This is a genomic window from Bacillus sp. AR2-1, from assembly GCF_008368755.1.
Lineage (GTDB): Bacteria > Bacillota > Bacilli > Bacillales > Bacillaceae_G > Bacillus_A > Bacillus_A wiedmannii.
In genome coordinates, this window is sequence record NZ_QORY01000020.1 from 171,998 (window position 1) to 229,668 (window position 57,671).

Below are 57,671 nucleotides of genomic sequence, written 5' to 3' on the forward strand. Positions count from 1 at the left end.
ATAATGGTGATAAAAGTAAACCTGCTAATATAGTAACTTGCCAAGTTCCAGCAACGAGCCAAGCTGGAGAAAAGACAGCTGCGAAACTTAATAAAGAATAGAAACCAATACCAGCAACGGAACCCCATCCGATCCACGCTAATGGATGTTTCTTTAATTCTTCCCATAAACCCCTTAAGTTTTTGCGAAATAAAACGATAAGGAATAAAATAGGGAGAGCAAATAAAAAACGGAAGGAAGCTGTCCAGGCCCAGCTCGTTCCAGATACATTCATCGCTCGATTAATAATAAAGGTTGCGGAAAAAAAGGCTGATGATAAAAGGCCTAATAAAATTGCGCGCATGAAGTATAGCACTCCTTTCGGAATTTGATAATTATGTATAGTATAATATACTTAAAAATGATAAAAGTAAACTATTTTATACTTTAAGGTGGTTTTATAGATGAAAGAACATGAAGATATGCAAACGAAAGAAGTCATTCAGCAAGTAGGTCAGCTGTTAAGACAAATTCGAAATGAACAAAAATTAAGTTTAGAAGAATTAGCCCAAAAAACAGGGGTTAGTAAATTAACATTAGGAAAGATTGAAAGAGGCGAAACGAATCCGACGTTAGCTGTCATTTGGAAAATAACGAAAGGGTTATCGATTCCTTTATCGAGATTGATGGTTGTTGGAGAACCTGTAGCTGTGGCGCGCTGCGGAGAAGGATTTGCAGTAGATGTAGGACAAGCATGGCATTTAGAAACGATGTTCCGCTATACGAAAGAAACGGGGATGGAAATGCACCGTGCTTGTTTAAGATCGAATAGTATATATGAACCAGAAGCTCATCATGAAGGTGCTATTGAGCTTGTAACAGTAATGAAAGGGAAAGTATCGATTCAAGTAGAAAGCGATGTATACGAATTAAATGAGTTTGACTCTATTCAATTTGAAGCGAATAAAAAACATAGTTATAGAAATGAAGAAGATCAAGTAGCAGTATTACATTTAACGATGAAATATTCTTCATAAAAAAATCACCTATAGAATTCTATAGGTGATTTTTTATATTTCGATTAAGTATATGCAGGATGCCACTAGTACGAACGTGGCATAAGTAATAAACAAATAAAATAAACTAAAAACCCCGTCCCAAAACATAAAATAGCAATGACCCAAAGTATGCGAATGAGAGTAGAGCTAATATCAAAATATTCCCCTAAACCACCACATATACCAAATAGCATTTTATCAGTTTCGGATTTACATAACCTTTTTGACATCTTCCAATCCACTCCTTTTTATCCCGCTTTAACGGGTAGTAAGAACTCCACCTAAAAATTCAGCGAAAGCAAAGAAGTTAGGTGGGGATTAACTGCCTGTAAAAGCCCGATTGGTTTAACTAATGATCAGTGGGGGGATGAACAACCCCCCACTGATCAAAGTTTCACTTTATAGCAAGCTATATACTTCTATTCTATATGGAAATTTATGAGAAGACTATGCGGTTGTATTACATTTTTTTTTGGGAACAGTCGTATTAATTGTCTTAATTTTCAGTTGATATTAAAATTATAGTAAGAGGTAACTTTTAATAAAGGGTGGGGGAAATAGAGATGACAGTATATTGGCTGACTAATGTAATGCTTGAATCGGGGTATACATATGAAGAGGGGAGAATTTCCCAAACAGAAACAGAGTTATGTAGTTTACTCATTGAAGATGGACGAATTAAAAAAATGATAGCAGGGGCTGTTCAAGAGGAAGGAGTATTAATTCTTGATGCTAATCGTTTATTGATTTTGCCAGCTTTCGAAGAGATGCATATTCATATTGATAAGACATATTATAGTGGCCCTTGGAAAGCTTGTATGCCAGCAGAGAATATTTTTACGCGTTTTAATGAAGAAGAAAAAATTCTGCCGAAGCAATTAGCAACTGCTCAAGATAGGGCGGAAAATATGTTAGCGTTATTGCTTCGAAATGGTGCAACGAATATAAGAACGCATTGTAATGTTGATCCGATTATTGGACTTGGTAATTTGGAGGCGACGTTAGCGGCGTTGGAAACATATAAAAATCAGGTTTCTGGTAGAATTGTTGCTTTTCCGCAACATGGATTATTGCGCAGTAATTCTGTACAACTTGTGAAAGATGCGATGCGTATGGGTGCGCATCTAGTCGGTGGAGTGGATCCAGCTACAGTGGATAATGATATTGAAAAATCATTACATACCATTATGGATATCGCAGTAGAATTTAATGCGGATGTTGATATTCATCTGCATGATGCGAATAATCTTGGGACGTTTACGATGAAGCGATTGGCAAGTTTAACAGAAGAAGCGGGATGGCAAGGTCGCGTAACAATTAGTCATGCACTTGGACTTGGTGGTGTTACGGATAAAGAAGTTGAAGAAGTGGCGGAAAGACTAGCTGCTTTAAATATTGATATTACTTCAACGGTGCCAATTGGGAAACAAGTAATCCCAATTCCGTTATTAGATAAAAAAGGTGTGAAAGTTTCATTAGGAAATGATAGTATTACTGATCATTGGTCACCGTTTGGCACAGGTGATATGCTGCAAAAGGCAAATCGATTAGCGGAACGTTTTGGGTGGAGTGACGAAAGGTCTTTAGGAAAAGCCCTTCACTTTATTACGGGAGGAAAAGAAACGTTAAACAATGAAGGGAAGCGAGCATGGCCGAATGTAGGAGATGAAGCGAGTTTTGTTTTGACGAATGCAACATGTACTGCTGAAGCGGTAGCGCGTCAAACAGAGAAACGTTTAGTCGTGCATAAAGGGAATATTGTTGTTGGAAGTTTAAATGAGGTGGAATTAAATAATCTTGTGTAAAAGAATCGTGTAAATGTTTTGAGGAGGGTTCTAATTGTGAGTGTAGAACCCTTCTTTGTTATGCTTGCAATATATTTCTTATAGGGAAGCTAGAAAGGATGAAAAATTTGGACAATCAACATAACCAAAATCATATTATGGGAACTTTGCAATGGTTTATATTTTTATTAGCGAATTCAATCGCACTACCAATTGTCGTTGGCGGATTATTTCATCTTACAACGGAAGAAATATTTTATTTAATGCAGCGTACGTTTTTGGTAGTTGGTATATCTTCTTTTTTACAAGGGTGGCTTGGACATAGACTACCAATTGCGGATGGACCAGCTGGATCGTGGGTTGGAGTATTTACCGTACTTGCTTATGCAACGGCCGGGCAAGATCAATTACATAGTACGTTGCAAATTTTAGAATTAGGAATGATAATTTCCGGTGTTATTTTAATAGGATTAGGAGTCACTGGTTTTATCGGACGTATTTTATTTTTATTCACGCCGCTTGTGACAGGGACGTTTTTACTTTTACTATGTTTACAATTAAGCGGTGTATTTCTAAAAGGAATGCTAGGAATTACTGCTACTGTTTCTCAAATCGATGGATTTACAGCGATAATTGCGTTTAGCATATTTCTTTTCGTTATTATACTATCTAACTTCGGAAAAGGTTTTGTCAAAAGTTATGCTTTTTTAATAGGATTAATTAGTGGGTGGATTCTTTTTCTCATTGCAGGAAAAATGACGATTCCATCTCAAGTAACTCATTTTGTGCAACTTCCACATGTATTTGCTTGGGGACTTCCAAAGTGGAATACAGGTATGGCTGTATCCAGTTTCGTTATGGTATGTATTTTAGTTTCAAATACAGTGGCAGCTATTATAGCAATTAATCAAGCTACCATTCAAAAGGGGACTATTGAACAAAAACAGTTGAAGGGTGGTACGTGGGTTGGAGGGATTTCGCATATCATTTCTTCTGTATTTTCAACTGTAGGTGTCGTGCCGTTACCAGCAACGGCAGGATTTATACGTTTAACGAAACAAAAATATATACGATCGTTCTTACTAGCATGTTTGTTACTAGTCGTAATGTCGTTGTTTCCAAATATTATTCGTTACTTAGCATCGTTACCACCCGCTGTCGCATCTGCGGTTTTAATGGCTTCGTTCGTACAGTTAATTGGAATTGGGTTTCATAATATAAAACAAGTGCCAATGAGCGAAAGGAATGTAACGGTTTTAGGAGTTTCTGTATTATTTGGAAGCGGTGTTATGTTTTTACCGTCTGGAGCACTCCAATCACTGCCGTCTGTTATGCAATATATATTCGGAAATGGTTTGTTCGTAGGTACAGTTGTCAGCATATTACTAGAACAAATATGGCGTAATGAAAAGTGAGTGGATACAAAGAGTGTCTGCACTGTATAAAAGTCTAAAATAACATGTGAAATAAAGCCTATTTTCATTCACCACCCGCACATTTCGTTCATACAATATCTTGACTAAATAAACACCCAACTTACACATACACGGCTCTGGCTTAAGCAAGGAGGTTTATACCAGTTGAAGGAAAAAGCGTATCAATCTAAACCGTTACTCACAAAGAGAGAGAGAGAAGTATTTGAATTACTGGTTCAAGATAAAACAACGAAGGAAATTGCAGGTGAACTTTTTATCAGTGAAAAAACAGTACGCAACCACATCTCAAACGCAATGCAAAAGCTAGGAGTTAAAGGACGTTCACAAGCAGTTGTTGAGCTTCTTCGCATGGGAGAGCTCGAACTATAAAAAGAAAGCCGACTTTTATATGAAGAGTCGGCTATTTTTCTGTTTATATTTTGAACTTAAAAAGGTATTTCAGACTTTGAGAAGGAAGATATGTTTAAGAAAGAAACGTTAAAAATAACTACTTTAGAACATGATGAGGCATTCAGGGTAGGTATCTTTGTCATTTACAAATAAGAAGGTGCAAATATGAAGTTGTATTTTAAGGATATGGAGATAGGTGAAATTAAAGATGTTTTTGGAGACATGCCATGGATGTATGGAACAATTCGTCTATATGAAAATAGTAAACCGTTCCAAAAATATTTTCGTGAGATGGTAGACGAAGATAGTGGATTTGATTTTGAAAGCATAGATCCTGAATTTTTATATGAAGGAAATTGGTCTGTTTTTGATGAGGATAATCAGCGGTATTTAGGGATTGATATACCTGCTATTCATATGGAGGATAACACGATTGCGTGGCGTTGGAGATAAAAGTTATAAGGTTGTGAAAAGCTTCGTACGAAAGAATTCAAACGATAACAACAAGTTGACTTTTATACAAAAGGTCAGCTTGTTGTTATCGTTTTTTCCGCTTGCTATATGAATGATAAGAACATTCCATACATAAATAGGTAGTAAGGAGGGGGATATGTTGAAAAGGATATTGTTAGTTTCAACAAGCGCTCATGATATGAATGGACACCCGACTGGTTTGTGGTTGGAAGAGCTCGCAGCTCCTTATAATGTATTTAAAAAAGCTAAGTTCGATGTTGATATTGTGTCGATAAAGGGCGGTAAAGTACCTATTGATAGAGTGTCTATTCCGAACGGGATACCTCGTGAATTTAAGTATGTCACTTCTTTATTGCAAAATACGAAGCCGATCTCAAATGTTCATTTTTCGGATTATGATGCGGTTTTATTTGGTGGTGGGCACGGGGCAATTGTAGATTTTCCAGGTAATCCATATGTTGCAAATTTGATTGAGAATATGTACAACAATAACCGGATTGTAGCGGCTGTTTGTCACGGAGTAAGTTCTTTAGTCGGTGTGAAAAATAAAGATGGCTCGTTTTTGTTGCCGGTAAGCGTATAACAGGTTATACAAACGATGAGGAAAAAGCTGTGCATTTAGAAAAGCGAGTGCCGTTTTTATTAGAAAGTAAATTGAAAGAAGAAGGAGCTTTGTTTTATGTTGCTCCAAATTTCACACCGCATGTAGTAGTAGATGGGCGTTTAATTACAGGGCAAAACCCGCAGTCTAGTATGGAAATAGGGAAAGCTATAAGAAGAGCTGTAAATAAATTATAGAAAAGGTGCTCGCTACTCATAAAGGTAGCGGGCATTTTTTCAGTAGTGTAAATGAAAAAGATTTAAACTAAAAAGATGTATTGAGTATAGTGACTTCATTTATAATTAATCGTGAATTTGCTATACTATTTTGTATGGACAAAAGGGGAGGCTCTTTTAATGAGAAAAGTTGCGTGTGCAAATACTTATATTAATAAAATAAAGCCCGTTATTAGAAAAACGAGTTTTAGTCAATTGAAAATAGATGAAATTGCGAAATATATGGATATTAGTAAAGCTACTTTATATAAACGTTTTTCTTCAAAAGATGAGATTATTGAAGCTGTGGTAGAAGATTTTATGAATTACCTTCTTGAGGGAGATGCGGATAATCAAGATGAAAGTATGTCTTTTGCAGAACGTTTCCAAAAGACGTTTATCCACTCTTTAAAATGTGTGACATATATTTCTGATGTCTTTTTACAAGATTTGAAAGAGGCATATCCGCACTTATTTGATCAGTTAGTTGCTGCACAACAAAATCGTAATCAAAATTTGCAAATGTTTTTTGAAGCTGGTATGGAACAAGGCTACTTTAATAAAATGAACGCACAATTATTTATGGTGCAAGATGATGTGATGTTAAGACGTATTATAAATCATTCTTTTTGTATTCAGTACGATATTACGTTAAAGAAAGCGATACTTGATTTTTATCAATTGAAGAAGTATCAACTTTTTAAACCAGAGTATATAGATGCAATTGATGATTCGGAAATTGAAAAAGAAGTTATTGCTATTTTGCAAATGATTTCGTAAAAAAGCAGGTTTTCCTATAGTAATGGAAAACCTGCTTTTTTATTACCTGTTATTTGTTTACGTGTTGTAATACTAATTCAGCTACTGGACCACCTGAAGCTGGGTTTTGACCAGTGATAACACGATTATCTTCTATAGCATAAGCTTCCCAAGGTTGCGCAGCTTTTTTGTAAAGTCCTCCATTTTTAATGAGTTCATCTTCTGTTAAAAATGGAACAAATTGATCTAATTCAGCTAGTTTTTCTTCTTCGTTTGAAAAACCTGTTACTTTTTTACCACTAATTAAACGTTCCCCATTACTTAATGTGATATGAAATAAACCAGCAGCTCCGTGACAAACAGAGGAAACGATTCCGCCATTTTCATAAATGTTGCGGCTAATCATTTGAAGTTCTTTATTTTCTGGGAAGTCCCAAATCACACCGTGACCGCCTGCGTAATAAATGACGGCGTAGTCTTCTGGGTTCACTTCACTCGGTTTCATTGTAGAACCGAGACGATTCATAAATTCTTTCTTTTGATACCATTCCCAATCGACGCTCTCTGCCATTGCTAAACTATGCGGATCAATTGGTGTATAACCGCCTTGTGGGCTGACATAATCTACTTCGTAACCAGCTTCTTCTACTTTTTTAACGAAATGGACAGCTTCACCAAGCCAAAGCCCAGTAGCTCTATTTAAATTTGGATATTTTTCTACGCTCGTTAATACGACTAACATTTTTTTCTTCATCATAATCCCCCTATAATGTTTCTTCTATATAAAAGCTCTTTATTTACTTAATTTTATTAAGTTAGAAATTGCAAACTTGAATAACCACGTCAGTCCTCCTTATATCGGATTCGAAATTAGTGTATAACAATTTTTGAACAAAGTAAACTAAAAACACTAATTTAGTTTACTTTGTATATTTTTCGTTGACAAACTGTAATGCTGAAACTATGATAGTTCCATGAATATCGAACAACGTACATGTTTCGTTTCGAATTCAGTTTGTCGCGCGATAAATTTATACATTTGATGAAGTTGTTTAGTGTTGAGAGAAGCGCTAAACAACTTTATTTTCATTTGCAGCTACTACAATCAGGAGAGGTGTTACACATGGGGAAAGATATAAGTAACCATTCAAAATGGTTTGTTTTCACATTATGTTTTATCGTTTTATTAGGACCGATGAATGCGGTTTTATTTAATGTAGCGTTAGAAGATATTGCTAATGATTTATCCATTAGCCAATCGAAAGTAAGCTGGGTTGTAGTAGGTTATTCCTTGGTTGTCGGTATTGGTTCGATGATCTATGGGAAGCTGGCTGATCGTTACAGTGTAAAAAAACTATTAATTATTTCAATCATCATATTTGTAGCGGGTTCTATTATTGGATTTATGAATCAATCTTATACGATTACCATTCTTGCAAGATTAGTGCAGGCGAGTGGAGGAGCGGCGTTTATTGCGCTTAGTATGATTGCAGTGGCAAAATTAGTTGTTCCTGATAAGAAGCCTGATGCATTAGCGATGATCAGTTCTTCTATTGCATTAGCAATAGGTATTGGTCCTTTAGTTGGCGGGGCTATTACAAATACATTGGGTTGGCCATATTTATTTTTATTTATGGTTATTTCAGTAGTTGGGATTTTCTTACTTATAAAATTTATGCCAGAAGAAGCACAGCATACGGATGAAGCGTTTCATTTTGATTACATTGGAGCGGTGTTATTATTTGCGTTCATTACGACTGTTTTATTAGGTGTAAATATTAATAGTTGGCTATTTGTGTTATCGGTAGTTTTCTTATTTTTATTCACGGTTCGTATGAAGAACGCGGAGCATCCATTTATTGATATTGAGTTGTTTGCAAATAAACCATTTCTTCGTTTAATAGCGGTCGGATTTATAATGAATGTGGCGTTATGTGCTAGTTTATTATTATTACCATTGCTGTTAGGAAGAGAGCACGGATTGTCTCCATTCGTTATCGGAATTGCATTGTTTATTGCATCACTCTTTGGTATTGTATCTAGTTTTATTACTGGAAAAATTGTCCCTTCCTTTGGAAATGTGAATATGATTTATGTAGCGTCTGTCATTATGATCGTTGGCTTTTTAATTTTAGGGTTTATTCCGAATGGGAACATAGTCGTTATTGTAGTGGCGATTATTTTAACATTTATGAGTTATTCAGCTATTCAAGTATCATTAAACACATTTATACCGAAAACATTACATCCAACTAAAGTTGGAGTCGGTCTTGGTTTATATAATTTAATTAACTTTTTCGGTATGGCATTTGGACCAGCTGTAGCGAGCAAAATTATGGAATCTACAAATAGTTATCGTTTGAATTTTATTTTAATTGTCATTTTAATTTCTTCTCATTTCTTCTTATTAATAGGAATGTCTTCTTTCCAAAAAAAGATGGAGCAATAAATACGCGCTTTATATAGAAGAAACCGACTTTCATATAGAAGGTCGGTTATTTTTCTGTCTTGCAAATTATGAAAAAAAGGAGCAAAATAAAAAAGTCCTAGTCTATACAGGTACAAATGAAAATTTTCATACAGAAGCAGTTTAAGTTAGCGAACTTAAAGTGTGTAAAATATAATGATAAAATAAGATGATGAATGAGAAAACGGGTGATGAAGTTGAATAGAGCAATCGGTGTTATCGATTCAGGAGTTGGCGGTTTAACAGTAGCGAAGGAATTAATTCGTCAGTTGCCGAAAGAGCGTATTATATATTTAGGGGATACGGCACGTTGCCCTTATGGTCCACGTTCTCGAGAAGAAGTGCGTCAATTTACGTGGGAAATGACGGAGCATTTACTAGATTTAAATATCAAAATGTTAGTTATTGCGTGTAATACAGCAACCGCGGTTGTATTAGAAGAGATGCAGAAACAATTACCAATTCCAGTGGTAGGAGTTATTCACCCAGGATCACGTACAGCTTTAAAAGTGACAAACACGTATCATGTTGGGATTATTGGAACGATTGGAACGGTGAAAAGTGGTGCATACGAAGAAGCGCTAAAGTCTATTAATAACCGTGTTATGGTAGAAAGTTTAGCGTGTCCGCCTTTCGTTGAGCTTGTAGAGAGTGGGAATTTTGAAAGTGAAATGGCGTATGAAGTTGTACGAGAAACGTTGCAACCGCTGAAAAATACTGATATTGATACACTTATTTTAGGTTGTACACATTATCCAATTTTAGGTCCTGTTATTAAAAAAGTAATGGGGGATAAAGTACAACTCATTAGTTCAGGTGATGAAACAGCGCGCGAAGTAAGTACAATTTTATACCATAGTAAAATGTTGAATGAGGGAGAGGAACAAAGTGATCATCTCTTCTTAACGACAGGAAAAATAGGCCTATTTAAAGAAATTGCATCAAAATGGTTCGGTCAACCGATTGAAAATGTGAAACATATTCATTTAGAAAAAGAATAATAGTAGAATCCATATAAGTGAGCTCCTGAGAAATCAGGAGTTTTTTTGTTTATAGGAAGCACAGCTTGTTCTAAAAAGTGAAACAGCTCGTATACATAATAGTACAAACTTAGATTTTAGGGGGGAATGGCATGCCTAAATCCACTTTTAAATGGGTTGTTGGTGCTACTGTGAGCGCTGTTTTACTAACAGGGTGTGGCTTTATAAATCAGGAGAAAGCAACGGAACAAATTGATCCGCCAAAACAAGTTACGTATACAGAGGGTGGAAAGAAAGAAGTAGCTAAGAAAGATAAGCAAGGACAAACGGTGAATAGAGAACTATACCTTGTTGATAAAAATGGCTATGTTGTACCGCAAACGTTAGCTATACCTACTCCGAAAGCGAATGAGGTCATTCAGCAAACGTTAGAGTACCTTGTGAAAGATGGACCGGTAACGAATTTATTACCGAATGGGTTCCGTGCAGTCATTCCAGCGAATACATCGATGACACTAGATTTGAAAAAAGATGGGACGGCAGTCATTGATTTCTCTAAAGAAATGAAAAACTATGCAAAAGAGGAAGAGCGTCAGATGGTTGAGTCAATAGCCTGGACGTTGACGCAATTTAAAGAAATAAAACAAGTGCAGTTCCAAATAAATGGTGAGAAATTGGCAAAGATGCCTGTTGGTGGTACACCGATTGGTGAAGGGGTGAGCCGTGCTAATGGTATCAACTTCGATGATGAACAAGTAGCGGATGTAACAAATACAAAACCGGTTACACTTTATTTTATGGCACAAAATAATAATAAGCAGCAATACTACGTACCAGTAACACGCCGCGTTGTAGAAGGAAAAGAAAATGATTATGCAGCAATTGTAGATGAACTTGTAAAAGGACCGATTCATCAATCGCTTCTGAATGATTTTAATCCAGGAGTTAAGTTGATTACGAATCCGAAGTTACAAGATGGAAATCTTACATTAAACTTTAATGAAAATATATTTATAAACCCAGATAAAAATATGGTTTCAAATTACGTATTGAAGTCGTTAGTTTTATCTTTAACAGAAAAGAAAGGCGTGAAAAGTGTTTCTATTGAAGTAAATGGTAAAGCGAATCTTATAGATGAAAAGGGCGGAAAGTTAATAAAACCTGTCGATCGTCCAGAAAACGTGAATACAGGTAGTTTTTAATCTTCAATAATTTGATATACTTAAGTAAGAAAGGGGAATTGCTTTTTGGGTTCCTCTTCTTTTATTGTATACATATCATACATTTAAATTTGGCTATACTAACAAGTAGTTATGAGGAGGTTATTTTTATGCGAGTAGATGGTAGAGAGAAAACAGAATTACGCCATATACATATTCATACGAATTATTTAAAACATCCAGAGGGATCAGTATTAATTGAGGTTGGGGATACAAAGGTAATTTGCTCAGCGACAATTGAAGAGCGTGTCCCACCGTTTATGCGTGGAGAAGGAAAGGGCTGGGTAACAGCTGAATATGCGATGATTCCACGTGCAACAGAACAACGTACAATTAGGGAATCAAGTAAAGGGAAAGTAACAGGACGTACAATGGAAATCCAGCGCTTAATTGGACGAGCATTACGTGCGGTAGTTGACTTAGAAGCACTTGGTGAGAGAACGGTTTGGATTGATTGTGATGTTATTCAAGCGGATGGTGGAACGAGAACTGCTTCTATTACAGGTGCATATGTAGCAATGGTATTAGCGTTTGAGAAGTTATTACAAGCAGAAAAAGTATCTAAAATTCCAGTAAAAGATTATTTAGCAGCAACGTCAGTAGGAATTGTTGAAGAGCAAGGTGTTGTTTTAGATTTAAACTACGCAGAAGATTCTAAAGCAGACGTTGATATGAACGTAATTATGACTGGAAAAGGTCAGTTTGTTGAAGTGCAAGGAACTGGAGAAGAGGCGACGTTTAGCAGAGCGCAGTTAAATGAATTACTTGATGCTGCGGAACAAGGTATCTTCCAACTAATCGACATGCAAAAAGAAGCGTTAGGTGACATCGTATCTCATATAGAGTAGAGGTGGAAAGTATGAAACAAGTTGTTGTAGCGACAAAAAATATAGGGAAAGTACGTGAATTTGCTGAGTTATTTGAGCGATTTGATTTAGAAGTAAAATCATTGCACGATTTTCCTCATATTGAAGAAGTCGAAGAAACTGGTGAAACATTTGAAGAAAATGCGATCTTAAAAGCGGATAGTCTGAGTAGACAGCTGAATGCGATCGTAATCGCGGATGATTCAGGTCTTATTGTAGATGCTTTAAATGGAAAACCAGGCGTGTATTCAGCTCGTTTTGCTGGAGAGCCGAAAGATGATCAAGCGAATATTGATAAAGTGTTACAAGAATTAAATGAAATAGCGTTTGAAAAGCGTAAAGCTCGTTTCTACTGTGCATTAGCAGTGGCTTTCCCTGAAGGGGATAAAAAGCCTGTCATTGTAAACGGGACGTGCGAAGGGTATATTTTAGAGCAGCGCCGCGGGGAAAACGGCTTTGGATATGATCCGATTTTTTATGTGGAAGAATATAAAAGAGCGATGGCGGAACTAAGTTCAGATGAGAAAAATGCCATTAGCCACCGTGGACGTGCTCTTCGTAAGCTAGAAGAAAAAATCCCTGAATGGTTTTTAGGAGAATAAGGGAGAGAGATTGATGAAAGCTTTAATCGTAAGCGATAGTCATAGCTCCGTGAAGGAATTACAGCAGTTGAAAGAGAACTATGAAGGAAAAGTAGATGTCATGATTCATTGCGGTGATTCAGAGCTAACGCCTGCTCATGAAGAGCTGCAAGGTTTCCATGTTGTAAAAGGGAACTGTGATTACGCTAACTTTCAAGATGAAATTGTAACTGATGTAGATGGCATTCGTTTCGTAGTTGTGCACGGACATCGTCATAACGTGAAAATGACATTACAAACATTAGCGTACCATGCGGAAGAGGTAGGGGCGCAAGTTGCATGCTTCGGACACTCTCACGTATTAGGTGCAGAATTAATCGATGACGTTTTATTTATTAATCCAGGCAGTATTTTATTGCCACGTCAGCGTGTAGAAAAGACATTTGCTTTATTAGAAATGGATGAAAATCAAATGGAAGTTCGTTTTGAAACATTAGACGGACAACTAGTTGAACAAGCAGTTTTTAAAAGAGGATAAGAAAAATTATCCTCTTTTAAAAAAGGTGTTGACTTTATGTATGGTTATACATATAATAAATATTGTCGATAGGGCAACAGCGCTAACGAAGAAAAATAAAATAACATATGCGGGTGTAGTTTAGTGGTAAAACAAGAGCCTTCCAAGCTCTGGTCGAGAGTTCGATTCTCTTCACCCGCTCCATGTCCCAGTAGCTCAGCCGGATAGAGCATACGCCTTCTAAGCGTACGGTCGGGAGTTCGAATCTCTCCTGGGACGCTAAAAAAACCTTGTTATCTTTTGATAACAAGGTTTTTTGTTTGTTTAAAAATTGATGTATGTGCAAGAGGTGTAAAAAATATAAAGTAACATATGATAATTATTATATACAACAGATTAAAGTGCATTAAGAAAAGAGCGCTATTTATGCGCCCTATTTCTCTTGTTTAATTTAAAGAATCAATAGGCTTATGATGAAACTTAAATCCATATCTATATTATCCCAATTGTTCACTTAGAATATTATAAAACTTTTTACCATTCTAGTACGATTAAGCAGCCGTTATCGGAACTTATCCCCGACAGTGTGTTACAATTAATAGAAGCGGAAAACGAGAATCTCCAATTGACTGGACGTGTGATTGGTTGGACAGTTTAAGAAGGTTGTATAAAAAAGGGAGATGGCGCAAAGATGGCTAGATCAAATGAGAATGATTTAACAGAGAAATTGGCAGAAGGTCACCGGAAATATGGTGATGGCAACTTTACAGTACAGAACATCGGTGATGAAACTAACCCAGATTGGACTGTTGTAAAAAATGTGAGGAAGGGATCGGCAGGCATTCGTGAAGGAGAAGATATATTAAGACTGCGATCAAAATATATAAAATAGTACGGAAATGGGCGGAGTGGGAGTTCAAATCTCTCCTGGGACGCTAAGAAACCCTTGTTATCTTTTGATAACAAGGGTTTCTTGTTTAGTTATTAATAAACTTCTCAAATACAAAACCATAATCTTTCACGTTATATTGTTTCTTCGTATCAACGAGCCAGTTAAAGGCGATCTCGTTCATTTCTTTAAATTGTTCTGCTAAATTTACTTGTGCGTTTGAAATACGGCTGAAAGCGTTAGATGCCATATCTAGACTTTTATGTGCATACTGTAATGTAATATCGTTGTCGTATGAAATTTCTTCTATTTTAAGTAAAGCCTTATATAAATCTTTTAATTCTTCAATATGTTTTTTATGAACATCAATTGAATAATGCTCATCCCCCATCTGGAACTTAATTTCTACGTCTAAATCAATCGTTCCTGCAGTTTCAAGTGCTACGTTTTTAATTTGATACTTACTATAACTAAAGCGGCGTAGTGTACGTTTTTTACTTGTTGCACTTGTACCATCTAGGTGGATTAATCCTTTGTTTGTGAAACAATATTCATCTGATTTTGATTTGATTAAAAAATAAATTTTCTCCCCATCTTCATGCATCACGTAATCATCAGCATCAACTTTATCGTAATCTTTCGGTGTAATGACAGAACCTACATCGCTTAGCCCTAATACATCTGCAGCCATTTTTTTAAACATACATAATCCCCCTTTTAAATTAAATTCTTAATTGTATAAAAATATATTAACACGATTTCAATAAAGTGTTTTCTTATAATTAAAAACATTTGAAGGTAAGTTAAGAAAAGTAACAAATAATTATTTCAACCCTAAGTTATTTAGTAAATCTATCAGTTTAAGAGTGGATTCTCCGAAAAATAACCAGGAGAAAAAGTTAATTTTGCAAGTAATTATAGAGAAATTCCGTGAAAACCTCTCAAGTAATATGAGGTTTTTTTCTATCCATTTTGAAATCTTACAATTCTGTAAGGTAACTGTAAGGAAGTTCGATGGTAACAAATTGCTAATCCTCTATAATAAAGGTAACAACGATAAAACGAGGAGGAAGAAATGATGAAAGGATTAATTGTAACGGGTTTAACAGTTGCTTTTGGATTTGTAGCGTATGAGAAATTAACGTATGTAGTTGATGTTGTAAAACATTTAATCGCTTAGTAAAAAAACTGCCATGAAAGGGAAAGGGAATGAGTGAATGAATGGAATGGTTATTTGGAATTATAGGTACTTGTAGTGTAGTGTTATTGTTCTTTGTCCCGAGTGGTATACTTAGTTCGACAACGAGTTTGTTCTTCTTAAGTTTGTTTGCTTGTACGATGCTTATTATTATGTTTTTAATGAAGCGAAGTAAACCAATCTTCTATTTTAGCATGATTGTTATGGCAATTATTGTTCTCCAAATTATTACCCTTGTTATATACCCCACTATTATAAAAGCTTTCCATTAATGATGAATCCTCTGCTTTAATTGCTGAGGATTTTTATTTGTACATTTTTAATTTTTAGTAAGGATTTGTTTATATCGAAATGTAAAAATTAAATATTCCCATATTTCAAACAAAGGGTTTTGGGATGTTGTGTTCTTATTACTCATTTGATATATTTACTTTAAAGATAATTAAAATCTAGAAAAAGAGGCGGACGTATGGATAAAAAAGAAAATACGGTCGTATTGTTTCCACAACTATCAGAGCGATATATTGATGAAGGTTTTTTAGCACTGAAAGAGCGGAAATTCGAAGATGCATTGCGCTGCTTTGAAATATTACGTCAGTATAATGCAGAAACGGAACAAACGGAACTCGCTTCTGTTATTTGTTTGTTAGAATTAAAACATATGGAAGAAGCGAAAGACAAATGTGAACAGTTACTTGAAACAGGAGCTGTATTATTTGGTGATATTCTTGAAACATATGTGACGATTTTAGTTCAAACAAATGATTATGAAGGTGTCATTGAAATCGTTGAAAAGGTTTTGCAAACGAAAGATGTAATGCCTGAGCAAAAGGAAAAATTAGCACAGCTCGCTTTATTTGCAGAAGGTATGTTAAGTGAAGTAGATACGTCACTAGTCGATTCGAATTTTGAATTGGATGAGTTTACTAATGAAATGTTTGGAGAAAACTTTGGGCAAAAGCTAAGAGCGATTCAGCAACTTTCGTTAAAAGACTTGGATCTTGCATTACCTATTTTAAAGAAATTTTTAATAGACGAAAAACAGCACCCTTATTTGAAAACTTCTATTTTATATAAAATGATAGAAAATCAAATAGAAGAAGAGATAGAGGTAGAAAAGTTTGGAAATACGATCAAGGTGATTCCAGCATTTACAGGTCATAATGAGGAGCAATCCAATAACATTATACATACATTATCAAGCCGATTAGAGCAAAATTATCCCGATATATTTGATGCGATGGTTACATATTGGAAAGAATTGCGAATTAGCGTTTTCCCATTCGCTCTATTAATGGATAAAGTGGAGATTTGGGCTGCTGTTTTAGAGAGAATTGGAAGAAAGCGTTTCGGATTGACTATTGATGAAGAAGAGCTTATGACAGCGTATAATATTGAATTAGAAGAGTTTCATATTGCCTATCAATGGTTATTACGTGTTGAAAGAGAAGGATATTTGCCCGTATAATTATGAAAAAGAATCGTTCGGTTCTTGAAACGAGCATATTCTATGTTATAATGTAAGGGTTGCAAAAGGCAGAAATCTGCCTGTTTGTAAGAGAAGAGAAGTGTAATTCTCTTACTTAATATGTTTCATATTATTCTCGAACAAAATATACCGTAGTTGTCTTTTAGGCAATTAGTAGATTGGAACATTATATCTGAAAGCTTTTGCTAGAGGATTATTTGTACTTTTGTTATTTCAAAAAAGAGATAATGAAGATTTTAATCTATAGAGGTATGTGCATACATTATTATAGTTGGAGGGAAAGAATAAATGGCTGCAAAATGGGAAAAATTAGAAGGTAACGTAGGCGTTTTAACAATCGAAGTTGATGCTAAAGAAGTAAACAACTCTATCGACGCTGCGTTCAAAAAAGTAGTACAAACAATTAACGTACCAGGTTTCCGTAAAGGGAAAATGCCTCGTCCGTTATTCGAACAACGCTTTGGTATCGAATCTTTATACCAAGATGCTTTAGATATCATCTTACCAAAAGCATACGGTGAAGCGATCGATGAAGCTGGTATCTTCCCAGTTGATCATCCTGAAATCAACATCGAGAAGTTCGAAAAAAATGCTAACCTTATCTTCACTGCAAAAGTTACAGTGAAACCTGAAGTTAAATTAGGTGAGTACAAAGGTTTAGCAGTAGAAAAAGTTGAAACAACTGTAACTGACGAAGATGTAGAGAACGAATTAAAATCTTTACAAGAGCGTCAAGCTGAACTAGTTGTTAAAGAAGAAGGAACTGTTGAAAACGGTGATACAGCTGTAATCGACTTCGAAGGTTTCGTTGATGGCGAAGCATTTGAAGGCGGAAAAGGCGAAAACTATTCTCTTGCAATCGGTTCTGGTACTTTCATCCCTGGTTTCGAAGAGCAAGTAATTGGTCTTAAATCTGGTGATTCTAAAGAAGTTGAAGTATCATTCCCAGAAGAGTACCACGCTGCTGAATTAGCTGGTAAACCAGCTACATTCAAAGTAACAATTCACGAAATCAAAACAAAAGAACTTCCTGAGTTAAACGACGAGTTCGCTAAAGAAGCTGACGAAGAAGTTGCAACTCTTGATGAATTAAAAACAAAACTTCGCACAAACTTAGAAGAAGGCAAAAAGCACGAAGCTGAGCACAAAGTACGTGACGAAGTAGTAGAATTAGCTGCTGCTAACGCTGAAATCGAGATTCCAGAAGCTATGATCGACACTGAGTTAGATCGTATGGTTCGTGAATTCGAGCAACGTTTAAGCCAACAAGGCATGAACCTTGAGCTTTACTACCAATTCACAGGTACTGACGCTGACAAGTTAAAAGAGCAAATGAAAGAAGACGCTCAAAAACGCGTAAGAATCAATCTTGTTCTTGAAGCTATCATTGAAGCTGAAAACATCGAAGTTACTGAAGAAGAAGTAACTGCAGAAGTTGAAAAAATGGCTGAAATGTACGGTATGCCAGTAGACGCTATCAAGCAAGCTCTTGGAAGCGTAGACGCTTTATCTGAAGACCTTAAAGTGCGTAAAGCTGTAGACTTCTTAGTAGACAACGCTGCATAATAAAATAACAAGGCGCGATTTTAATCGTGCCTTGTTTTATAAATATAGAAATATATTTATAAAACTTTTCGATGAAGAAGGAAAACTTCCTTTACAAGTCGAATATACATATTTCAAAAGTTTTAAAATTTTTTTATTTGTACATAACTAGTCATATTATTTGTATTTCTCGCCACGTAGTGACATAATATGTATTTACATACGATACATTTATCGTGTACATACGAAGGCAAGAGGTTAGCACTTTGTAAGGGGTGTGAAAATATGTTTAAATTTAATGATGAAAAAGGTCAATTAAAATGTTCTTTCTGTGGTAAAACACAAACGCAAGTTCGAAAGTTAGTTGCAGGTCCAGGTGTTTACATTTGTGACGAGTGTATCGAACTTTGTACTGAAATTGTACAAGAGGAGCTTGCGAAGGACGAAGAAGTAGAATTCAAAGATGTACCGAAACCGGTAGAAATTCGTGAAATCTTAGATGAGTATGTCATCGGACAAGATAACGCGAAAAAAGCACTAGCGGTAGCGGTATATAACCATTACAAACGCATTAATTCTAACAGTAAAATTGATGATGTAGAATTAGCGAAGAGTAATATTTCACTTATTGGGCCAACTGGTAGTGGTAAAACATTATTGGCACAAACATTAGCGCGTATTTTAAATGTTCCATTTGCAATCGCGGACGCAACATCTTTAACAGAAGCTGGTTATGTAGGGGAAGATGTAGAAAACATCTTACTAAAATTAATCCAAGCAGCTGATTATGATGTAGAGAAAGCGGAAAAAGGAATCATTTATATTGATGAGATTGATAAAGTGGCACGTAAGTCCGAAAATCCATCAATTACACGTGATGTATCTGGTGAAGGTGTACAGCAGGCACTTCTGAAAATTTTAGAAGGTACTGTAGCGAGCGTTCCACCTCAAGGTGGTCGTAAGCATCCGCATCAAGAGTTCATTCAAATTGATACAACGAACATCCTATTCATTTGTGGTGGAGCGTTTGATGGCATTGAGCCAATTATTAAACGTCGCCTTGGTGAGAAAGTAATTGGATTTGGTGCCGAGAAGAAAAATGCTGATGTAAATGAGAAGCATGTTTTATCTCACGTTTTACCAGAGGATCTTTTAAGATTCGGTTTAATTCCGGAGTTTATCGGTCGTCTTCCAGTTATTGCGAACCTAGAGCCGCTTGATGAAGATGCTCTTGTAGATATTTTAACGAAACCGAAAAATGCACTTGTTAAGCAATTCCAAAAATTATTGGAGCTTGACGATGTTGAGTTAGAGTTTGAAGAAGGTGCACTAGTTGAGATTGCGAAAAAAGCAATTGAACGTAAAACAGGTGCTCGTGGACTTCGTTCTATTATTGAAGGCTTAATGCTTGATGTAATGTTCGAACTTCCATCTCGCAAAGATATCGAGAAGTGTATTCTGACGAAAGAAACAGTAGCTGATAATGAACCGCCGAAATTGGTGTTACAAGACGGTACTGTACTTGATACAAAAACATCTGCATAGTGCGAAGAAGAAACAGCAATTTTTATAATTGCTGTTTTTCTTTATGTTTAGCTATGTTCCTCCGCGGAAATACTAAATGATAAAACATTGCGGGAGGAAATAAATTATGAGCTGGACAAATATATTTTTACTTGTTCAACTTGTTTTTGGTGTAATTGTCGGATTGTATTTTTGGCATTTACTTCGAAATCAGCGAACACAAAAAGTTTCAATTGATCGAGAATCGAAAAAAGAATTAGAACAGCTTCGTAAAATGCGTGAGATTTCTTTAACAGAGCCGCTTGCGGAGAAGGTACGTCCTACATCCTTTTTAGATATTGTAGGGCAAGAGGACGGGATTAAGTCGTTGAAAGCGGCTCTTTGTGGTCCGAATCCGCAACATGTAATTATATATGGTCCGCCAGGTGTCGGGAAGACAGCGGCAGCACGCCTTGTATTGGAAGAAGCGAAACGCAATCCGAAATCTCCATTTCGTACGAATGCAACATTTATCGAACTTGATGCGACGACAGCAAGATTTGATGAACGTGGTATTGCAGACCCATTAATTGGTTCAGTCCATGATCCGATTTATCAAGGGGCAGGTGCAATGGGGCAAGCGGGTATCCCACAGCCGAAAAAAGGGGCTGTAACAGATGCGCATGGTGGTATTTTGTTCATTGATGAGATTGGTGAATTACATCCAATTCAAATGAACAAAATGTTAAAGGTGTTAGAAGATCGGAAAGTATTTTTGGAAAGTGCGTACTATAGTGAAGAAAATTCGATGATTCCAACGTATATACATGATATTTTTCAAAAAGGTTTGCCAGCCGATTTTCGCTTAGTTGGGGCGACGACACGTTCGCCAGAGGAGATTCCTCCTGCTATTCGGTCACGCTGTTTAGAAGTGTTTTTCCGTGAGTTAGATACAGAAGAGATTCAAAAAGTAGCGAAGAATGCAGCTGATAAAGTGGAAATGCAAATAGGTAAAAATGGTGTTGAAATGATCGGGATGTATGCAAGAAATGGACGAGAAGCAATTAACCTTGTACAAATTTCTGCTGGTATGGCAATAAATGAAGAACGTTCTTTCATTAAAGATGAAGATATAGAGTGGGTTGTTCACTCTAGTCAACTTACACCGAAATATGAAAAACGTATTTATCCTATTCCGAGAATCGGTCTTGTAAATGGACTTGCTGTATACGGACCAAATACAGGCGCGTTATTAGAAATTGAAGTAACAGCAATCAAGGCGAAAGATAAAGGGTCGGTAAATGTTACCGGGATTGTGGAAGAGGAAAGTATTGGTAGTCAAACGAAATCCATCCGCCGTAAAAGTATGGCGAAAGGTTCTGTAGATAATGTATTAACAGTACTTCGTTCTCTAGATGTGTTGCCAGAAGGGTACGATATACATATTAATTTTCCAGGTGGTATCCCAATTGATGGGCCTTCGGCAGGTATTGCTATGGCAACAGGTGTATATTCAGCAGTGCATCGTACGTATGTGAGTAATGAAGTAGCGATGACCGGTGAGATAAGTATACACGGGGAAGTGAAACCTATTGGTGGTGTGTACGCAAAAATAAAAGCTGCGAAAAAAGCAGGTGCTAAGAAAGTCATCATTCCTGCTGAAAACATGCAACCGTTTTTGTATACAATAAAAGGAATTGAAATCATTCCTGTTCGTAAGTTAAAAGAAGTATTTGAGCTAACATTTATGCAGGAAAATATGCATCGAGACCTTGATATACATACTACTGTAGACGAAACAGATGCACAATCAATGTGAGAATGAACGATAATAAAATTTGCCAGACTTCGTTTAAGTTTGTATGCTTAAGCGGAGTCTTTTTTCCTTTTTAAAAGGGAGAAAAAACGAGGGATTTACAATTGCGGAAAATCTCTGCAATTGCATCTAGATGTATTGTAATATAAAATAGTTGAACAGGAGTTTAATTTATTATGGAGGTGCTATGTCTAGTATGAATACGAATGAAAGAATCGTACCCCTCCTACCATTAAGAGGCGTTCTCGTATATCCAACGATGGTTCTGCATCTTGATGTAGGACGTGATAAATCGATACAAGCACTAGAGCAGGCGGCAATGGATGAAAATATCATCTTTTTAGCGATGCAAAAAGAAATGAATATCGATGATCCGAAAGAAGATGACATATATAGTGTAGGTACAGTGGCGAAAGTGAAGCAAATGTTAAAATTGCCGAACGGTACGCTTCGTGTCCTTGTAGAGGGTTTACATAGAGCTGAAGTAGTAGAGTTTATCGAAGAAGAGAATGTAGTGCAGGTTTCTATCAAAACGGTAACTGAAGAAGTGGAAGATGATCTAGAAGAGAAAGCTCTTATGCGTACATTACTGGAGCATTTCGAACAATATATTAAAGTTTCGAAAAAAGTTTCAAATGAAACATTTGCAACGGTAGCTGATGTGGAAGAGCCAGGAAGATTAGCTGATTTAATTGCTTCTCACTTGCCGATTAAAACGAAGCAGAAACAAGAAATCTTAGAGATTGTATCTGTGAAGGAACGATTACATACACTTATTTCAATTATTCAAGATGAACAAGAGTTACTTAGTTTAGAAAAGAAAATTGGACAAAAAGTGAAACGTTCAATGGAGCGCACGCAAAAAGAATATTTCTTACGTGAGCAAATGAAGGCGATTCAAACTGAACTTGGTGATAAAGAAGGTAAGGGCGGGGAAGTTGAAGAACTTCGTGAGAAAATTGAACAATCAGGAATGCCTGAAGAAACAATGAAGGCTGCACTGAAAGAATTAGACCGTTATGAAAAGTTACCAGCAAGTTCTGCGGAGAGCGGTGTTATTCGTAATTATATGGATTGGTTATTAGCACTTCCGTGGACAGAAGCGACAGAAGATATGATTGATCTTGCTCATTCTGAAGAGATTTTGAACAAAGATCATTACGGGCTTGAGAAGGTAAAAGAGCGCGTACTTGAATATTTAGCTGTGCAGAAGTTAACGAATTCATTAAAAGGACCTATCCTTTGCTTAGTAGGACCTCCTGGGGTCGGGAAAACATCGTTAGCGCGTTCGATTGCAACATCATTAAATCGTAATTTTGTCCGTGTATCCCTTGGTGGTGTACGTGATGAATCTGAAATCCGTGGTCACCGTCGTACGTATGTTGGAGCGATGCCAGGACGCATTATTCAAGGTATGAAAAAGGCGAAAACAGTTAATCCAGTCTTTTTATTAGATGAGATTGATAAAATGTCTAACGACTTCCGTGGAGATCCATCAGCGGCATTACTTGAAGTGTTAGACCCAGAACAAAACCATAACTTCAGTGATCATTACATTGAAGAACCGTATGATCTATCGAAAGTTATGTTTGTAGCAACTGCGAATACACTTTCAAGTGTTCCAGGTCCGCTGCTTGACCGTATGGAAATTATTTCGATTGCTGGCTATACAGAACTTGAAAAAGTTCACATTGCCCGTGAACATTTATTGCCGAAACAATTAAAAGAGCATGGCTTACGAAAGGGTAATTTACAAGTACGTGATGAAGCACTTCTTGAAATTATTCGTTATTATACACGTGAGGCCGGTGTTCGTACGCTAGAGCGTCAAATTGCAAAAGTTTGTCGTAAAGCAGCAAAAATTATCGTTACAGCAGAACGCAAGCGTATTGTAGTAACAGAGAAAAACATTGTTGATTTACTTGGTAAGCACATATTCCGTTATGGGCAAGCTGAAAAAACAGACCAAGTTGGTATGGCAACAGGGTTAGCGTATACAGCAGCAGGCGGTGATACACTTGCGATTGAAGTGTCTGTAGCGCCAGGTAAAGGGAAATTAATTTTAACAGGGAAACTTGGGGATGTTATGAAAGAATCCGCACAAGCAGCGTTTAGCTATATTCGTTCTCGTGCAGAAGAACTTCAGATTGATCCGAATTTCCATGAGAAAAATGATATTCATATTCATGTTCCAGAAGGAGCAGTTCCAAAAGATGGACCGTCAGCAGGTATTACGATGGCAACGGCACTTATTTCTGCACTAACAGGTATTCCTGTAAGTAAAGAAGTGGGGATGACAGGTGAAATTACACTTCGTGGTCGTGTATTACCAATTGGTGGTTTAAAAGAAAAAACATTAAGTGCTCACCGCGCAGGCTTAACAAAAATTATTTTGCCAGCAGAAAACGAGAAAGATTTAGATGATATTCCAGAAAGCGTAAAAGAAAACCTTACGTTTGTGCTTGCATCTCATTTAGATGAAGTATTGGAGCACGCATTAGTAGGAGTGAAACAATGAAAGTAACAAAAGCAGATATTGTAATTAGTGCTGTTAAACCAGAACAATATCCAGACAGTGATTTACCAGAAATTGCATTAGCAGGTCGTTCAAATGTCGGGAAGTCTTCCTTTATTAATAAAATTTTAAATCGTAAAAAGTTAGTACGTATTTCTTCTAAACCAGGGAAAACGCAAACGTTGAACTTTTTCTTGATCAATGAGATGATGCATTTTGTTGACGTTCCAGGTTATGGATATGCGAAAGTATCTAAAACAGAGCGCGCAGCATGGGGCAAGATGATTGAGACTTACTTTACAACACGTGAGCAATTAGACGCAGCTGTATTAGTAGTTGATTTACGTCACCAACCGACAAATGATGACGTGATGATGTATGATTTCTTAAAGCATTATGAAATCCCAACAATTATTATTGCGACGAAAGCCGATAAAATTCCGAAAGGGAAATGGCAAAAGCATTTAAAAGTTGTAAAAGAAACGCTTGCTGTTGAAATTGGCGATGAAATCGTTCTATTCTCTTCTGAAACAGGACTTGGAAAAGAAGAAGCGTGGAAGGCAATTCATAGAATGACAAAAACAAAAAACGCGTGACGAATGTCGCGCGTTTTTTTTATTTACTAAATTTTTTTATCGTACGTTTAATGTAACCTCAATATTACCTCTTGTTGCTTTCGAATAAGGACATACACCGTGAGCGGCTTCTACAAGTTCTTGTGCTTCGTCATGAGAGACGCCAGCAACATGTACATCAAGTACAGCAGATAGGCCGAAACCACCATCTGTATCTTTTCCGATAGAAACGTGAGCAGTTACTTCTGTACTTTCTACTTTCACACGTTTTGTACGAATGACAAGTTGTAATGCACTATCAAAACAAGCGGCATAACCAGCAGCAAATAGTTGTTCTGGATTCGTTGCCTCTCCGCCTGCACCACCTAGTGCTTTCGGCATTTTTACATCAAGATTTAATATGCCATCATCTGAAATTACTTTTCCGTTTCTTCCACCTGTAGCAGTTACTGAAGCAGTATATAATTTATCCATGTTTATTCCCCTTTTCTATCATTAATTGTTTTCATTGTTTCAATTAGTTTATTTAATTGAATTAATAAAGAACGATATTCTTGTTCTGTAATTCCTAAATTTGTTGCCATTGTTTTCGGCAATGAACAAGCCTTTTCTTTTAAGTCTTTACCTTGTTCTGTTAATTTAATACAAACTTTGCGCTCATCTTCTTTGGAACGAACGCGTTTTACAAGTTTTAATGATTCCATTCGTTTTAACATAGGTGTTAACGTACCGGAATCTAAAAATAGACGTTCTCCAATTTCTTTTACTGTTAGTCCATCTTGCTCCCATAGTACGAGTAAAGTAATGTACTGGGGATACGTAATACCCATATCTTCTAAATATGGTCGATAAAAGCGGGTAACTTCTTTAGAACAGGCGTAAATAGAAAAACAAAGTTGGTTATCTAGATGTAAAGAATTCTCTGTCATACATAACTCCTTTCTAATTAAGTTGTGCACAATTTAATTTTATAAAATCAATATAACGAAAAAGAAATACAATGTCAAATACATTGTATTGAGAAAGTTTGTGCTACAATTTGGAACAATCATACATATTTTTCTTCATGATGAAAGAAGATAGGAAAGATGATGTTATAATTCATATGGAATAGTTTCCATCACTTGATTATGAGGGCTTTTTTTGGTAACGTACAAATAGAGTTATTAATTTATAATCATTATAAAGTAGAAAGTCTTTATTAGTTTTACTGAATCTCCTTTATTACATACGGAGAATAAATAAAAAATAATCGGTTGTTCACACGATTGTCAGATTCATAAGAGGAAAGTTGTATTATGATAGTAGATAAAGTGATAAAACGGGTGAAGGGGGACATGCTGCGTGCATATTCTTGTTGTTAGTGTAAATTATCGAACAGCCCCTGTAGAATTTCGTGAGAAACTCACATTTCAGGCAGCAGAGCTAGAGCAAGCAATGACTACATTACAAAATCAAAAGAGCGTGTTAGAGAATGTCATTGTATCAACTTGTAATCGCACTGAGATTTACGCTGTTGTCGATCAATTACACACGGGACGGTATTATATTAAGAAGTTTTTAGCTGATTGGTTTCAGCTTGAAATAGAAGAAGTCGCACCATATTTAACCATTTTTGAACAAGACGGTGCAATAGATCATTTATTCCGCGTGACGTGCGGTTTAGATTCTATGGTAGTTGGAGAAACACAGATTTTAGGCCAAATAAAAGATAGCTTTTTAGAAGCGCAACAAGTAAAAGCGACAGGCACAATTTTTAATGAGTTGTTTAAGCAGGTGGTTACGTTAGCGAAACGTGCGCACTCAGAAACGACGATTGGTGAAAGTGCGATGTCTGTTAGCTATGCTGCTGTTGAGCTCGGAAAGAAAATATTTGGTGAGTTAACAGATTGTCATGTGCTTATTCTTGGTGCTGGTAAGATGGGTGAGCTGGCACTGCAAAACTTATATGGAAGCGGTGCTCGAAAAGTAACCGTCATGAATAGGACGTTTACGAAAGCGGAAGTAATGGCTGAGAAATATATGGGACATGCAAAGCCTTTAAGTGAATTGCAATGTGCATTATTAGAAGCAGATATTTTAATTAGTTCAACTGGTGCATCTGAATATGTCATTACGAAAGAGATGATAACAAAGGTAGAGAAAATGCGCTCTGGTCGTCCGTTATTTATGGTGGATATTGCAGTGCCACGTGATATTGATCCAGCGATTGATGAACTAGAAGGTTCTTTTTTATATGACATTGATGATTTGCAAGGAGTAGTGGAAGCAAATCGTGCTGAGCGTTTGAAAGAAGCAGAGAAAATTCAATTTATGATTGAAGAGGAAATTGTTTTATTTAAAACGTGGTTAAGTACACTTGGTGTTGTTCCGTTAATAGCAGCTCTTCGTGATAAGGCACTTGCTATCCAAAGTGAAACGATGGAAAGCTTGGAACGAAAAATACCGAATCTTAGTGATCGTGAGAGAAAAGTAATTAGTAAGCATACGAAAAGTATTATTAATCAATTATTAAAAGACCCAATTTTAGTAGCGAAAGAAATTGCTGCTGAAGAGGGAGCAGACGAAAAATTAGCGTTATTTGCAAAGATTTTCGACTTAGAAATGGAAGATGTAGAGAGTTGTGCGGAAGAAGTAGAACATAAAAGAGCGTGGACACCATCCGTTCCATCTTTATAATTTGGAAGGATGATCGGATGAGTTTTTTAAATAACAGTATTATTTATCATATTGCAATTATTTTATATGCTTGTAGCATTAGTTTATATTTTATAGATTATTTCCAAAGTAACCGAAAGGCGAACCGATTAGCTTTTTGGTTACTTTCGATTGTATGGGTTCTGCAGTCTATCTTTATGTTACTTAGGGCTACAGATTCAGAAACGAACCCTATATTAACTTTATTATCAGGGATTTATTTTTATGTTTGGCTATTGATTACGATGTCGTTAGTCATTAATCGATTTATGAGAATTGACTTTCTAGTCTTTTTTACAAATGTTGTCGCATTTGGCGTAAGCGCTTTTTCTATTTTTACACCGCTCGGAAAGATGTCGCCGGTACTGGCAGAGCAATTAGTTTCAGAACTTGTATATGTACATGTCGGTATGGCTATTATTTCTTATGCAACTTTTACTGTATCGTTCATTTTTTCTATTATGTATTTATTGCAATATCGCCTATTAAAAAAGAAAAAATGGAATGCGAGATTAAGAAGGTTAGGGAATTTACCGAAGCTAGAATCGATGTCTTACGGATTAAATTTATTTTCTGTTCCATTTTTCTTATTAGCTATTTTATTAGGATGCATATGGGGATATACGAAATTGGACAATTTCCATTGGTATGATACGAAAGTGATTGGGTCTTTTGTCGTTCTATTTGTATATTGTGCTGGCCTATATTTACGAGTGGCAGATGTGTTGCAAGGGAAGAAAATCGTGCAGTGGAACATCGGAGCATTTCTCGTAATGCTAATCAATATTTTTCTATTAAGCAGTTTATCCAACTTCCACTTTTGGTATTTATAATGAGGAGAGAGAATTATGCGCAAAATTATTGTAGGGTCACGAAAGAGTAAATTAGCATTAACGCAAACAAACTGGTTTATTGATCAGTTAAAAGCACTAGGTTTACCATATGAATTTGAAGTGAAAGAAATCGTCACAAAAGGTGATGTTATTTTAGATGTTACTCTTTCAAAAGTAGGCGGAAAAGGCTTGTTTGTTAAAGAGATTGAACATGCGTTACTTACGAAAGAAATTGATATGGCTGTACATAGTATGAAAGATATGCCGGCCGTACTTCCAGAAGGATTAATGATTGGTTGTACACCGAAGCGTGTTGACCCTCGTGATGCTTTTATCTCAAAAAGCGGAGCAGCGTTTAAAGAGTTAGCAGAAGGCGCTATTTTAGGTACGAGTAGTTTAAGACGCAGTGCACAATTATTAGCTGCGAGACCAGATTTACAAGTGAAGTGGATTCGAGGAAATATCGATACACGTTTACGTAAATTACAAGAAGAGGATTACGATGCAATCATTTTAGCAACAGCTGGATTACAAAGAATGGGCTGGGATAATGAAGTTATTACAGAACATTTAGATGAGACGTTATGTGTACCTGCTGTAGGACAAGGTGCATTAGCGATTGAATGCCGTGAGGATGATAAGGATTTACTACAGTTGTTAGCGCATATGAATGATGCAGTAACAGAAAGAACAGTGGCGGCAGAACGAGTATTTCTTCATAAACTTGAAGGTGGCTGCCAAGTTCCGATCGCTGGATATGCAACTCTTACAGAAAATGATGCAATCGAATTAACAGCTCTTGTCGGTTCTATGGACGGTTCTATTTTATTGAAAGAGATAGTAGTAGGAACTAATCCAGAGGAAGTAGGATTAGAGGCTGCGGACCGTTTAATTAAACAAGGCGCCAAAGAACTCATTCTTGCTGCAAATAAGGGGCAACAATAAATATGAACGCTCTCGCTGGCAAAACGGTATTAATTACACGTGCCCAGCATCAAGCGAAACAAATGAGTGTAGCGGTGAAAGAAAAGAGCGGAATTCCATTGGAAATTCCGCTTTTGCGTATGGAAGGTATGTCTCATAGGCAAATTCAACATATAGCAGGGCACCTGCATTCGTATGACTGGGTTATTTTTACGAGTAAAAATGGAGTAGCTTTTTTTCTAGATAGTTTGAGAAAGAAGCTACCCGCAAAGACTAAAATTGCTGCAGTAGGCGTGAAAACAAGGTTAGAGTTAGAAAAGCGGGGCTATCAAGTGGACTTCGTTCCAACTGCATTTGTTGCAGAAGTATTTGCAGAAGAGTTTGTAAAAAGACTAAGTGGAAACGAGTGCATTTTATTTCCGAAAGGGAATTTAGCAAGAGATGTAATTCCAGTTGCACTTCGCGAAATTGGTGTTTCTCTAGATGAGCTAATCGTATATGGTACGAAAGAGAATGTAGGGAAAAGGCAAGAGCTTATAGTAGCGTTAGAAGTAGGGAAAGTAGACATTATTACATTTACAAGCCCTTCAACTGTTACTAGTTTTGTTCGTTTACTTGAGGGTACAAACTGGAGAGAATGGACAAAAAACTGTACAATTGCTTGTATAGGGCCTATTACGGAAAAAGAGGCGATCCTTTATTTTCCACATGTTATTATGCCGAAAGAGTACACTGTAGAAGCATTACTACAATGCATTTGTGAATCTATAAAATAAAAGAATGGGGATAGAAATCTATGAACTCTTTACAATTTAATCGTCATCGTCGCTTAAGACAAAGCGGTAATATGCGTGCGCTTGTGCGTGAAACGTTTTTACATACGGAAGATTTTATTTACCCTATTTTTGTATTAGAAGGAGAAAATGTTCGTAATGAAGTGCCTTCTATGCCAGGCGTATATCAAATATCTTTAGATTTATTGCAAGCTGAAATGCAAGAGGTTGTTGATTTAGGTATTCGTTCTGTTATTGTATTTGGTTTACCTGCTGAAAAAGATGAAGTTGGATCATCAGCATATTGTGATCATGGAATTGTGCAACGTGCAATTAAGCAAATTAAAGGTGAATTCCCTGAGCTAGTAGTAGTTGCAGATACATGTTTATGTCAATTCACAAGCCATGGTCATTGCGGTGTAATTGAAGATGGTATTATTTTAAATGACGAGTCTCTTGCAGTTCTTGCGAAAACAGCTGTAAGCCAAGCGAAAGCAGGAGCGGACATTATTGCGCCATCAAACATGATGGACGGATTCGTAACAGCAATTCGCCATGCATTAGATGAAAATGGTTTTGGACACGTACCAGTAATGTCGTACGCTGTGAAATATTCATCAGCATTTTACGGACCATTCCGTGATGCGGCGCACGGTGCTCCGCAATTTGGTGATCGTAAAACATATCAAATGGATCCAGCGAACCGTATGGAAGCATTCCGTGAAGCAGAATCAGATGTAATGGAAGGGGCAGATTTCTTAATTGTAAAGCCAGCTCTTTCTTACTTAGATATCGTTCGTGATGTGAAAAATAACTTTAATTTACCAGTCGTTGCTTATAACGTAAGTGGTGAATATTCGATGATTAAAGCAGCAGCGCAAAATGGTTGGATTAATGAAAAAGAAGTTGTACTTGAAAAATTAATTAGCATGAAACGTGCAGGAGCAGATTTAATTATTACGTATCATGCTAAAGATGCAGCAAGATGGTTACAAGAAGGAGGCGCTAAATAATGAAAAAGTTTGATAAGTCGATTGCGGCGTTTGAAGAGGCGCAAGATTTAATGCCTGGTGGCGTAAATAGCCCCGTTCGTGCTTTTAAGTCTGTTGGTATGAATCCGTTGTTTATGGAGAGCGGAAAAGGCTCTAAAGTATATGATATCGATGGAAATGAATACATCGATTACGTATTATCATGGGGTCCTTTAATTCATGGTCATGCGAATGATCGTGTTGTTGAAGCTTTAAAATCTGTTGCTGAAAGAGGAACAAGCTTCGGTGCCCCAACGGAAATTGAGAATAAATTAGCGAAACTTGTTATTGAGCGCGTACCATCAATTGAGATTGTACGTATGGTTAACTCTGGAACAGAAGCGACAATGAGTGCGCTACGTTTAGCTCGTGGTTATACAGGACGTAATAAAATTTTGAAATTCATCGGTTGTTACCACGGTCATGGTGATTCGTTATTAATTAAAGCCGGTTCTGGTGTGGCGACGCTAGGTTTACCAGATAGCCCAGGTGTACCAGAAGGTGTAGCGAAAAATACGATTACCGTAGCGTATAACGATTTAGAAAGTGTGAAATACGCTTTCGAACAATTTGGTGATGATATCGCTTGTATAATTGTAGAACCAGTAGCAGGAAATATGGGTGTTGTTCCTCCGCAACCAGGATTTTTAGAAGGTCTTCGTGAAGTAACAGAGCAAAATGGTGCATTGCTTATTTTTGATGAAGTCATGACAGGATTCCGAGTTGCTTATAATTGCGGACAAGGTTATTACGGTGTAACACCTGATTTAACTTGTTTAGGTAAAGTAATCGGTGGTGGCTTACCAGTAGGAGCATACGGTGGTAAAGCAGAAATTATGCGCCAAGTTGCACCGAGCGGACCGATTTACCAAGCAGGTACTTTATCAGGTAACCCACTTGCAATGGCAGCAGGTTATGAAACGTTAGTACAGTTAACGCCAGAATCATATGTAGAATTTGAGCGTAAAGCTGAAATGTTAGAAGCTGGCTTACGTAAAGCGGCTGAAAAACATGGCATTCCGCATCATATTAATCGTGCGGGTTCTATGATTGGTATCTTCTTTACAGATGAACAAGTTATTAATTACGATGCAGCAAAATCTTCAAACTTAGAATTCTTTGCGGCTTACTATCGTGAAATGGTAGAACAAGGTGTATTCTTGCCACCATCTCAATTCGAAGGCCTATTCTTATCGACAGCACATAGTGATGCAGATATTGAAGCGACGATTGCAGCAGCTGAAATTGCAATGTCAAAATTAAAAGCCTAATTGTTGAAAGAAAATCGCTCTCCATAAGGGGAGCGATTTTTTTTATTCATAAAGTCAGCTTTCCATACATAAATCTGTAATGACATATAGTTTGGGAGGGGGAAAAGAAGTGGCAACAGATCATTCATTACGTTTTTCATTAAAAGAATCTGTTTGGTTCCAAAAAGGACAGGAAGTCGAAGAACTTTTGTCAATTTCGTTAGATCCAGACGTTGAGATAGAAGAGCTTGATCATGAAGTTATCGTGAGAGGGCAATTAGATTTAACGGGAGAGTATGTTGCGCGGCAAGATGATTCGGCTTATTCATTAAGAGATTTATCGCCAGCGAAGTCGATTGATTATGTAGAAACAAGGGAAGATGGGGTTAATGAACTTGTTCATTCCTTTCCGCTTGAAATATCAATTCCGAGAAACCGTGTGAAAGTAATTGAAGAACTATATGTATCTATTGAGGAATTTGATTATGAATTAAAGGAAAATGGTTGCTTACAATTATTAGCGGATATATCTATCACTGGTTTATGTGATGAAGAAAGAATCGAGGATGAAGAGGAAGAAACAGCGTATGCTGAGTTAGAGGCTGATTCCGCACAAGAAGATGAAAATAGACCCGCCATGCACGTAGAAGAACCAGTCTATAAGGAATCAGATGAGTGGGAAGATTACGCATTTGAACCGTTTCAACTAGAGGAAAGAAAAGAGCAGGAAGTAGAGGAAGAGGAAATAGAAGAACATGAATTTGTGGAGCGTGAAGAGGAGAAAGAATCAACGCCACAATTTGAATTGTTCGGAAGAAAAGATTTCAAGAAAGAAAAAGCGAAAAAACAAGAAGAGCAAGAAGAAGCGTATTCACAGCGAGATGAAAATGCACTTTATTTAACGAAAATATTTACGAAAGAACCGGAAGAAGAATTTACAAAGTTAAGAATGTATTTCGTGCAAGAAGGGGATACAATCGAATCTGTTGCAGACCGTTATGAAACGTCTGTACAAAACTTATATCGTGTCAATCAAACAGAAGATATATATTTAACTGCGGGACAAATTATTTATATTCCTGTTTCAAGGGCAAAAGCGAAATAAGTGAGTGTTTTCACTCACTTATTTTCCTAAAGGCAATGTTTTGAATAGAAAGGGTTATTCGTATGGATATTGAATTACGAAATCGCTATGAACCCATTGTAAGGCAATATAGATTGGATACACAGCATATGGAAGAGCACGGAAGTGTAACGAAAATTTACACGAATCAAGGTCCGTATGCGCTCAAGAAAATAGAAGACGGGAAATTAGAGAGGAATAACTTTTTGCACCATATTCAATATTTGAAGGAGAACGGTTTTTCAAATTATGTACCTATATACCATGCGACGGATGGAAATTATATTTTAAGTGACGGGACGTATAATTATTATTTAATGCCTTGGTTAGAACGTGCGGAAGGCAATGGCGAGGATAATGATCAATACCATAAAATGTTTCAAACTCTCGGGACGTTACATCAAAAAACGGTGAAAGAAGAAACGTATACAGAAGAAGATTTAGAAAAACATTATACAAATATATCCGATCGCTGGGAGAATGATGGTGAGATGTTAGAAGAGTTTCTCGTAGAATCTGAAGCGAAGTGGTATATGTCTCCGTTTGAATTGCAATATTGTACGTACTATCATCATGTAATGAGGGCGCGTGAGTTTGCAATGAAGCAATTAACTGAGTGGAACGATGCGATGAAAGAAAAAGAAAAAACACGTATTACTTTTGTACATGGTAACGTATCGCTTAATCATTTCTTATTTGATTATGAACGGAATGGCTATTTTATTAGTTTAGAAAAATCTAAGTTTGCCACACCGGTGCAAGATATAGTAGGGTTTTATTCTCGGTCTTTAAATACGTATCCAATTGCGCGAAGTGATCGGTTTGAATGGTATCAAATGTACCAAAAAAATTTCCCTTTTACGAAAGAAGAGCAACTACTCATGTTTGCATATATGACGTATCCATCGCAATTTATTCGGCAAATCCAGTCTTATAAGAAAAGAAGAGAGAGTCGCAATGAGGAAAATGAACTGCTCGGAGTAAAGAGCTTACAACAATCGCATTGGCTCGTTAGCAATATAGAATATTTCCTTTCGCAATTACAAGCTGCTCAGCAAGGGAGCGGATAAAGTGATGGGGTCTTACTGCCCGCAAATAGCGGGAGAAAGAAGATAAGTAGAGGATGCTACTTATCTTCTTTTTTTGCCCAAAAAGCCGTAGTATTAAATTTATCTTGACGAATAGGGTTTCGTTTTTTACACTATTGTATATAATAATTAACAATCATATAAATGCCTTGAAGGGGAAGAGTATAACAAGAAACGTCTTCAGAGAGGAGAATCATTAGCTGGGAGATTCTCTAGATAGTTATGTTAGAAGGTAGCCCTGGAGCATCTTTTCTGAACGGAATAGTTCTCATTAGGAAAAGACGGATTTGTCCGTTATCAAATTAAGAGTATAAGCAAATTCCTGAATTTGTTTGTAAATAAAGGTGGTACCGCGATGTCCCTCGTCCTTTTTTGGATGAGGGGCATTTTTTATTTTAAGGAGGGAAAATAATGTCAAACACGGAAAAGAATTTACCAACTAAATATGATCATATGTCCGTTGAAGAAGGCCTTTATCAATGGTGGCTTGAAGGCAAATATTTCGAAGCAACAGGAGATGAGAAGAAACAACCATACACAATTGTAATTCCACCTCCGAACGTAACTGGTAAGTTACACTTAGGTCATGCTTGGGATACAACTCTTCAAGATATTTTAACTCGTACGAAGCGTATGCAAGGTTACGATGTATTATGGCTTCCAGGAATGGACCATGCGGGTATCGCAACACAAGCAAAAGTAGAAGGGAAACTTCGTGAAGAAGGTATTTCACGTTACGATCTTGGCCGTGAGAAATTCCTTGAAAAAGCTTGGGAATGGAAAGAGGAATACGCGTCTCACATTCGTCAACAATGGGGGAAAGTTGGTTTAGGATTAGACTATTCTCGTGAACGTTTCACATTAGACGAAGGTTTATCTGATGCGGTTAATAAAGTATTCGTTCAATTATACGAAAAAGGCTTAATTTACCGCGGTGAATATATTATCAACTGGGACCCAGCAACACGCACAGCTCTTTCTGATATTGAAGTAATTCATAAAGAAGTTCAAGGTGCATTCTACCATATGAACTATCCGTTAACAGATGGTTCTGGTCATATTCGTCTTGCTACTACTCGTCCAGAAACGATGCTTGGTGATACAGCAGTAGCAGTTCATCCAGAAGACGATCGTTACAAACATTTAATCGGGAAAACAGTTACACTTCCAATCGTAGGCCGTGAGATTCCGATTATTGCTGATGAGTACGTAGAAAAAGATTTCGGAACAGGCGTTGTAAAAATTACACCAGCTCATGACCCGAATGACTTTGAAGTAGGTAACCGTCATGACTTACCACGTATCTTAGTAATGAACGAAGATGGATCAATGAACGAAAAAGCTGGTAAGTATAACGGTATGGATCGTTTCGAATGCCGTAAAGCGTTAGTGAAGGACTTACAAGAAGCGGGCGTATTAGTAGAAATCGAGCCTCATATGCATTCAGTAGGTCATAGTGAGCGTAGTGGTGCAGTTGTTGAGCCTTACTTATCAACACAATGGTTCGTAAAAATGGCTCCACTTGCTGAGAAGGCAGTAGAGCTTCAACAAAAAGAAGAAGAGAAAGTAACGTTCGTACCAGAACGTTTTGAAAACACATACTTACGCTGGATGGAAAACATTCACGACTGGTGTATTTCTCGTCAATTATGGTGGGGACACCGTATTCCAGCTTGGTATCATAAAGAAACTGGTGAAGTATACGTAGGTACAGATGCACCAGCAGATATTGAAAACTGGAATCAAGATAACGACGTACTTGATACATGGTTCAGTTCAGCGTTATGGCCGTTCTCAACACTTGGCTGGCCGGATGAAGATTCAGCAGACTTTAAACGTTATTATTCAACAGATGCATTAGTAACGGGGTATGACATCATCTTCTTCTGGGTATCTCGTATGATTTTCCAAGGTTTAGAGTTTACAGGCGAGCGTCCATTTAAAGATGTATTAATTCACGGTTTAGTTCGTGATGAGCAAGGACGTAAAATGAGTAAATCTCTTGGTAACGGTATTGATCCAATGGATGTTATCGAGAAGTACGGTGCAGATGCAATGCGCTATTTCTTATCAACAGGAAGCGCACCAGGTCAAGATTTACGTTTCAGTATGGAAAAAGTAGAGTCTACTTGGAACTTCATTAATAAAATTTGGAACGCATCACGTTTCGTATTAATGAACATGGATGATATGAAGTATGAAGAAATCGATTTAACTGGTGAAAAATCAGTTGCGGATAAGTGGATTTTAACTCGCTTAAACGAAACAATCGAAAGCGTAACGCGTAACATGGATAAATATGAGTTCGGTGAAGCTGGTCGTTCATTATACAACTTCATTTGGGACGATTTCTGTGACTGGTACATTGAAATGGCGAAACTTCCACTATACGGTGAAGATGAAGCAGCTAAGAAAACAACTCGTTCTATTTTAGCTTACGTATTAGACCAAACAATGCGTCTATTACACCCATTCATGCCATTCGTAACAGAGAAGATTTGGCAACATTTACCGCATGAAGGCGAATCTATTACAGTAGCAGCATGGCCAACAGTTCGTGAAGATTTACAAGATACAGAAGCTGCGGCAGAAATGCACCTTCTAGTTGATATCATTCGCTCTGTTCGTAACATCCGTGCAGAAGTTAATACGCCAATGAGCAAAAAAGTTCAAATGCAAATTAAAGCAAAAGATGAGGCTGTACTTGCTCAACTTACGAAAAACAGCTCTTACATTGAGCGTTTCTGTAACCCAAGCGAATTAATAATTCAAACGGATTTACAAGCACCAGAAAAAGCAATGACTGCAATCGTATCAGGTGCAGAGTTATTCTTACCGTTAGCTGATCTTATCAATCTTGATGAAGAGAGAGCACGTCTTGAGAAAGAATTTGAGAAGTTCGACAAAGAAGTAGAACGTGTACAGAAGAAACTTGCAAACCAAGGTTTCGTAGCGAAAGCTCCTGCAGCAGTTATTGATGGAGAGCGTGCGAAAGAGCAAGACTACCTAGAAAAACGTGAAGCAGTTCGCCAACGTCTAGCAGATCTTGAAAAGTAAAATATTTTTTAGAGGCTCACTATATTGGTGAGTCTCTTTTCTTTGCGTATAATAGGGGTATGAAGGTTGTCTTTTGAAAGGGGAAAGCATACGTGATACATACATACGAAGAAGCGATAGGGTGGATTCATAGCCGATTGAAGTTTGGTATTAAACCGGGATTAGAAAGAATGAAATGGATGCTAGAAGAGCTCGGAAATCCAGAGCGTCACATAAAATGTGTTCATCTTGCTGGTACAAATGGAAAAGGTTCAACGTTAACATATATGCGCTACATGTTAGAAGATGCAAAATATAAGGTAGGAACATTTACCTCTCCATATATTGAAACATTTAACGAACGTATTAGTGTGAACGGGACACCAATTGCAGATGAAGAGATTACTGAACTTGTAAAGATGGTAAAGCCAGTCGTTGAAAAACTAGATGGGACGGATTTAGGGGAAGCGACTGAGTTTGAAATTATTACTGTTATGGCAATTTGTTATTTCGGTAAAGTTAATTTCTGTGATGTTGTTTTATTTGAAACAGGGCTTGGAGGGCGCTTTGATTCTACGAATGTTATTCATCCTGTTCTCACGATTATTACAAATATCGGCCACGATCATATGCATATTTTAGGGAATACACTAGGAGAAATTGCATATGAAAAGGCGGGGATTATTAAGTCTGGTGTTCCGGTTATTACTGGTGTACAAGATGAGGAAGCATTGCAAGTCATTCAAAAAGTTGCAAAGGAAAATCATGCAAACTTATACGAGATGGGCAAGCATTTTACAGCGTTACATAAACAGTCTGGCGAAGATGGAGAACGGTTCGATTTCACTTGTCCTTTCGCCACTTTTGAAGATGTGCGAATCTCAATGAAAGGTGTTCACCAAGTAGGAAACGCAGCACTTGCACTTATGGCAGTCATGTATGTCAAAACATACTTATCATTTTTAATTGAGGAAGTAGAAATAAGAACTGGATTACAGGAAGCGTATTGGATTGGTCGATTTGAAAAACTGCAAAGCAATCCAGATATTATTATAGATGGTGCCCATAACCCAGAAGGTATCGAAAGTCTTGTGAAAACAGTAGAATCACATTACAAAGATAAAAATGTAATAGTTTTATTTACTGCCCTAGGTGATAAACAATTGCATAATATGGTAGATCAATTAGAAACCATTGCCGATGAAATTATTTTTACAACATTCGCCTTTGATCGTGCTATTTCTGCTGACAAGCTTGCATCGTATTCAAAGAAAGAGTCAAAACTAGTTTTTGAAAATTGGAAAGAGGCAATTGATACGAAGGTTGAAATGATTGGAGAAAATGATGTTTTTATCATAACAGGTTCTCTTTATTTCATTTCGGAAGTTCGAAAATATATTCGCGAGAAAAACTAGATAGTCTTTGCTATCTAGTTTTTTTGTTCTACAAATGAAGTCAAATGCATACATATAAGATAAATATATAGGGTTATTTGGCGAATTCCTCTGACAAATATCTCGTTTTTTTGTGAAATGAATATGATATGATGCGGACAACGATAAGAGGTGAGGTGTGAGTGTATGGACAAGCAATCACGAACGATCTCAGTGAAAGTGAATGGAACAGAAGCGAAGTATGAGGAGAAGAAGAAAGATGAATTTGAATGGATGGTAGTAGAAAGTGAAAGACCGAAAAACGTTGTTCCGTTTCAAAAAGCGAAATTGGTGTCTAAGGAAAAAAAACGAAAGAAGTGGAGCAATACGTTAATTGCAATCGTTGCCACTGCGATTGTTATTGGTACGGCTTTTGGGATGGGAATGCTACAGTTACTTAAAGGACAAGGTGCGACAGGGGGAAGCGAAGTAACAGCTTCGAAGCAGATGCGAAATGAAGAATCAAAGGTGGGCGGAACGGCAGAACAAACACCGGCACCAAAAGAGGAAAAACAAAAAGCACAGACAGGAACGTCATTAGATCCAATGAAATTATTTTTTGTGCAAGGAGGGATTTATTCTTCCGAAGAAAAGGGACAGGCCGCTCTTGAAGAGTGGAAAGGTAATGGAGGCGTTGCAGCTTTAAAATCGAGCGGTGATAAGTATGCATTAGTTGTTGGTATTGCTAGCGATGAACAAGGCATAAATCAATTAATGACGCAGTATAAAAATGATAATGTCTCCGTATTGAAAAAGAACTGGGATATAACAGATAAAGCGTTACTTAAAGATGATAAAGAAGTTGGGGCATTTTTAACAAAAGTACAGCCATTATATACTCATTTAGCAAAATATGCTTCCAGCGTACAAGCTAGTGGAAAAAGTAATGCGAAAGATATAGGGGCGATTGAAAAAGAGTGGAAAGCGATTGAAAAAGAAGGGAAAAGTATGAAGCAAGAAGAAGCGAAGAAATTGTATATGTATACGTCAGTAGCTGTGCAAACAGTGAAGGACGGAAAAGATGATAAGGAATCTTTGGCGAAACTAAATCAAGTTATTATTGATGGTATGCTTTCGTATGAAAAAATTGTTTCACAAAAGGCGAAATAATAGGATAATGAAATGATGAGGGAAGAAGTGTAGGTACTTCTTTCTTTTCTTTTGAATTTATAGTAAAGTGCTTTCTCTATGGCAGAAATATAATTGTATGTTAGTAAAGAGGTATTATTTTATATAGAGAAGATAATATTTCTTTCATTTGTGGACAAACTATTCCTTTGATACGATTGTTGTAAATGAGTCTGCTTCATGTGAGAAAGGAAGGAGAAAATATGAAAAAAATTATTTTAGCTTCAGGGTCACCTCGCAGGAAGGAATTACTTGAGTTAGCTGGTGTGCCATTTGAAATTATTGTAAGTGAAGTAGAAGAAAAGATTGGTGCGTATTCCTCACCTTCTGATATTGTTATGTCACTTGCTTTGCAAAAAGCATCTGCGGTAGCAGAAACGAATAGTGATCACATTGTGTTAGGTGCAGACACAATTGTTACATATGAGTCGCGTATACTTGGAAAGCCTTCTAATGAGGCTGAGGCGAAAGAAATGTTGCAATTATTATCAGGGAAAACACATGAGGTGTATACGGGTGTTGCAATTATAGCGAAAGACAAAACAGTCACTTTTTACGAGCGTACAGAAGTTACGTTTTGGGAATTAACAGAAGAAGAAATTGACGCATATGTTGCATCGAAAGAGCCTCTTGATAAAGCAGGAAGTTATGGGATTCAAGGTAAAGGGTCTATTTTTGTTCAACATATTCAAGGGGACTACTATAGTGTAGTCGGGTTACCAATTTCCCGTCTTGTTCGAGAATTAAAACAATTCAATATTGATGTAACCCATGCGTAAAATTGCATGGGATTTTCTTTGAGAGAACAAATAAAAGGGGTGGAGAAATGAACGGTATTCGTGATGTTGTCAAAGAAGAACAGCCACGGGAGCGTTTATTGTTAGAAGGAGCTGGAAGTTTATCGAATCGGGAGCTTCTTGCAGTGTTACTCAGAACAGGTTCTAAAGAAGAAACAGTTTTAAAGTTATCAGATAAAATTTTACATCACTTTGACGGTTTACGTATGTTGAAAGATGCAACGTTAGAAGAGCTTGTCAGTATACATGGTGTTGGGGTTGCGAAGGCAACCCAGCTTATAGCTGCTTTTGAACTCGGTAGAAGAATGGTGCGTTTAGAATATCAAAATAGATATAGCATTCGAAGCCCAGAAGATTGCGCGAGATATATGATGGAAGAAATGCGTTTCCTGCAGCAGGAGCATTTTGTATGTTTATATTTAAATACAAAAAATCAAGTTATACATAGGCAAACAATTTTCATTGGAAGCTTAAACACATCAATTGTACATCCAAGGGAAGTATTTAAAGAAGCGTTCCGCCGTGCAGCAGCCTCTATCATATGTCTTCATAACCATCCCTCAGGAGACCCCACGCCGAGCCGAGAAGATATTGAAGTAACAAAACGCTTAGTAGAATGCGGCCGAATTATCGGAATTGAAGTGCTTGACCATATTATAATAGGCGACCATAAATTCGTGAGTTTAAAGGAAAAAGGTCATATTTAAGACTATGCTTTTTACTTATTTTGTTTTATAATGTGATTTATGAGTTTTTTGTAGAAATTTATCTACAAAAAGGATAAAGATATAAAAAACGTACTGTTTTTATAATATAAATTAAGAAAAAATGAGTCCGTGAAAACAAGAAAGGAAGATAAATAATATGTTTGGATTTGGTGGATTTACTCGCGATCTTGGAATAGATTTAGGAACTGCGAACACGCTTGTATATGTAAAAGGAAAAGGTGTAGTTTTACGTGAACCTTCAGTAGTAGCGTTACAAACTGATACGAAACAAATCGTTGCTGTAGGTAGCGATGCAAAACAAATGATTGGTCGTACACCAGGAAACGTTGTGGCACTTCGCCCGATGAAAGACGGTGTAATTGCTGATTACGAAACGACAGCAACAATGATGAAATATTACATTCAACAAGCTCAAAAATCAAATGGATTTTTCTCACGTAAACCATACGTAATGGTATGTGTACCATCTGGTATTACAGCTGTCGAAAGACGTGCAGTAATTGACGCGACTCGTCAAGCTGGTGCTCGTGACGCTTATCCAATTGAAGAACCATTTGCAGCAGCAATTGGTGCAAACTTACCTGTTTGGGAACCAACTGGTAGCATGGTTGTTGATATCGGTGGCGGTACAACAGAAGTTGCAATTATTTCTTTAGGTGGTATTGTAACAAGTCAATCAGTTCGTGTTGCTGGTGATGATATGGACGATTCAATCATTCAGTACATTAAGAAAAGCTACAACTTAATGATTGGTGAAAGAACAGCTGAAGCATTGAAATTAGAAATCGGTTCTGCAGGCGAGCCAGAAGGTATTGAGCCTATGGAAATTCGTGGTCGTGATTTAGTAAGTGGTTTACCAAAAACAGTACTAATTCAACCAGAAGAAATTGCAGATGCATTAAAAGATACAGTAGATGCAATTGTAGAATCTGTTAAAAATACGTTAGAGAAAACTCCACCTGAATTAGCGGCAGACATCATGGACCGTGGTATCGTATTAACAGGTGGCGGAGCATTACTACGTAACTTAGATAAAGTGATTAGTGAAGAAACAAATATGCCAGTCCTTGTTGCAGAAGATCCATTAGATTGCGTAGCAATTGGAACAGGTAAAGCATTAGACAATATCGATCTTTTCAAAACTGCTGCTCGATAATATTGCAAAATAAAAATCAATGAAATTAAGAGGGTGTGAACGTGCCACAGTTTTTCTTAAACAAAAGATTAATTGTTTTGTTAGTTAGTATTATTCTTCTCGTGGCATTGATTGGAATCTCATTGAAAGAACGGAACAGTTTAACATGGCCAGAGCAGTTTGTTAAAGACACTGTCGGTGTTGTAGAACGTGTATTCCAAAAGCCAGCGAAATACGTAGCTGGATTCTTCGAAAATGTAGAGGATGTAAAGCGCACGTATGAAGAGAATAAAGAATTAAAAGCAAAATTAGATAATTATGCAGGTCTATCAGGGAAAGTAAAACAATTAGAAGATGATAACAAGAAGTTACAAGAGTTAACGGGTAAAAAAGAGTTGAATAGCCAATATACTGAAATTCCATCTACTGTTGTTTCTCGTAATCCAGATAAATGGTACGATTTAATCGGAATTGATAAAGGAGCACAGCAAGGAATTAAAAAAGATATGGCTGTAGTAACTTCACAAGGTTTAGTTGGACGAGTGAAAAGTGTATCTCAGTTTACATCATCAGTAGAGTTGCTAAGTTCTATGAGCCGAACAAATCGTGTTTCTGCTATCGTACAAGGTGATGAGAAAATCTTCGGATTGATTGAAGGTTACGACAAAGAAAAGCACTTACTTCTTTTCACAAAGATCGGCTCTGATGCAGACGTGAAAAAAGATCAACTAGTAGTAACATCTGGACTTGGTGATATTTTCCCGAAAGGTCTTGTAATTGGAACAATCGTTGATGTTCAGCCAGATCCATACGGCTTAACAAAAACAGCTTATGTAAAACCGGCCGCTGACTTGAATGACGTAGAGCATATTATGGTTGCTAAACGTGCAACGCCTTCAGCGCCATTAGAATAGGAGGGGGAGAAGAGATGATGAAGATTCTAAAAAGAGCAGCTCTTCCTCTTTTGCTCCTTTTTGTTTTTCTATTTGAAAATATGTTTGCTACTATTGTTCCAACAGAGGTTTTTTGGAAAGACAGTATAGCAGCACCTCATTTCTTTATAATTGTGTTATGTTTTATTACTGTGTACTATAGTCCGGTCCAAGGGATTTATTACGGACTCTTATTTGGTTTCTTATTTGATACCGTATACACAGAACTTGTCGGTATATATATATTTGCGTATCCGATTTTAGCTTATTTAGTTTATAGTGTGATGAAGATACTACAATTGAATTTATTTATTGTTGCTTCTATTGTACTAGCTAGTATTGTAGCACTAGAGTATTATGTGTATGGATTTTTAACTTTGTTAGGACGTACTCATATGTCAGCGTATGTCTTTTTCACAGATCGTCTCCTGTCTACTTTATTGCTAAATGCAATTTTCTTATTGATAGTTTGTTTCCCACTGAGACGATATTTAGTGCGTCTTTCAAAAGCGATGGAAGAAAAAGAAAAAAGGATTTTCTAATTTTATGTCGAATTGAATCGGTGGGGTGAACTTTAGTGGAAGAAAAAAAGCAACAAAATGTAACAATAAAAGGGACAAAAGACGGAATAACGCTTCATTTAGATGATTGTTGTTCATTCTCTGAATTACTGGAGGAACTGGATGAAAAGCTTTCTACACATTACTATGATGGTGATGGGCGCTCTTTAATTGAAGTGCATGTGAAAGTGGGAAATCGTTATTTAACAGAAGTCCAACAAGAAGAGATTCGTACGTTAATTCGTAATAAAAAGAATCTTGTTGTGGATTCAATTGAAAGTGATGTTATAACGAAAGCAGAAGCAATAGCTTGGAAAGAAGAAACAGAAATTGTCCCTATTTCCAAAATTGTTCGCTCTGGACAAGTTTTACATGTAAAAGGAAATTTATTGTTAATTGGAGATGTTAATCCAGGCGGAACGGTTATCGCTGGGGGGAATATTTTTGTCGTAGGATCATTAAGAGGAATTGCGCATGCTGGGTATTATGGGGATTCGGATGCTGTAATCGCTGCATCTGATATGAACCCGATGCAACTTCGAATTAGTGATGTGGCAATGCGGGCTCCGGAAGAGAAAGAAGACGGAGCGGAGGCGGCAGAATGTGCGTATATTAATGAGAACAATCACATTGTTGTCGATCGACTGCAACTTCTCACTCATCTTAGACCTAATTTAACAAAGTTAGAAAGGGGAATTGTATAGCTGTGGGAGAGGCAATAGTAATTACATCTGGAAAAGGCGGAGTAGGTAAAACTACAACGTCTGCGAACATTGGTACAGCCCTGGCGTTATCTGGAAAGAAAGTGTGCTTAATTGACACAGATATCGGTCTTCGAAACTTAGACGTAGTAATGGGGCTGGAAAATCGTATTGTATTTGATCTTGTTGATGTCGTTGAAGGGCGTTGCCGTTTACCTCAGGCTCTTATTAAAGATAAACGTTTTGATGATCTTTATTTATTACCTGCAGCACAAACGAGTGATAAATCAGCGGTAACACCTGAACAAATGGATGAATTAATACAAGTATTACGTCAAGATTATGATTACATATTAATTGATTGTCCTGCGGGGATTGAGCAGGGATTTAAAAACGCGGTAGCTGGTGCGGATAAAGCAATCGTTGTTACGACGCCAGAAGTATCCTCAATGCGCGATGCGGATCGTATTATCGGGCTTTTAGAAAAAGAGGATATTGAACCACCGAAACTTGTTATTAACCGTGTGCGTAGTCATATGCTTCATGAACAGGATATGTTAGATGTTGATGAAATCGTACGTACATTGTCAATCGAGCTTCTTGGTGTTGTCGAAGATGATGATGAAGTTATTCGTGCTACAAATACAGGTGAACCTGTAGCGTTGCAACCGAGCGGAAAAGCAGCGTTAGCTTATCGTAATATTGCAAGACGCTTGTTGGGTGAGAATGTACCATTGCAAGCATTTGGACAAGAAAAGGTATCGGTATTTACAAAGATGAAAAACTTCTTTGGAATCCGTTAAAGGCACTTCGCGCATATGCGAAGTGCTTTCTGTTTTCTTCACACGAATATCTTCCTTTCCTAGCTCATACATATGTACAAACTGTATACAACTGTTTCTATGTAAATTAGCTTAACGAAAGAAAGGAGACAGTATGAAGAATAGACGTGTAGAAGAAATTAAAAAACGGATTGCGAAAAGGAAGGCAGAGCAAGAAAGGATGGAGGAAGAGCAGTATTTTGCTGGAGGGAATTTTGATAGTGAAACAGTATTTATTGAAGATGGAGAAAAGGAAATTCATCCTTTATTTCGAAAAGAAGTATTTTTCTTCAAAGTTTTGTTATCAGCAATATTAGTTCTTTCTGTCGCTATTTTATATAAGAATGCACCCTCTTCTTTTGACGGTGCGAAAGCTGTTACAGAAAAAGTGATGAAAGAAGAATTTCAGTTTGCTACTGTAGCGAAATGGTACGAAAAGCAGTTTGGAAAACCACTCGTATTTTATTCACCTACTGAGAAAAAAGAAGGAACGATTCAGCAAAAAGATTATGCCATCCCTGCTTCTGGAAAGGTAATGCAAGGGTTTCAAAAAAATGGCCAAGGTGTATTTGTTCAAACAGCTACAAATGCAACTGTTGAGTCAGTGAATGAAGGGCTAGTTGTTTTTGCAGGTAAGAAAGAGGAACTTGGTAATACGGTTCAAATTCAGCATGCAGATGGAACAGAATCGTGGTATGCGAATTTAAATGACATGACAGTGAAATTATATGATTACGTTTCAAAGAAACAAAAAATTGGAACGGTGAATAATGATGCAAATAATAAAAATGGTAAGTTTTATTTCGCGATAAAAAAGAATGAAAAATTTATTGACCCGATTCAGGTGATTTCATTTGATTAAATATAGAGAAGTTTTAACGAAGATTTCAGTGCATCCGTTGTTTTGGGTTATTATTGTCATTGGTATTTTTACGGCACGTTTTAAAGAGTTACTACTGTTATTTTGTATCGTTCTTATCCATGAACTTGGGCATGCCTTTGCGGCGGCACACTACAATTGGCGTATTAAAAAGATTCAACTTTTACCGTTTGGTGGTGTGGCTGAGCTTGAGGAACACGGGAATAAGTCATTGAAAGAGGAACTTGTTGTTGTAATTGCAGGGCCTATACAACATATTTGGATGATGGTGGTAGGTTATATAGTGTTTGAAGCTGGTTGGCTGGGTGCGGATTTATATTATTTCTTTATATGGAATAATATAATTATTTTAGCATTTAATTTACTACCTATTTGGCCGCTTGACGGTGGAAAAGTATTGTTTAACGTATTATCATATCGTTTTCCTTATTTACAAGCACATGAAAAGATGATGAAATTATCATGTGTTTTTTTTAGTGTAATACTAGTGTGGCAGTTACTTTGGAATAGTAACAATATTATGATGTGGGTACTACTCATATTTTTAGCGGTGTCGTTATATCAAGAGTGGAAACAAAGACAGTATGCCTTTATGCGTTTTTTATTGGAACGTTATTATGGGAACAAAAGAGGAATTGAAAAGATTGCATCTATTGAAGTGCAATCAGAAGATCATTTATATAAGATATTCACAAAATTTCGTAGAGGGTATAAGCACTCTATTATCGTCCATGGAAAATATAAAGAACATTACACATTGGATGAAAATGAATTACTCTATGCGTATTTTACTGAAAAACGAACAACTTCATCTGTTGAAGAATTAATCGGTTAGTGTTGACGATAGCACTAACCTTTTATTATTGTAAAAGCAAAGAAGATTATAAAGTGAGGAAAGAATTTTGAAAACGTTATATATGAACTATGCAGGATCGGAAAAACGCGTTGCAATTGAAGAGAAGAAAAAAATTGTTGAGTTTTTATGGAAACGAAATGAAGAACAAGAGATTGTTGGGCATATTTATGTTGGACGTATCGTAAGAACGATTGCTGGAATGAACGCAGCTTTTGTAAACATCGGTTTAGAAAAACATGCGTACCTTTCATACGATGATGTACCATCTTCTTATCGTATACATGAAGGGCAAGCGGTACTCGTGCAAGTTGTGAAAGAGGCAATTGATACGAAAGGGCCGAAATTGACGGCAAACATAGAATTTACCGGGAAATATGTCGTTTATATGCCATATGATGAAATGCGTGCGGTTTCTCGAAAAATAAAAAATAATAAAAGAAGGCAACAGCTACTCCAAATTGAGGTAGAAGGGACAGGAGGTTATATTTTCCGCTCTGCTTCTGAAAAAGGAGAAATTGAAGAAATACAAGCTGAAATGCAAAGGTTACAGCAGTTATATGAAGAGCTAAAAAGAAAAGAGGGGCAAGGAAAGGCACCGTTACTACTTCATCGACCGGCGACCTTTTTAGATCGTGTATTCCAAGAGAATCCGATTGAAACGATTGAAAAAGTAGTTGTAGATACAAGAGGTATAGTAAAAGAATTAGAAGAAAAGGTCGGAAAAGAAAAAGTATCTTTTTATAATGAAAAATCTTCAATGTTTAACCATTTTGGAATAGAGCGTGAGATCGAGAAAGCACTTCAAAAAATTGTGTGGCTCCCGAATGGTGCTTATTTAATTGTGGAACAAATGGAGACGATGACTGTAATTGATGTGAATACGGGCAAGTTTACTGGAAAACAGAATTTACAAGATACAGTCCTTCGTACAAATGAAGTGGCAGCTGAAGAGATTGCACGTCAATTAAGACTGCGTGATATCGGTGGTATGATATTAATTGATTTTATTAATATGAAAAGAAGAGAAGATAAAGAAAAGGTAAGAGAATGTCTGATGGCTGCTATGCAAAATGATCGCACATATACAAGAGTGCTCGGTTTTACAGAGTTAGGGATTTTGGAGATGACACGTAAACGTAAGAAACATTCTTTACGCGACGTATTACTAGAAGAGTGTGTACCTTGCAAAGCGACGGGGTATGTAATGTCATATGAAACAATTGCGTATGAGTTAGAGAGAGAGCTAATCACATATGGAAATATAGAGGATGAGGCAGTATTAATCGCTGCGCCTAAAAATTTGCAAAAACAATTTTTGCAAAAAGAATTACAAAAAAATATTCCATTTGAAATTTATTTCAAAGATGATATGATCGAAAAGTACGCAATTATTCGTTTTGGAAGTAAAACAGAAATTGTAGAACGGAAAAAATAGTTAGCAGAACATTTATTGACAACCGTCTATGATTCATGATAACATCTTTATGTTATAGTTTATAGCACCTAAACGGCTATATGCTACAACCGCACAAGACAGGTTCCCTAAAGACATTTATGTCTACCTCGTTTTTGGCGAGTCTTAGTAATTAAGAGGAGGTGCAAGTATGTACGCAATTATCGAAACAGGTGGAAAACAAATTAAAGTTGAAGCTGGTCAAGCAATCTACATTGAAAAATTAGATGTTGAAGCTGGTGAAACTGTTACTTTTGACAAAGTTCTTTTCGTTGGTGGCGAAAACGTTAAAGTTGGTAGCCCAGTTGTAGAAGGTGCAACAGTTACTGCGAAAGTTGAAAAACAAGGTCGCGCTAAGAAAATCATCGTTTTCAAATACAAAGCGAAAAAGAACAATCGTAAGAAACAAGGTCATCGTCAACCTTACACTAAGCTAGTTGTTGAAGCTATCAACGCTTAATCCAGGTTAACATGATTAAAATTACGATAAGTCGCACGAAATTAGGAAGTATCCAATCATTTAAAATGACTGGACATGCCGATTATGCGCCACATGGACAAGATCTTGTCTGTGCTGGAACTACAGCGGTTGTGTTTGGTTCTATAAATGCAGTGGAAGAACTTTGTAATGTGCAGGCAACTATTGAACTCGGAAGTGATGGCGGATTCTTAACGTATGAATTGCCTAATGATTTAGACGTTCATGCAGCAGAAAAAGCACAAACGCTTTTAGAAGGATTGGTTGTTTCGCTTAAGACGATCGAACTTGATTACGGAAAGTATATCCGTTTAATAGAAAAAGTGCAGGAGGTGTAACGTATGTTAAGATTAGATCTTCAGTTTTTCGCATCTAAGAAAGGTGTAGGTAGTACAAAGAACGGTCGTGACTCTCAGTCAAAACGTCTTGGTGCTAAACGCGCAGATGGTCAAACGGTTTCAGGTGGTTCAATTCTTTACCGTCAACGCGGTACAAAAATTTATCCAGGTGTTAACGTTGGTCGTGGTGGCGATGACACTTTATACGCGAAAGTTGACGGCGTAGTACGCTTTGAGCGTCTTGGCCGTGACCGCAAACAAGTGAGCGTATATCCTGTTGCTCAAGAAGCATAAGAACTCACGGAAAACTCTAACCTGAGTGCAGGTTAGAGTTTTTCTATATTAAGGGGTATCTAAATGAATGAAAAATGGACAATTATAGATGCATTGCGTCATTCAAGACATGATTGGCTCAATCGTATGCAGATGGTGAAAGGAAACCTTTCCCTTGGAAAAGTGGAAGAGATTCATAGGCTCATCGATCGTTTTGTCCAAGAAGCGAGACAAGAATCCAATCTGATAGGGCTATCAATGCCTTTATTTTCAGAGTGGATTTTAACATATAATTGGAAACAGCAGCCGTGCTTATTGGAGTACGAAGTATTAGGGAAATTACATAACTTATCTCACTTAGATGAGACTGTATGTATATGGACGAATCAATTTTTCTCAATACTTCAGCATAGTTTAGACGTATATGTTGAAAATTATGTTTGTATCACAATTGAATGTGACGCGGAGAATGCTCGTTTCTTTTTTGATTTTCGTGGTAAGCTAACGAGTGTAGAAGAACTACAGAATTGGCTTGCGAACCAAAACAATAAATGGTATTCCATTTCTTATACAGTACGAGACGAAGAAGTCTCAGTTATATTACAACCAATCGAAAAAAGTGTGGTGAAATAATGTTTGTAGATCAGGTCAAGATATATGTAAAAGGCGGCGACGGTGGTAACGGAATGGTTGCGTATCGTCGTGAGAAGTATGTACCTAAAGGTGGCCCAGCAGGTGGCGACGGTGGTAAAGGTGCAGATGTTGTTTTTGTTGTTGAGGAAGGCTTACGTACATTAATGGACTTCCGCTACCAACGTCATTTCAAAGCTGATCGTGGTCAGCATGGAATGAGTAAAGGTCAGCATGGTCGTAAATCTGAAGATTTAATCGTAAAGGTTCCACCGGGAACAATAGTAAAAGATGAAAAAACAGGTGAAATTCTTGCCGATTTAGTAACGCATGGACAAACAGCTGTAATCGCAAAGGGTGGCCGCGGTGGTCGTGGTAACTCACGTTTCGCAACACCGACGAACCCAGCGCCAGAAATCGCTGAGAACGGTGAACCAGGTCAAGAACGTGATGTCACGCTAGAACTTAAAGTGCTAGCAGATGTTGGACTTGTTGGATTCCCAAGTGTAGGTAAATCTACATTATTATCTGTTGTATCATCAGCGCGTCCGAAAATTGCAGAGTATCACTTTACAACAATCGTTCCGAATCTTGGTGTTGTTGAAACTGGTGATAACCGCAGCTTCGTTATGGCTGACCTTCCTGGACTAATTGAAGGTGCACATGCCGGCGTCGGACTTGGACACCAATTCTTACGTCATATTGAGCGTACACGTGTAATCGTGCACGTTATCGATATGTCTGGTTTAGAAGGCCGTGAGCCATATGAAGATTATGTAACAATCAATAGTGAACTAAAAGAATACAATATGCGTTTAACTGAGCGTCCACAAGTTGTTGTTGCAAACAAAATGGATATGCCAGGTGCAGAAGAAAACTTACAAGCATTTAAAGAAAAATTGGGAGACGAAGTGAAAATTTTCCCAATCTCAGCTGTAACGAAACAAGGTGTACGTGACTTACTATTTGAAGTAGCGAACTTATTAGAAACAACACCAGAATTCCCAATGTACGATGATGTAGAAGAATCTGAAGCAAGTGTAATGTACAAATTTGAATCTGAATCTAATTTTGAAATTACACGCGAAAGTGATGGCACATTTGTTATTTCTGGTTATGATATTGAGAAAACATTCAAAATGACAGACTTCTCACGTGATGAATCTGTACGCCGATTTGCTCGTCAAATGCGTGGAATGGGTATTGATGAAGCCCTTCGTGCACGTGGTGCAGTAGACGGAGATATTGTAAAAATTCTTGAATATCAATTTGAATTTATCGATTAAGACTGCCGAAATATGGCAGTTTTTTTTTTATTGTAAATGTCTGATTCATATAGGAAAAAATACCCACTAATTAAATTTTCAATTTATAATAGAACAAGGAGTGGCTTTGGAAGAATTTTTTATGGGGAGAAAACGAACATGTATAAAATATTAATTGTAGAAGACGATGAAAAAATAGCGGGAATATTAGAGGAGCATTTAGAAAGGTATGGCTATCAATCATTTAGAGCAAGTGATTTACGTCATATAAAAGATGAGTTCGTGAAAATAAATCCTCATCTCGTATTACTGGATATTAATTTACCATATTTTGATGGTTTTTATTGGTGTCGTCAAATTCGTACTGTATCGAATGCGCCGATTATTTTTGTTTCTGCAAGAACAGGGGAAATGGATCAAGTAATGGCGATCGAGAATGGCGGAGATGATTACATTACGAAGCCATTCCATTTAGATATTGTAATGGCTAAGGTGAAAAGTGCACTTCGCCGTGGCTATGGTGAGTATGCCTCTGTTGCTGAGAGTGATTGTTTAGGTGTAAATGGACTGTTGTTATTTCCGTCCCAGCACATTGTTGAGTGGCAGGGGCAACAAACGGAGCTGACAAAAAATGAATTTTACTTATTAGAATGTTTAATGAAACAAGCAAATCAATATGTAACGCGTGAAGAACTGTTAGAAGCCCTGTGGGACGAGGTAGCTTTTGTTGATGATAATACATTAACCGTAAATGTAAAACGCGTAAGGAAGAAACTAGAGGAGCTAGGCATTCAAAATGCGATTGTAACGAAACGCGGATATGGTTATGCGCTTCTTACAGAGTGGGGCGAAGGGCATGAAGGTTAAAAATTACCTCATGGACCGTTTTTCTTTACTTCTTTCTTATATTATTAGCCTTTGTTTATTTGGGCTCGTTTTGCAGTTGCAAAGTCTTTTAGAAAAAAGATCCATTGATTGGAGTACGTGGTTATATGGGCTTTTATTAGGGACAGTTGTATTTACTGTATACCTCATTTACGATTATCGAAAACGAAGTGTATTTTTAAAAAGAATCGAAAAATATGTTGCTAGCGGAAATACATTACACGACTCTTTACTTATTGATACTTCTTATACGTCAGAGCAAGAGATGGTTGTTGAATCGTTTACGCTATTAAGACAGCAATATATGAATGAAGTTCATAAACAACATGCGAAAGAACAACAGCAAATGATATTTATGAACCAATGGATTCATCAAATGAAAACACCAGTATCGGTTATAGAATTGCTATTGCAAAAGTTTGGTAAAGAGCATCGTGAAGCAAGAGCAACAGTTGAAAGTATTCGTGAAGAAAATAATCGTATACTAAATGGTTTAGATTTAGCGTTACATATGGCAAGGTTAGAGCAATTTGCGAAAGATTATAAAGTAGAAGTAGTAAATGTGATAGATATCATCAGGGGTATTATTAATGAAAATCGAAAATCTTTCATTCAATCGTCGGTATTTCCGAAAGTAATGTTTGATGAAGATACTTGTATGGTTGCATCTGATAGAAAATGGCTAAGTATTGCTATAGGGCAAATTGTTGTAAATGCAATTAAGTATACGAAAATTTCAGAAGCAGAGAAAAAGGAAATTCAATTTCAAATTGAAGAGAAAGATCAAAAGGTGTTACTACATATTAAGGACAATGGAATTGGTATTCCAGAGCAAGATGTAAAACGTATATTTGATCCATTCTTTACGGGAATAAATGGCCGTAAAACGAGAGAAGCGACTGGAATGGGTTTATATATTACGAAGGAAATTTGCGATAATTTGCATCATGGAATGTATGTGCAATCGGCTGAAGGGGAAGGGACAACATTCACGTTCCAATTTGCAAAAGATGAAGAATATCATACATTAATGAGAAAAATGACAAAACTGTAAGATAACAAAACGTTTTGTAAGGGAAATCACTCGTTTCTTTTTCTTATTTTTCTTATAGTAAGTGTAAGAAGAAAACACATAGGGGGACTAGAAATGAGTGTTCTTGAAGTAAAAGGATTAACAAAAGTGTACCAATCAAAAGGTTCAGTAGCGACGACTGCTTTAAACGATATAAATTTTAAAATAGAAGAAGGCGAATTTGTAGGAATTATGGGGCCTTCAGGGAGCGGGAAAACAACGCTTTTAAACTTATTAGCAACAATTGATAAGCAAACTTCAGGTCATGTGCTTGTAAATGGTGAAGAAATTAATCAAATGCGTGCTGCAAAATTAGCGGAGTTTCGTCGTACACATTTAGGATTCATCTTCCAGGATTTTAACTTACTTGATACGTTATCGATTAAAGAAAATATCATTTTACCACTTGTAATGGCGAAGAAATCTGTAAATGAAATCGATGCGAAAGTGCTTGAGATTGCAAAGTTTTTAAGCATCGAAGAAATTTTAAATAAAAAAGTATATGAAGTGTCAGGCGGACAACAACAACGTGCAGCAGCAGCGAGAGCGATCATTCATGAACCTACGCTAATTTTAGCGGATGAGCCAACTGGAAACTTAGATTCGAAGTCAGCAAAATCATTAATGAGTGCATTGCAAGATTTACATGAACAAAAGAAAGTGACAATTGCAATGGTAACGCATGATCCAGTAGCAGCGAGTTATTGCGAACGTATTCTTTTCATTCGCGACGGAGAAATTTTCTCAGAAATACATAAAGGAAGAACGAAACAAGCCTTTTTCCAAGAAATTCTGGACGTACTTGCGATGCTAGGAGGAGAATATCATGAACTTTCGCCAGCTCGCGCTTAATAACGTAAAAGGAAATTGGCGTAATTATAAAGCTTTCCTTATTAGTAGCTGTTTATCGATTGTCGTATTTTTCATGTATGCTTCCTTTATTTATCATCCAGATGTCGTAAGTGGTAATATTAGTATGAGAGAGATGATTTCAAAAGGGCTAGAATCGATGAATTATATTGTAGTCATCTTCTCAGCACTCTTTATTTTATATGCAAATTCAACATTTTTACGAGCAAGAAAAAAAGAGTTTGGTCTATTAACATTAATAGGTGGAACAAAATCTCAACTTGGCCGAATGATTATATTAGAACAGCTTATGTTAGGTAGTATTGCAATTGTAGTAGGTATTGGGCTTGGCATGCTTTGTTCAAAGTTATTTTTCCAAGCACTGAGTGTATTACTAAAAATTGATAAAACACTTCCACTCGTATGGAATAGTAAAGCAATTCTTATTACAGCAGGTGTATACTTTATTCTATTTTTAATCCTATCATTGTTTAGTGTTTGGACAGTAGGGCGCTTGCAAATTATTGATTTATTAAGAGAAGCAAGAAAACAAAAAGTAGAACCTTTTGCATTTACATCGTTATGTGTAGTTGGTATAGGATGTATTATTGTTGCATATGTACTTAGCTTCCAAGTAACATTTATGAATTTTATCATTCTGTTTTTACCGATTGTAGGGCTGACGATAGGCGGAACTTATTTACTGTTTACACAAGGTAGTACAGTCGTATTAAAAGCATTGCAAAAAAGAAAAAAATCTTTTTATACATACCCAAATATGTTCGTACTTAGCAATCTTATTTATAAAATGAAAGATAATGCTCGTTTTCTATTTGTAATTTCTATCATTACGGCGGTTGTATCTTCGGCAGTTGGTACACTGTACGTATTTTTTGAGGATATGAGTTATAAGGCAGCAACTAGTACCCCGCATGCTATTTCGTACGAGGAAAAGGGAATAAATACGCATAATGTCATAAAAGAAGGAAAAGCAAAAGAATTAATAAAAAAACACGGATTTGAAGATGCGCGAGAAGTAACGTACGTAAAACTTCCTGGAAGTCAAAAAATCACGATGTTTAACGGTGAACATGAAGTGCCAATGGCGATTGTTTCAGAAAAAGAATATAACGCTGAAGTACGTAAACAAAAGAGAGAGCAAGTTAGAGAAGTTCATAATGCACCAGGTAGTGCAACGATGGTCATAATGGATATAGCGAACGACATGATGAAGATAGATCGTTCAAAACCGTATGAATTTAAAATGAACGGCCAAACGCAGTCTGTTCAATTAAATGAGCCAACTCCATTTTCTGTTTTTAATGATAGTGAATATCTCATTGTGAATGATCAAGATTTTGAGAAATACGCAAAGCTTGTACCAAATGAAGAAAAGACGAAATATTACGGTTATTATATAGAAGACTGGAAAAGTACGGAAGACCTTGTGTTAGATTTGAAAAATGAAATTGCGCCAGATAAGCAAATGGAACTAAACAACTCAGTGCTTGCTTATAAAGATATAAGGGAATCAGGAGCAATTACGATGTTTATCGGTTTCTTCGTAGCTGTGCTGTTCTTTTTCTTCGCTTGTAGTATGACATACTTTAAATGGTTTAACGATAAAGAACAAGATCGTATTCAATTTAAATCGTTAAAGAGAATCGGTATGACAGATAAAGAAATTCGCAAAATTGCAATTCGACAAATGGGCGTTATCTTCTTTATCCCAATTTTAATCGGTGCAATTCATAGTGGATTTGCTCTTCATACGTTAGGGAAAATGCTTTATATCGATTTGTGGAAATCAGGAGCGATTGTAATTGGGACGTACGTTGTAGCTTCTGCGATTTACTTTATGATTGCACAAAGAGGATATTTGAAACACGTGCAAAGCTAGAGAAACCTCTAGCTTTTTGCCTATGTAGTAAGTTATAGGGGGACGATAGATGAACATTCGGCAACTAGCGCTACAAAATATAAAAGGAAATTGGCGTAATTATAAAGTGTTTTTCTTAAGTAGTTGCTTTGCAATATTCGCGTCTTTTGCATACATGTCTGTCATTGTACATCCGTATATGCAAGAGACGATGTGGTATCAAAACGTACGCTGGGGACTTATCATATGTAATGTTATAATTATTTCTTTTTTTGTCATATTTATTTTGTACTCTACTTCTATTTTCATAGAGGCACGTAAGAAAGAATTAGGATTATACATGTTAATGGGAGCAACGAAATCTAACGTAATAGGAGTAATTATGACCGAGCAAATATTGATCGGGGTATTTGCTAATATTTTCGGTATTGGGCTTGGTATGATCTTTTTAAAGCTCTTCTTCATGGTGTTTAGTATGTTACTGGGGCTTCCGAAAGAACTCCCTGTCATATTTGACGTGAGAGCAATCGGGGGAACGTTTATTGTATATATGGTCGTATTTGTTGTCTTATCTTTTATAAGTGCTTTGCGTATATGGAATATAAAAATCATTCGGTTATTAAAAGAATTTCGCAAGGATAGAAAAGAGAAGAAAACATCAATGCGGCTTTGTATATTCGGATTTATTTGCTTAGGTATAGGATATGCGTTAGCGTTACAAGCGACTATACGAACGATAGCATTCTATTTTTTTCCTGTGTCTATACTTGTCTTTTTCGGAACGTATTTTTCTTTTACACACGGCACTGCTCAAATATTAGAAATAATAAAACGAAATAAAAAGATTATGTATACATATCCGTATTTATTTATAGTGAATCAATTGTCACATCGAATGAAGGAAAATGGTCGTTTTTTCTTTCTAATATCAATGGCAACGACGTTTGTAGTTACGGCAACAGGTAC

57 protein-coding genes, 2 tRNA genes, 1 pseudogene and 2 other annotated features (2 of these 62 running past the window's edge) are annotated in these 57,671 nt (G+C 36.7%); of the genes and pseudogenes, 54 read left to right on the forward strand and 6 right to left on the reverse strand.

Going from position 1 to position 57,671, the window contains the following annotated elements:
- On the reverse strand, window positions 1-343 hold the 5' portion of the coding sequence (locus tag DT250_RS23665) for a DMT family transporter (protein WP_087985341.1). Its footprint begins 623 nt before the window's first position; 343 of the gene's 966 nt are visible here — the first part of the coding sequence; the start codon lies at window positions 341-343; its stop codon lies off the left edge, out of view.
- 100 nt (window positions 344-443) lie between these two features.
- On the opposite strand from DT250_RS23665, the gene DT250_RS23670 reads away from it, so the two are divergent.
- Complete coding sequence (locus DT250_RS23670) at window positions 444-1,016, forward strand: helix-turn-helix domain-containing protein (protein WP_097908282.1); 573 nt, start codon at window positions 444-446, stop codon at window positions 1,014-1,016.
- A 65-nt stretch (window positions 1,017-1,081) separates the two neighbouring features.
- Here the strand turns inward: DT250_RS23670 and DT250_RS23675 are convergent, their stop codons facing one another.
- Window positions 1,082-1,267 carry a PspC domain-containing protein gene (locus tag DT250_RS23675; protein ID WP_000044335.1) on the reverse strand — a complete coding sequence of 62 codons (186 nt, stop codon included), beginning with the start codon at window positions 1,265-1,267 and terminating at the stop codon, window positions 1,082-1,084.
- Window positions 1,268-1,600: 333 nt separating this feature from the next.
- On the opposite strand from DT250_RS23675, the gene DT250_RS23680 reads away from it, so the two are divergent.
- The 6 genes and pseudogenes from DT250_RS23680 (at window position 1,601) to DT250_RS23705 (ending at window position 6,717) form a co-directional block, all read left to right on the forward strand.
- The gene (locus DT250_RS23680) at window positions 1,601-2,842 is read left to right on the forward strand and encodes an amidohydrolase family protein (protein WP_075312488.1); all 1,242 of its coding nucleotides are present in this window, start codon (window positions 1,601-1,603) and stop codon (window positions 2,840-2,842) included.
- Between the two features lie 98 nt (window positions 2,843-2,940).
- Window positions 2,941-4,236 carry a purine/pyrimidine permease gene (locus tag DT250_RS23685; protein ID WP_149213779.1) on the forward strand — a complete coding sequence of 432 codons (1,296 nt, stop codon included), beginning with the start codon at window positions 2,941-2,943 and terminating at the stop codon, window positions 4,234-4,236.
- A gap of 165 nt (window positions 4,237-4,401) precedes the next feature.
- On the forward strand, window positions 4,402-4,626 hold the full coding sequence (gene gerE / locus DT250_RS23690) for a spore germination transcription factor GerE (RefSeq protein ID WP_000659484.1): 225 nt from the start codon (window positions 4,402-4,404) through the stop codon (window positions 4,624-4,626).
- Between the two features lie 186 nt (window positions 4,627-4,812).
- Window positions 4,813-5,100: a hypothetical protein gene (locus DT250_RS23695; RefSeq protein ID WP_048541328.1), complete on the forward strand. Its 288-nt coding sequence runs from the start codon at window positions 4,813-4,815 to the stop codon at window positions 5,098-5,100.
- 157 nt (window positions 5,101-5,257) lie between these two features.
- Window positions 5,258-5,919, forward strand: a pseudogene (locus DT250_RS23700) (type 1 glutamine amidotransferase domain-containing protein).
- Window positions 5,920-6,078: 159 nt separating this feature from the next.
- Window positions 6,079-6,717, forward strand: coding sequence for a TetR/AcrR family transcriptional regulator (locus tag DT250_RS23705; RefSeq protein WP_097908280.1), 639 nt, complete (start codon window positions 6,079-6,081; stop codon window positions 6,715-6,717).
- Window positions 6,718-6,766: 49 nt separating this feature from the next.
- Here the strand turns inward: DT250_RS23705 and DT250_RS23710 are convergent, their stop codons facing one another.
- Window positions 6,767-7,450 carry a type 1 glutamine amidotransferase domain-containing protein gene (locus DT250_RS23710; RefSeq protein WP_088610030.1) on the reverse strand — a complete coding sequence of 228 codons (684 nt, stop codon included), beginning with the start codon at window positions 7,448-7,450 and terminating at the stop codon, window positions 6,767-6,769.
- Between the two features lie 369 nt (window positions 7,451-7,819).
- Here DT250_RS23710 and DT250_RS23715 point away from each other — a divergent pair, with 369 nt between their 5' ends.
- The 9 genes from DT250_RS23715 (at window position 7,820) to DT250_RS23755 (ending at window position 14,219) form a co-directional block, all read left to right on the forward strand.
- Window positions 7,820-9,145: an MFS transporter gene (locus DT250_RS23715; RefSeq protein WP_097908279.1), complete on the forward strand. Its 1,326-nt coding sequence runs from the start codon at window positions 7,820-7,822 to the stop codon at window positions 9,143-9,145.
- A gap of 209 nt (window positions 9,146-9,354) precedes the next feature.
- Window positions 9,355-10,164, forward strand: a complete 810-nt coding sequence (gene racE / locus DT250_RS23720) for a glutamate racemase (RefSeq protein WP_000774000.1) — start codon at window positions 9,355-9,357, stop codon at window positions 10,162-10,164.
- 131 nt (window positions 10,165-10,295) lie between these two features.
- On the forward strand, window positions 10,296-11,345 hold the full coding sequence (gene gerM, locus DT250_RS23725) for a spore germination protein GerM (RefSeq protein WP_097908278.1): 1,050 nt from the start codon (window positions 10,296-10,298) through the stop codon (window positions 11,343-11,345).
- 128 nt (window positions 11,346-11,473) lie between these two features.
- On the forward strand, window positions 11,474-12,211 hold the full coding sequence (rph, locus tag DT250_RS23730; protein ID WP_001261765.1) for a ribonuclease PH: 738 nt from the start codon (window positions 11,474-11,476) through the stop codon (window positions 12,209-12,211).
- A gap of 11 nt (window positions 12,212-12,222) precedes the next feature.
- Window positions 12,223-12,831: an XTP/dITP diphosphatase gene (locus DT250_RS23735; protein WP_142310503.1), complete on the forward strand. Its 609-nt coding sequence runs from the start codon at window positions 12,223-12,225 to the stop codon at window positions 12,829-12,831.
- Between the two features lie 13 nt (window positions 12,832-12,844).
- A complete protein-coding gene (locus tag DT250_RS23740; protein ID WP_097908276.1) occupies window positions 12,845-13,348 on the forward strand; it encodes a metallophosphoesterase in 504 nt (167 codons plus the stop codon).
- 109 nt (window positions 13,349-13,457) lie between these two features.
- A tRNA-Gly gene (locus tag DT250_RS23745) sits at window positions 13,458-13,531 on the forward strand.
- Window position 13,532: 1 nt separating this feature from the next.
- Window positions 13,533-13,606, forward strand: a tRNA-Arg gene (locus tag DT250_RS23750).
- 412 nt (window positions 13,607-14,018) lie between these two features.
- Window positions 14,019-14,219 (forward strand): hypothetical protein, encoded by a 201-nt coding sequence (locus DT250_RS23755; protein ID WP_000124458.1) that lies wholly within the window; start codon window positions 14,019-14,021, stop codon window positions 14,217-14,219.
- Between the two features lie 85 nt (window positions 14,220-14,304).
- Here the strand turns inward: DT250_RS23755 and DT250_RS23760 are convergent, their stop codons facing one another.
- Window positions 14,305-14,919 carry a PH domain-containing protein gene (locus DT250_RS23760; RefSeq protein WP_000473869.1) on the reverse strand — a complete coding sequence of 205 codons (615 nt, stop codon included), beginning with the start codon at window positions 14,917-14,919 and terminating at the stop codon, window positions 14,305-14,307.
- A gap of 518 nt (window positions 14,920-15,437) precedes the next feature.
- On the opposite strand from DT250_RS23760, the gene DT250_RS23765 reads away from it, so the two are divergent.
- From DT250_RS23765 to ysxC, 7 genes are all read left to right on the forward strand, one after another.
- Entirely contained in the window at window positions 15,438-15,686 is a 249-nt protein-coding gene (locus DT250_RS23765; protein WP_001983650.1) for a hypothetical protein, read from the forward strand.
- Window positions 15,687-15,883: 197 nt separating this feature from the next.
- Window positions 15,884-16,882 (forward strand): hypothetical protein, encoded by a 999-nt coding sequence (locus DT250_RS23770; protein ID WP_046956273.1) that lies wholly within the window; start codon window positions 15,884-15,886, stop codon window positions 16,880-16,882.
- A gap of 309 nt (window positions 16,883-17,191) precedes the next feature.
- Window positions 17,192-18,469: a trigger factor gene (tig, locus tag DT250_RS23775; protein WP_000729261.1), complete on the forward strand. Its 1,278-nt coding sequence runs from the start codon at window positions 17,192-17,194 to the stop codon at window positions 18,467-18,469.
- A 264-nt stretch (window positions 18,470-18,733) separates the two neighbouring features.
- Window positions 18,734-19,993: an ATP-dependent protease ATP-binding subunit ClpX gene (clpX, locus tag DT250_RS23780; RefSeq protein ID WP_000472285.1), complete on the forward strand. Its 1,260-nt coding sequence runs from the start codon at window positions 18,734-18,736 to the stop codon at window positions 19,991-19,993.
- Between the two features lie 106 nt (window positions 19,994-20,099).
- Window positions 20,100-21,770, forward strand: a complete 1,671-nt coding sequence (lonB, locus tag DT250_RS23785; RefSeq protein ID WP_000119166.1) for an ATP-dependent protease LonB — start codon at window positions 20,100-20,102, stop codon at window positions 21,768-21,770.
- A 184-nt stretch (window positions 21,771-21,954) separates the two neighbouring features.
- The gene (gene lon, locus DT250_RS23790) at window positions 21,955-24,285 is read left to right on the forward strand and encodes an endopeptidase La (RefSeq protein WP_000097312.1); all 2,331 of its coding nucleotides are present in this window, start codon (window positions 21,955-21,957) and stop codon (window positions 24,283-24,285) included.
- Complete coding sequence (gene ysxC, locus DT250_RS23795; RefSeq protein WP_000869124.1) at window positions 24,282-24,878, forward strand: ribosome biogenesis GTP-binding protein YsxC; 597 nt, start codon at window positions 24,282-24,284, stop codon at window positions 24,876-24,878. Before lon ends, ysxC begins: the two co-directional genes overlap by 4 nt.
- 36 nt (window positions 24,879-24,914) lie before the next feature.
- Here the strand turns inward: ysxC and DT250_RS23800 are convergent, their stop codons facing one another.
- Both DT250_RS23800 and DT250_RS23805 read right to left on the reverse strand, forming a co-directional pair.
- Complete coding sequence (locus tag DT250_RS23800; protein ID WP_048541345.1) at window positions 24,915-25,331, reverse strand: organic hydroperoxide resistance protein; 417 nt, start codon at window positions 25,329-25,331, stop codon at window positions 24,915-24,917.
- 2 nt (window positions 25,332-25,333) lie between these two features.
- Entirely contained in the window at window positions 25,334-25,786 is a 453-nt protein-coding gene (locus tag DT250_RS23805; protein ID WP_098135087.1) for a MarR family winged helix-turn-helix transcriptional regulator, read from the reverse strand.
- Window positions 25,787-26,201: 415 nt separating this feature from the next.
- On the opposite strand from DT250_RS23805, the gene hemA reads away from it, so the two are divergent.
- The 31 genes from hemA to DT250_RS23960 form a co-directional block, all read left to right on the forward strand.
- Window positions 26,202-27,536: a glutamyl-tRNA reductase gene (gene hemA / locus DT250_RS23810; protein WP_098135089.1), complete on the forward strand. Its 1,335-nt coding sequence runs from the start codon at window positions 26,202-26,204 to the stop codon at window positions 27,534-27,536.
- A gap of 17 nt (window positions 27,537-27,553) precedes the next feature.
- Window positions 27,554-28,387: a cytochrome c biogenesis protein gene (locus DT250_RS23815; RefSeq protein ID WP_097889234.1), complete on the forward strand. Its 834-nt coding sequence runs from the start codon at window positions 27,554-27,556 to the stop codon at window positions 28,385-28,387.
- Between the two features lie 15 nt (window positions 28,388-28,402).
- The gene (hemC, locus tag DT250_RS23820; RefSeq protein ID WP_088609691.1) at window positions 28,403-29,332 is read left to right on the forward strand and encodes a hydroxymethylbilane synthase; all 930 of its coding nucleotides are present in this window, start codon (window positions 28,403-28,405) and stop codon (window positions 29,330-29,332) included.
- A 2-nt stretch (window positions 29,333-29,334) separates the two neighbouring features.
- Complete coding sequence (gene hemD / locus DT250_RS23825) at window positions 29,335-30,087, forward strand: uroporphyrinogen-III synthase (protein ID WP_088064513.1); 753 nt, start codon at window positions 29,335-29,337, stop codon at window positions 30,085-30,087.
- A gap of 20 nt (window positions 30,088-30,107) precedes the next feature.
- The gene (hemB, locus tag DT250_RS23830; protein ID WP_088064512.1) at window positions 30,108-31,097 is read left to right on the forward strand and encodes a porphobilinogen synthase; all 990 of its coding nucleotides are present in this window, start codon (window positions 30,108-30,110) and stop codon (window positions 31,095-31,097) included.
- The gene (gene hemL, locus DT250_RS23835) at window positions 31,097-32,386 is read left to right on the forward strand and encodes a glutamate-1-semialdehyde 2,1-aminomutase (RefSeq protein ID WP_088609690.1); all 1,290 of its coding nucleotides are present in this window, start codon (window positions 31,097-31,099) and stop codon (window positions 32,384-32,386) included. The genes hemB and hemL overlap by 1 nt, the downstream gene beginning before the upstream one ends.
- Window positions 32,387-32,465: 79 nt before the next feature.
- Entirely contained in the window at window positions 32,466-33,470 is a 1,005-nt protein-coding gene (gene spoVID / locus DT250_RS23840) for a stage VI sporulation protein D (protein ID WP_149213780.1), read from the forward strand.
- A 62-nt stretch (window positions 33,471-33,532) separates the two neighbouring features.
- Window positions 33,533-34,558, forward strand: coding sequence for a spore coat protein YsxE (gene ysxE, locus DT250_RS23845; protein ID WP_088064510.1), 1,026 nt, complete (start codon window positions 33,533-33,535; stop codon window positions 34,556-34,558).
- 158 nt (window positions 34,559-34,716) lie between these two features.
- Window positions 34,717-34,949: a binding site (T-box leader), on the forward strand.
- Window positions 34,950-34,987: 38 nt separating this feature from the next.
- Entirely contained in the window at window positions 34,988-37,633 is a 2,646-nt protein-coding gene (locus DT250_RS23850; RefSeq protein ID WP_149213781.1) for a valine--tRNA ligase, read from the forward strand.
- 92 nt (window positions 37,634-37,725) lie between these two features.
- A complete protein-coding gene (locus DT250_RS23855; protein ID WP_088609688.1) occupies window positions 37,726-39,027 on the forward strand; it encodes a bifunctional folylpolyglutamate synthase/dihydrofolate synthase in 1,302 nt (433 codons plus the stop codon).
- A gap of 165 nt (window positions 39,028-39,192) precedes the next feature.
- Window positions 39,193-40,155 carry a stage II sporulation protein B gene (locus DT250_RS23860; RefSeq protein WP_088064507.1) on the forward strand — a complete coding sequence of 321 codons (963 nt, stop codon included), beginning with the start codon at window positions 39,193-39,195 and terminating at the stop codon, window positions 40,153-40,155.
- A 221-nt stretch (window positions 40,156-40,376) separates the two neighbouring features.
- Window positions 40,377-40,952 (forward strand): Maf family protein, encoded by a 576-nt coding sequence (locus DT250_RS23865; RefSeq protein WP_097889236.1) that lies wholly within the window; start codon window positions 40,377-40,379, stop codon window positions 40,950-40,952.
- Window positions 40,953-40,999: 47 nt separating this feature from the next.
- Window positions 41,000-41,677: a DNA repair protein RadC gene (radC, locus tag DT250_RS23870; RefSeq protein WP_087957065.1), complete on the forward strand. Its 678-nt coding sequence runs from the start codon at window positions 41,000-41,002 to the stop codon at window positions 41,675-41,677.
- 157 nt (window positions 41,678-41,834) lie between these two features.
- A complete protein-coding gene (gene mreB, locus DT250_RS23875) occupies window positions 41,835-42,854 on the forward strand; it encodes a cell shape-determining protein MreB (protein ID WP_000466737.1) in 1,020 nt (339 codons plus the stop codon).
- A gap of 41 nt (window positions 42,855-42,895) precedes the next feature.
- Window positions 42,896-43,747 (forward strand): rod shape-determining protein MreC, encoded by an 852-nt coding sequence (gene mreC / locus DT250_RS23880; RefSeq protein ID WP_088064479.1) that lies wholly within the window; start codon window positions 42,896-42,898, stop codon window positions 43,745-43,747.
- Between the two features lie 14 nt (window positions 43,748-43,761).
- The gene (gene mreD / locus DT250_RS23885; protein ID WP_000975757.1) at window positions 43,762-44,307 is read left to right on the forward strand and encodes a rod shape-determining protein MreD; all 546 of its coding nucleotides are present in this window, start codon (window positions 43,762-43,764) and stop codon (window positions 44,305-44,307) included.
- A 35-nt stretch (window positions 44,308-44,342) separates the two neighbouring features.
- Window positions 44,343-45,029: a septum site-determining protein MinC gene (gene minC, locus DT250_RS23890; protein ID WP_000391511.1), complete on the forward strand. Its 687-nt coding sequence runs from the start codon at window positions 44,343-44,345 to the stop codon at window positions 45,027-45,029.
- 2 nt (window positions 45,030-45,031) lie between these two features.
- The gene (gene minD, locus DT250_RS23895; protein ID WP_000503312.1) at window positions 45,032-45,829 is read left to right on the forward strand and encodes a septum site-determining protein MinD; all 798 of its coding nucleotides are present in this window, start codon (window positions 45,032-45,034) and stop codon (window positions 45,827-45,829) included.
- Between the two features lie 133 nt (window positions 45,830-45,962).
- Window positions 45,963-46,709 (forward strand): stage IV sporulation protein SpoIVFA, encoded by a 747-nt coding sequence (gene spoIVFA, locus DT250_RS23900; protein WP_097889237.1) that lies wholly within the window; start codon window positions 45,963-45,965, stop codon window positions 46,707-46,709.
- On the forward strand, window positions 46,702-47,562 hold the full coding sequence (spoIVFB, locus tag DT250_RS23905) for a stage IV sporulation intramembrane metalloprotease SpoIVFB (protein WP_098096651.1): 861 nt from the start codon (window positions 46,702-46,704) through the stop codon (window positions 47,560-47,562). The genes spoIVFA and spoIVFB overlap by 8 nt, the downstream gene beginning before the upstream one ends.
- Before the next feature lie 67 nt (window positions 47,563-47,629).
- Window positions 47,630-49,018, forward strand: a complete 1,389-nt coding sequence (locus DT250_RS23910) for an Rne/Rng family ribonuclease (protein ID WP_098230317.1) — start codon at window positions 47,630-47,632, stop codon at window positions 49,016-49,018.
- 77 nt (window positions 49,019-49,095) lie between these two features.
- Window positions 49,096-49,173: a sequence feature (ribosomal protein L21 leader region), on the forward strand.
- Window positions 49,174-49,187: 14 nt separating this feature from the next.
- The gene (gene rplU / locus DT250_RS23915; RefSeq protein WP_000270907.1) at window positions 49,188-49,496 is read left to right on the forward strand and encodes a 50S ribosomal protein L21; all 309 of its coding nucleotides are present in this window, start codon (window positions 49,188-49,190) and stop codon (window positions 49,494-49,496) included.
- Between the two features lie 11 nt (window positions 49,497-49,507).
- On the forward strand, window positions 49,508-49,852 hold the full coding sequence (locus DT250_RS23920) for a ribosomal-processing cysteine protease Prp (RefSeq protein ID WP_001973720.1): 345 nt from the start codon (window positions 49,508-49,510) through the stop codon (window positions 49,850-49,852).
- Window positions 49,853-49,855: 3 nt separating this feature from the next.
- Window positions 49,856-50,146: a 50S ribosomal protein L27 gene (gene rpmA / locus DT250_RS23925; protein WP_000944957.1), complete on the forward strand. Its 291-nt coding sequence runs from the start codon at window positions 49,856-49,858 to the stop codon at window positions 50,144-50,146.
- Window positions 50,147-50,209: 63 nt separating this feature from the next.
- Window positions 50,210-50,758, forward strand: coding sequence for a sporulation initiation phosphotransferase B (locus tag DT250_RS23930; protein WP_149213782.1), 549 nt, complete (start codon window positions 50,210-50,212; stop codon window positions 50,756-50,758).
- Window positions 50,758-52,041, forward strand: coding sequence for a GTPase ObgE (gene obgE, locus DT250_RS23935; RefSeq protein ID WP_000497119.1), 1,284 nt, complete (start codon window positions 50,758-50,760; stop codon window positions 52,039-52,041). The genes DT250_RS23930 and obgE overlap by 1 nt, the downstream gene beginning before the upstream one ends.
- A gap of 138 nt (window positions 52,042-52,179) precedes the next feature.
- Window positions 52,180-52,887 carry a response regulator transcription factor gene (locus tag DT250_RS23940; RefSeq protein ID WP_000276710.1) on the forward strand — a complete coding sequence of 236 codons (708 nt, stop codon included), beginning with the start codon at window positions 52,180-52,182 and terminating at the stop codon, window positions 52,885-52,887.
- On the forward strand, window positions 52,877-53,959 hold the full coding sequence (locus DT250_RS23945) for a HAMP domain-containing histidine kinase (protein ID WP_046956287.1): 1,083 nt from the start codon (window positions 52,877-52,879) through the stop codon (window positions 53,957-53,959). The genes DT250_RS23940 and DT250_RS23945 overlap by 11 nt, the downstream gene beginning before the upstream one ends.
- 93 nt (window positions 53,960-54,052) lie before the next feature.
- A complete protein-coding gene (locus DT250_RS23950; RefSeq protein WP_097889240.1) occupies window positions 54,053-54,829 on the forward strand; it encodes an ABC transporter ATP-binding protein in 777 nt (258 codons plus the stop codon).
- On the forward strand, window positions 54,804-56,726 hold the full coding sequence (locus DT250_RS23955) for an ABC transporter permease (RefSeq protein ID WP_097889241.1): 1,923 nt from the start codon (window positions 54,804-54,806) through the stop codon (window positions 56,724-56,726). The genes DT250_RS23950 and DT250_RS23955 overlap by 26 nt, the downstream gene beginning before the upstream one ends.
- Window positions 56,727-56,775: 49 nt before the next feature.
- On the forward strand, window positions 56,776-57,671 hold the start of the coding sequence (locus DT250_RS23960; protein ID WP_149213783.1) for an ABC transporter permease. The gene runs 1,018 nt beyond the window's last position; the window shows 896 of its 1,914 coding nt (coding positions 1-896); its start codon is at window positions 56,776-56,778; its stop codon lies off the right edge, out of view.

What these genes read in the sequence shown, in the direction of transcription:
- DT250_RS23670 (WP_097908282.1), top strand. Translation starts at nt 444, where the DNA reads ATGAAAGAACATGAAGATATGCAAACGAAAGAAGTCATTCAGCAAGTA.
- DT250_RS23675 (WP_000044335.1), bottom strand. Translation starts at nt 1,267, where the DNA reads ATGTCAAAAAGGTTATGTAAATCCGAAACTGATAAAATGCTATTTGGT.
- DT250_RS23680 (WP_075312488.1), top strand. Translation starts at nt 1,601, where the DNA reads ATGACAGTATATTGGCTGACTAATGTAATGCTTGAATCGGGGTATACA.
- DT250_RS23685 (WP_149213779.1), top strand. Translation starts at nt 2,941, where the DNA reads ATGAAAAATTTGGACAATCAACATAACCAAAATCATATTATGGGAACT.
- DT250_RS23695 (WP_048541328.1), top strand. Translation starts at nt 4,813, where the DNA reads ATGAAGTTGTATTTTAAGGATATGGAGATAGGTGAAATTAAAGATGTT.
- DT250_RS23705 (WP_097908280.1), top strand. Translation starts at nt 6,079, where the DNA reads ATGAGAAAAGTTGCGTGTGCAAATACTTATATTAATAAAATAAAGCCC.
- DT250_RS23710 (WP_088610030.1), bottom strand. Translation starts at nt 7,450, where the DNA reads ATGAAGAAAAAAATGTTAGTCGTATTAACGAGCGTAGAAAAATATCCA.
- DT250_RS23715 (WP_097908279.1), top strand. Translation starts at nt 7,820, where the DNA reads ATGGGGAAAGATATAAGTAACCATTCAAAATGGTTTGTTTTCACATTA.
- racE (WP_000774000.1), top strand. Translation starts at nt 9,355, where the DNA reads ATGAAGTTGAATAGAGCAATCGGTGTTATCGATTCAGGAGTTGGCGGT.
- gerM (WP_097908278.1), top strand. Translation starts at nt 10,296, where the DNA reads ATGCCTAAATCCACTTTTAAATGGGTTGTTGGTGCTACTGTGAGCGCT.
- rph (WP_001261765.1), top strand. Translation starts at nt 11,474, where the DNA reads ATGCGAGTAGATGGTAGAGAGAAAACAGAATTACGCCATATACATATT.
- DT250_RS23735 (WP_142310503.1), top strand. Translation starts at nt 12,223, where the DNA reads ATGAAACAAGTTGTTGTAGCGACAAAAAATATAGGGAAAGTACGTGAA.
- DT250_RS23740 (WP_097908276.1), top strand. Translation starts at nt 12,845, where the DNA reads ATGAAAGCTTTAATCGTAAGCGATAGTCATAGCTCCGTGAAGGAATTA.
- DT250_RS23755 (WP_000124458.1), top strand. Translation starts at nt 14,019, where the DNA reads ATGGCTAGATCAAATGAGAATGATTTAACAGAGAAATTGGCAGAAGGT.
- DT250_RS23760 (WP_000473869.1), bottom strand. Translation starts at nt 14,919, where the DNA reads ATGTTTAAAAAAATGGCTGCAGATGTATTAGGGCTAAGCGATGTAGGT.
- DT250_RS23765 (WP_001983650.1), top strand. Translation starts at nt 15,438, where the DNA reads ATGGAATGGTTATTTGGAATTATAGGTACTTGTAGTGTAGTGTTATTG.
- DT250_RS23770 (WP_046956273.1), top strand. Translation starts at nt 15,884, where the DNA reads ATGGATAAAAAAGAAAATACGGTCGTATTGTTTCCACAACTATCAGAG.
- tig (WP_000729261.1), top strand. Translation starts at nt 17,192, where the DNA reads ATGGCTGCAAAATGGGAAAAATTAGAAGGTAACGTAGGCGTTTTAACA.
- clpX (WP_000472285.1), top strand. Translation starts at nt 18,734, where the DNA reads ATGTTTAAATTTAATGATGAAAAAGGTCAATTAAAATGTTCTTTCTGT.
- lonB (WP_000119166.1), top strand. Translation starts at nt 20,100, where the DNA reads ATGAGCTGGACAAATATATTTTTACTTGTTCAACTTGTTTTTGGTGTA.
- lon (WP_000097312.1), top strand. Translation starts at nt 21,955, where the DNA reads ATGTCTAGTATGAATACGAATGAAAGAATCGTACCCCTCCTACCATTA.
- ysxC (WP_000869124.1), top strand. Translation starts at nt 24,282, where the DNA reads ATGAAAGTAACAAAAGCAGATATTGTAATTAGTGCTGTTAAACCAGAA.
- DT250_RS23800 (WP_048541345.1), bottom strand. Translation starts at nt 25,331, where the DNA reads ATGGATAAATTATATACTGCTTCAGTAACTGCTACAGGTGGAAGAAAC.
- DT250_RS23805 (WP_098135087.1), bottom strand. Translation starts at nt 25,786, where the DNA reads ATGACAGAGAATTCTTTACATCTAGATAACCAACTTTGTTTTTCTATT.
- DT250_RS23815 (WP_097889234.1), top strand. Translation starts at nt 27,554, where the DNA reads ATGAGTTTTTTAAATAACAGTATTATTTATCATATTGCAATTATTTTA.
- hemC (WP_088609691.1), top strand. Translation starts at nt 28,403, where the DNA reads ATGCGCAAAATTATTGTAGGGTCACGAAAGAGTAAATTAGCATTAACG.
- hemD (WP_088064513.1), top strand. Translation starts at nt 29,335, where the DNA reads ATGAACGCTCTCGCTGGCAAAACGGTATTAATTACACGTGCCCAGCAT.
- hemB (WP_088064512.1), top strand. Translation starts at nt 30,108, where the DNA reads ATGAACTCTTTACAATTTAATCGTCATCGTCGCTTAAGACAAAGCGGT.
- hemL (WP_088609690.1), top strand. Translation starts at nt 31,097, where the DNA reads ATGAAAAAGTTTGATAAGTCGATTGCGGCGTTTGAAGAGGCGCAAGAT.
- spoVID (WP_149213780.1), top strand. Translation starts at nt 32,466, where the DNA reads ATGACATATAGTTTGGGAGGGGGAAAAGAAGTGGCAACAGATCATTCA.
- ysxE (WP_088064510.1), top strand. Translation starts at nt 33,533, where the DNA reads ATGGATATTGAATTACGAAATCGCTATGAACCCATTGTAAGGCAATAT.
- DT250_RS23850 (WP_149213781.1), top strand. Translation starts at nt 34,988, where the DNA reads ATGTCAAACACGGAAAAGAATTTACCAACTAAATATGATCATATGTCC.
- DT250_RS23860 (WP_088064507.1), top strand. Translation starts at nt 39,193, where the DNA reads ATGGACAAGCAATCACGAACGATCTCAGTGAAAGTGAATGGAACAGAA.
- DT250_RS23865 (WP_097889236.1), top strand. Translation starts at nt 40,377, where the DNA reads ATGAAAAAAATTATTTTAGCTTCAGGGTCACCTCGCAGGAAGGAATTA.
- radC (WP_087957065.1), top strand. Translation starts at nt 41,000, where the DNA reads ATGAACGGTATTCGTGATGTTGTCAAAGAAGAACAGCCACGGGAGCGT.
- mreB (WP_000466737.1), top strand. Translation starts at nt 41,835, where the DNA reads ATGTTTGGATTTGGTGGATTTACTCGCGATCTTGGAATAGATTTAGGA.
- mreD (WP_000975757.1), top strand. Translation starts at nt 43,762, where the DNA reads ATGATGAAGATTCTAAAAAGAGCAGCTCTTCCTCTTTTGCTCCTTTTT.
- spoIVFA (WP_097889237.1), top strand. Translation starts at nt 45,963, where the DNA reads ATGAAGAATAGACGTGTAGAAGAAATTAAAAAACGGATTGCGAAAAGG.
- rplU (WP_000270907.1), top strand. Translation starts at nt 49,188, where the DNA reads ATGTACGCAATTATCGAAACAGGTGGAAAACAAATTAAAGTTGAAGCT.
- DT250_RS23920 (WP_001973720.1), top strand. Translation starts at nt 49,508, where the DNA reads ATGATTAAAATTACGATAAGTCGCACGAAATTAGGAAGTATCCAATCA.
- rpmA (WP_000944957.1), top strand. Translation starts at nt 49,856, where the DNA reads ATGTTAAGATTAGATCTTCAGTTTTTCGCATCTAAGAAAGGTGTAGGT.
- DT250_RS23930 (WP_149213782.1), top strand. Translation starts at nt 50,210, where the DNA reads ATGAATGAAAAATGGACAATTATAGATGCATTGCGTCATTCAAGACAT.
- obgE (WP_000497119.1), top strand. Translation starts at nt 50,758, where the DNA reads ATGTTTGTAGATCAGGTCAAGATATATGTAAAAGGCGGCGACGGTGGT.
- DT250_RS23940 (WP_000276710.1), top strand. Translation starts at nt 52,180, where the DNA reads ATGTATAAAATATTAATTGTAGAAGACGATGAAAAAATAGCGGGAATA.
- DT250_RS23945 (WP_046956287.1), top strand. Translation starts at nt 52,877, where the DNA reads ATGAAGGTTAAAAATTACCTCATGGACCGTTTTTCTTTACTTCTTTCT.
- DT250_RS23950 (WP_097889240.1), top strand. Translation starts at nt 54,053, where the DNA reads ATGAGTGTTCTTGAAGTAAAAGGATTAACAAAAGTGTACCAATCAAAA.
- DT250_RS23955 (WP_097889241.1), top strand. Translation starts at nt 54,804, where the DNA reads ATGAACTTTCGCCAGCTCGCGCTTAATAACGTAAAAGGAAATTGGCGT.